Raw genomic sequence first — 57671 nt, forward strand, 5'->3', positions numbered from 1 at the left:
GGAGCTTGCAGACGAAAAAAAACCGGTCATCACTGACCGGTTTTTTCACTACTGCGGTTTAGCGGGGCAATTAAGCGCCGTATACCGGCAGCTTTTTGCAGATGGCCTTGACCTTCTCACGAACGGCGTCGATCACCGCTTCGTTGTTCAGATCCGCCAGGATGTCGCAGATCCAGCCGGCCAGCTCTTTGCACTCTGCTTCCTTGAAGCCGCGAGTGGTCACAGCCGGAGTACCGAAACGCAGACCGGAGGTGACGAACGGGGAGCGTGGATCGTTCGGTACCGAGTTCTTGTTTACGGTGATGAACGCTTTGCCCAGTGCGGCGTCGGCGTCTTTACCGGAGATTTCCTGCTTGATCAGCGACAGCAGGAACAGGTGGTTCTGAGTACCGCCCGACACCACGTCGAAACCGCGCTCGATGAACACGCCGGCCATGGCCTGGGCGTTTTTCACCACTTGTTGCTGGTAGGCCTTGAACTCAGGCTGCAGCGCTTCCTTGAAGCAGATCGCCTTGGCAGCGATCACGTGCTCCAGCGGGCCACCCTGGGCGCCCGGGAATACCGCGGAGTTCAGCTTCTTCTCGATGTCGGCGTTGGCGCGAGCCAGGATCAGGCCGCCACGTGGACCGCGCAGGGTCTTGTGCGTGGTGGTGGTCACGACGTCAGCGAATGGAACCGGGTTCGGGTAGACGCCAGCGGCGACCAGACCGGCCACGTGAGCCATGTCGACAAACAGGTAGGCACCGACTTTGTCTGCGATTTCGCGGAAACGCGGGAAATCGAGGATCTGCGAGTAGGCAGAGAAACCGGCCACGATCATTTTTGGCTTGTGCTCAACCGCCAGGCGCTCGACTTCGTCGTAGTCGATCAGGCCGTTGGCATCGATGCCGTACTGAACAGCGTTGTACAGCTTGCCCGAAGACGAAACGCTGGCACCGTGGGTCAGGTGACCACCGTGGGCCAGGCTCATGCCCAGGATGGTGTCGCCCGCTTGCAGCAGGGCGAGGTAAACGGCGCTGTTGGCTTGGGAGCCGGCGTGTGGCTGAACGTTGGCGTAATCGGCGCCGAACAGTTCTTTGGCGCGGTCGATGGCCAGTTGCTCAACCACGTCGACGAACTCGCAACCACCGTAGTAGCGCTTGCCCGGATAACCTTCGGCGTACTTGTTGGTCAGTACCGAGCCTTGAGCTTCCATCACCGCAGGGCTGGTGTAGTTTTCCGAAGCGATCAGCTCAATGTGTTCTTCCTGGCGCTGAGCTTCTTGCTCCATGGCGGCAAAAAGGTCGGCGTCGTACTTGGCAATAGTCAAATCACGGCTGAACATGGCGGTCCTCAAGGATCGGGGCAGAAAAGGGGGGCATTCTAACCCAATGGGTTTTAGATGGCATATGAAAGGACATCATGTCGCAGACAAGTGGTGTTCATGCGCAGGATTTGCGGTGTCTGTGCGGGCCTCTTCGCGGGCAAGCCTCGCTCCTACGGATAGCACCGTCTGTAGGAGCGAGGCTTGCCCGCGAAGGCGTCATGACAGGCGCCGCTGAGTCTCAATCAAACATGAACAACGCATCATTGCTGAACTGCGCCTCAAACCGACTCGCCGGCATTGGCCGGCCAAACAGATACCCCTGAACCTCATCGCAACCATGCTCACGCAGGAAGTCGAGTTGCTCGTGGGTTTCCACGCCTTCGGCGATTACCGCCAAGTTGAGGCTGTGGGCCATGGCGATGATCGCCCGGGCAATTTGTGCGTCCTGTTCCCCCGAGGGCAGGCCATCGACGAAAGTGCGGTCGATTTTCAGCACGTCGATCGGGAATTGCTTGAGGTAGTTGAGCGATGAATAGCCGGTGCCGAAGTCATCGACCGCAATGCTCAGGCCGAGGTTTTTCAACCCGGCGAGGATCTGCATCGCCTCGCTGACTTCACGCATCAGAATACTTTCGGTCAACTCCAGCTCCAGGCACGCCGGCGGCAGGCCGGTTTCCTTGAGAATGGTCGCGATCCGTGTGCCGAGCTGCCCGTCGGAGAACTGCCGGGCCGAAATGTTCACCGAGACCTTCGGCACCCGCACCTTGGCCTGATGCCAGGTCTTGAGCTGACGGCAGGCTTCGCTGATCACCCAGTCGCCGACATCCACCACCAACCCGAGCTCTTCGAGCACCGGAATGAAATCCCCCGGCGGCACCAGACCGCGGCGTGGGTGGCGCCAGCGCAGCAGGGCTTCGGCGCCGGTCAGACGCTTGCCGTCACCGCTGAATTGCGGCTGGTAGTACAGCACGAATTCGTTTTGTTCCAGGGCATGGCGCAAGTCGCTTTCCAGCTCCAGACGCTCCAGGGCGCTGGCGTTCATGTCGGCCTGATAGAACTGGAAGTTGTTTTTGCCGCGCTCCTTGGCGTGGTACATCGCCGTGTCGGCGTTCTTCATCAGCTGACTGAGTTCGCTGCCGTCCTGAGGGCTCAGGGCGATGCCGATACTGGCAGTGACAAAAAACTCGCGGCCTTCCAGCACGAACGGTTTCACCAGGCTGGCGAGGATCTGTTCGGCCACGTGAATCGCCCGGTTCAGCGCGATCTCCCGGTTGACCCGCGGTTGCAGCAGCAAAGTGAACTCATCACCCCCCATGCGTGCCACGGTGTCGTCATCGTCGACGCAACCAAGCAGGCGCGTGGCCATTTCCTTGAGCATACGGTCGCCGGCGGCGTGGCCCAGGGAGTCGTTGATCGGCTTGAAACGGTCCAGGTCGAGGAACATCAGCACCACCCAGGACTTCTGCCGTTCAGCCGATTGCAGCGCGGTGTGCAGGCGATCCTGGAACAGCGTGCGGTTGGGCAGGTGAGTCAGGGCGTCGTAATAGGCGAGGCGGTGAATCCGCTGCTCACTGGCCTTGCGTTCGCTGATGTCGCTGAAGAAACACACGTAGCTGGCCAGATCGCCTTCATCATCGAGTACTGCCGTAATCCCGACCCAGGCCGGGTAATGCTCGCCATTGCGTCGTTTGAGCCAGACTTCGCCTTCCCAGGTACTGTGCTGGTGCAATTGCTTGAGCACATAGCGCAGATGGGCTTCCTGCTGCTCATCGACAGTGAGCATGTTCGGCAATTGGTCGAGGACCTGGGCCACTGCATAGCCGCTGACGCGACTGAAAGCCTCGTTGGCCTGGACGATATAGCCGGCCGGGTCAGTGATCAGAATCGCCGAGGTCGAGTGCTCGAATACCGTGGCCGCCATGCGCAAGTCTTTCTCGGCCCGGCGTTGCTGGCTGATGTCGCGGCCGACCCCGAGCACGCCTTCGAAGGCACCGTGTTCGTCCCAGACCAGCACCAGACGCAACTCGATGGGGATCTTGCGTCCGTCAGCCCGCAGGCAGTCGAACAGAAACAGCTGGGTCTGCACCTGGCTGCGCAGCAGCGCCAGTTGCTCGGGCTTATCCAGCGCTTTGCTGACCCGGTCCATCAGGCTGTAGATGCCGGTCAGTTGTTGCGGGTTGGCGATGGTCGATTGCCAGCCGTTCTGGAATATCCAGTCGGCGTCGAAGCCCAGTACGGCTTGCACCGAGGGGCTGACGTAATTGAGCGCCATCTTGCTGTCGGTAGAGAAAATCACGTCGCTGATGCTTTCGGCGAGCATCCGGTAACGCTGCTCGCTGTCGCGCAGGGACTCGCTGGCTTCGATCTGCTCGGTGATGTCCTTGGCCACGCCAATGATGCGCGTGACCTGATCGTGTTTGTCCCGCGCCAGGGCCTGTTCGCGAATGTCGAAACGCCGCCATTTGCCATCGCGATGGCGGAAACGCAGCTGGCATTGCATCAGTTGGGTGTAACCCGCGTGACGTTGGGACTGGCGTGATCGGTGGTAGTAGTCGGCATCCTCGGGGTGCAACAGGATTTCCCAGAAATACTCGCCCATCTGGTGCAGTTCGGTGCGGTTGTAACCCAGCGTTTGCCCCAGGTGATGGTTGCTGAAGATCATCCGCTGGCTGACCACATCCTGCACATACAGATGATCCGGCACGGTGCGCACCACGTCCGACCAGAACCCTTCACGCTCCAGCAGCGACAATTCGATGAGCTTGCGACTGGTGATATCGCTGATGCTCAGGATCACCGCTTTGTAGTCGGCCTGATCTTCCGGCAGACGCAGTACCAGCCACAAATGCTGGTCGCGGCCATTGGCGTCCTGGAGTTTTATTTCCAGTTCAAGCTGTTTCTGCTGGTGCAACACCGCTTCGAGCACTTGATTGCCGATGGCCGTGCAGTCCAATGGGCAGCCGTCGATCAGCAATTTCCAGGCTTGATCGCAGGAATTGACATTGAGCAATTGCAGGGCGACCTGATTGACCTCGGTGATGCGCAGTTCCTGCAGCAGTTGCTGGCGTTGCTCCGGTGTCTCGAGCCAGGCCTTCAACTGCTCGCTGCTGTTGAGTTGAGCCTTGTCGAAGATGCTTTTGAGCCCGGACAGGTCGAGCACGCACAACGCAACGCCGGTGCCTTCGAAAATGTCCTGATAGCGTCGACGGCCTTCATGCAGTTGGCGTTGACGGCGACGAATGTTCAGCAGAGCGATGAACGGCAACAAGGAGAGGGCCAGACCCAGCAGGCATTTGCCGATGAACGCCGGCAGCAGTTGTTCGATCACCCGTTGCCGGTCGAACAGCCCGCGCAGTTGCCAATCGCTGCTGCTCAAGGGGATTGTCAGCACGCTGTTGGCCAGTTCGTCGGCTGTCAGCACGGCGGGTTTGGCCGAGGGCTGGGCGTCATCGCGGCTGATGATTTGATGATTGATGCGGTTTTCCACCAGCCACTGGGGGCGGATGCCGACGTCGGCCTGTTTGGTCAGTGAGGAGAAGAACGTTGGCGTCAGGCGCAGGACCCAATAGCCGCGGGTACTGCCGCTGGCCTGATGCAGCAGCAGGTGCACCACCGAACCGTCGTCGGCATTGCTGAAATAGTGGGCCTGGGCGCGGCTGCGTTGAACCAGTTCGCTCAGGTAATGGGCGTCCGGGCTGTCGGCGGCACTGTCGCTGAGGATTTTTCCGGAGGGACTGAGCAGTGCCAGGCTGCGCAGGTCGGGCAGCGATTGCTGCAGTTTGCGTAGCAACGCCTGCTGTTCGTCGGGACTTTGTGGTTGTTCGATGATCGGTAGCAGGTTAAGGGCGATCTGGGCATTGAGTGCCATGTTGAGGCTGACCTGCGAAGCCAGATCGGCGGAGTAGTCGATGGTGTACTGGCGCTGGTTTTTCTGGGTTTCGCGAAGCTGATCCAGCAGCTGCCAGAACAGCAGTGCGAGCAGCAACAGCACGAGGGTTGCCAGCGCGCCCTTCAAGGTTCCGCGCAGGGGTGAGCCGGTCGCAGGATTGAGTGCGCTCACGGACGATGGCGGAGTGACCTTGGACAAACTGTAATCCTGCGGTTTGGCTGGACTGGCGCGACGTGCACTATAAGCCGGACGCCCGAAGGGCGGCTAGCATGCCTTGAGTTGTGGCGAAGTGCCAGTCCCCGCTCGGCTGGACTGCCTTCTATCAATAAGGTAGCTTTGCCGGTTACGCGGGAGCGTTCCAGCTCCTAGGGGGCGTTCTCAATTAGTTTCACCGCCGCGCCGGGTCTGCTGTTGTGCAGGGCAAGGCGCGAGAAGCGTGGTTTGGTCATTCCAAATAAGCTTCGAGCAACGCAGCCCTGCACAACAGCAGGCCCGGCCCTTCGGGTTGTGCCTTAAAGCGGGCCAGGCTGCGTTGCAGGCCTTGGAAAGGGAACAACCATTCCCAGCGGCCTGCGCCTTGCCTGGCCCGCTTTAAGGCGACAACGCGGTGGCGAAACTAATTGAGAACGCCCCCTAGACTCAGGTTTTTTCAGCGCGCACGCCTTGATACCCATCAAACGAACGACGCGCATGGCCTGGCCGGGCATCGCCTGCGCTCCAATCATTCATCAGTCACTGACCCAAGGTTCTCCATGGCTCAATACGTCTTCACCATGCATCGGCTGGGCAAAGTTGTTCCGCCGAAGCGGGAAATCCTGAAAAACATTTCGCTGTCGTTCTTCCCTGGCGCCAAGATCGGCGTACTCGGTCTCAACGGTTCGGGTAAGTCCACGCTGCTGAAAATCATGGCCGGCGTCGATAAAGAGTTCGACGGTGAAGCCCGTCCGATGCCGGACCTGAACATTGGCTACCTGCCGCAGGAACCGATCCTGGACCCGACCAAGACCGTTCGTGAAGTGGTCGAGGAAGCGGTCAGCGTAATCAAGGACGCTCAGGCGCGCCTGGACGAGGTTTACGCGGCCTACGCTGAACCGGATGCAGACTTCGACAAACTGGCGGCAGAACAGGCCAAGCTTGAAGCCATCCTGCAAGCCAGCGACGGTCACAACCTGGATCGCCAACTGGAAGTCGCCGCCGATGCGCTGCGTCTGCCGGCGTGGGATGCCAAGGTCGAATTCCTGTCCGGTGGTGAAAAGCGTCGTGTGGCCCTGTGCCGCCTGCTGCTGTCCGCACCGGACATGCTGCTGCTCGACGAGCCGACCAACCACCTGGACGCCGATTCCGTCGCCTGGCTTGAGCACTTCCTGCACGATTTCCCGGGCACCGTGGTTGCGATCACGCACGACCGTTACTTCCTGGACAACGTCGCCGGCTGGATCCTCGAGCTCGACCGCGGCGCCGGTATCCCGTACGAGGGCAACTATTCGGGTTGGCTCGAAGCCAAGTCCGATCGTCTGGCGGCCGAATCCAAGCAGCAGTCGGCTCACGAAAAGGCCATGAAGGAAGAACTGGAGTGGGTGCGCAAAGGCGCCAAGGCCCGCCAGTCCAAATCCAAGGCTCGTCTGCAACGCTTCGAAGAAATGCAATCGCAGGAATTCCAGAAGCGCAGCGAAACCAACGAGATCTACATCCCGGCCGGTCCGCGCCTGGGCGACAAGGTCATCGAGTTCAAGAACGTCAGCAAGGGCTACGGCGATCGCGTGCTGATCGACAACCTGTCGTTCTCCATGCCTAAGGGCGCCATTGTTGGCGTGATCGGCGGTAACGGTGCCGGTAAATCGACCCTGTTCCGTATGCTGATGGGCAAGGAAACACCGGATTCGGGCTCCATCGAAGTCGGCGAAACCGTGCAACTGGCGTGCGTCGATCAGAGCCGTGAAGACCTGGATGGCAGCAAGACTGTGTTCCAGCAGATCTCCGATGGTTCCGATCAGATTCGCATCGGCAACTACGAAATCCCGTCGCGCACCTACGTCGGTCGCTTCAACTTCAAGGGTGGCGATCAGCAGAAGTTCGTCAAGGACCTGTCCGGTGGTGAGCGTGGTCGCTTGCACCTGGCCCTGACCCTGAAAGAGGGCGGCAACGTCCTTCTGCTCGACGAACCGTCCAACGACCTCGACGTTGAAACCCTGCGTTCCCTGGAAGAAGCCTTGCTGGACTTCCCGGGCGCCGCCATTGTGATCTCTCACGATCGGTGGTTCCTTGACCGCGTCGCGACTCACATCCTGGCGTACGAAGACGACTCGCAAGCGGTGTTCTTCGAAGGCAACTACACCGAGTACGAAGCCGATCGCAAGAAACGCCTCGGCGAAGCGGCTTCCCAGCCGCACCGCGTACGGCACAAGAAACTGGCCTGATTTCAGGTTGGTCGCATAGCAAAAACGGAGCCTTCGGGGCTCCGTTTTTTTATGGGTATTCAGCAAGACCGAGTCGCGTCCTTCGCGGGCAAGCCTCGCTCCTACAGAAGAATTGCACGACCTGTAGGAGCGAGGCTTGCCCGCGAAGGCGTCATCGAGTTCACCCAATCTCTATGGCCAACACCTCAATCACCAAATCCCCCGCCGGTCGCTTCCACAGCACTTCATCGCCCACCTGCGCCCCAAGCAACGCCCGCCCCAGCGGCGAACTCCAATTGATCAAGCCATGGGTGGCATCCGCCTGGTCTTCTCCGACCAATTGCACGCGCTGCTCATGATCGTGTTCGTCGGCAAAGGTCACCCAGTTGCCGATCTGCACTTTGTCGGTCGAGAAGGCTTGGGCGACCACCTGGGCGCTTTGCAGGCGTTGCTTGAAGTAGCGCCAGTCGCGATCGAGGTCGGCCTGGCGCTGCTTATCGGCCAGCTCACCTTTGGCGCTTTCCTCATCAATCAGTTTTTGCAGTTCGGCGACTTTCGCCTGAAGCTGCGCCAGGCCCACTGGCGTGACGTAATTGGGCTGCGCGCTGACCTGCCGTTCGACTGGCTGATCGGCTTGCGCGGCGGCGTTATCTTCATTGACGAAGGCGCGACTCATGCTGTTCTCCCGTTATAGGGTTTGGGCCATGGTCGCAGGCTTTAAGTTTCGACGAATGTCTGTAAGCGACTTATTGCGAGCGATAGGCTCGCGCGGCGTCCCTGTCTTTCTCTTGTTGCCAGGCCCGTTCGCGCTCGTCCCAATGGCGGTCCTTGTACTCGTTACGATCCTCGTTTTCACGCATGGCCTGGCACTGACGGAAGCCATCGGTCCAGCCTTCGGCGTATTGCTTGTCCTTGAGGTAACGCGGGACATTTTTGCGAAACTCACCGGTGATCGCCCCGGCGGCTTGCCGGCCACTAATGCAACCGTCATCGAAGCCATCGGCGAACGCCGGCGGATAACCCTTGGCGATCAGATCCTCGTGGGTCGATTGGCACCCCGTGATCACTACCAATAACCCCAACACACCCACGCAACGCCACATCTCGGACTCCCGAGCCGTTCAACGGTCTCTAAGGGAAGTTTAGAAGCGGATTTGTCGGGTGTATGTGAAAGGCTTGTGATTAATCTGTGGGGTAGCGCAGATCCGTTGTGGGAGCGAGCCTGCTCGCGATGGCGGTGGAACAGGCAGCATGGATGTTGAATGTGATGGCCTCATCGCGAGCAGGCTCGCTCCCACAGGGGGCAGATCAATAGTGATACCACTTCACCTCAAGCATCACTTCGTTTTCGGGCGAAGCCAGGTGGCTGAATTCGCGTTGGGCACTCAGGCGCACCCCAAGATTGCGCGACAATTCCCACTGCTGATTCAGGCTCACACTCCGGCGCACCTCGCCATTGGTGAAGTAATCACCCTTGGCCTCCAGGCTGAAATTGCCCAGCGGGTTTTTCCACAGCAGGCCGCTGTTAAAGCCCGCCGCCGGAGCGATGAAGCCCGCGAAGTCGTTGTTATGCTCAACACGCACGGTGCCCAAGGCGAAACCGAGCATGTCGTCGCCCAGTTGCCAGGTCCCGCCGCCACCGCCATTGACATGGCTGACCAGGGTTTCGTCGTCATGCTTGCCCGGTACGCGCTCCAGGCCGCCGGTGACTTGCCACGACAGCGGTTGCAACAACTCATTGCGCGGAGTCAGCGAGCGGATGGTCGCCAGGTCCAGTTGCTGCAACTGCCAGTCATTGCCTTCGTATTGACGCAGCTTCATCTGCAGAATTTCGATCTGCGCACCAAGGGGGAAGCTTTCCATGTTGTCATTGAGGTCGTGATAGGCCATGCGCAGGCCATATTCGCCGAAGGCTTTGTCGCCTCGGGTGCCGATGCCGGCCTGCCAGGTACGGGATTCGTGACCGTCCTCGGGCAAGCCGGGTTGTGGAATTTCCAGCTCCGGGGGCGGGTTTTGATTGATTGCGCGCAGCAATTCGAAACTGCGTTGAGCCCGTTGCGGGTCACGCTCCTGACCATTGGCGCGATAACGCTCCAGACGATAAGCCGCATCGATGATCAACGCCTGACGGTCGCGAGGTAGAGCCTTGAACGCCGGAGTCTGCAATTGCGTCTGATCGGCGCTGACTTTCAGCACCCATTCCTGCTCTTCAACGGTTAATGGCTCGGCGCGGCTCAGCAGTTCACGCTCACGGGACGGGCGATACTCGATCGATTCCACCAGTCCGGCTTCTTTCACCGCTTTGACCGTGTCGGTGGGGATGGCCGTCAACGGGAATTGCTCGGTCAACTTCAGGCTCGGCCGCGCTACCTGCAGCAACTCAAGCAGGCGGTAGGAGCAGTTTTCGTCGAAGAAGAAGTAGTCGAACTGGATCTGCTTGAGTTCCCAGACGTGTTCGACCATACGCTCGGTTTCCTGCTGGGTCAGGTTCAGGCGGTATTCCCAGAGGTCGCGGTTCTCGAGGCTGCGGTATTCCGAGAGTTTTTCCTGATACGGCACCAGCGCGAACAGCCCGGGATAACCGCCCATCAAGCCTTTCCAGGCGTAAAGAATGCTGTTGTCCGAACCTTCGATGTAGGCGCCGAAGTTGATCGCGTAACTGAGCAGCGACGTCTTGTCGCTCTGCACATTGGCCTGATCGATGCGCAGCAAGGTGTGGCCAAACATCGACGATGGGCTGTTCAGGTAGGCCGCCGGGAAAATCATCACCGCGCTGTGGGGCGAAACATCCTTGAACCATTGCTTGAACTCGGCACAGTCCGGTGTCGGCAGATCGCTCAGCGCAAGTTGCGCCTTGAGCCAGCGGGTGCGGGCCGGATAGACGCATTGGGCATGCTGCTCGCCGGCGCTGGCCGGGGCGTACAGTGCCTGCACGGTCGCTGCCAGTTCGCGGTCGGGGTGTTGATTGCCATCGGGGGCGAGAAAGAATTTCTTGTCGCTGACATAGCTGCGCCAGCCACCGAGCTTGGCGGTTTCGTAATGACCCAGGGAAATCCAGAAGGGGTCGTTGGCCAGTTGCTGCAAACGTTGATTGTCGATGTGTGGCGCGGCGGACAGCGGGGCGCAGACACAGAGCGCCAGCCAGGCAAGGCGTTTGAGCATAGTGAGCAACTTAAGTCGAAAGAAACAAAGACCCAAAGGGGCAGGCCAAAAGGGCCAGGTCCAAAAAACAAAACCCGCTCCCCGAAAGGAGCGGGCCGGTCGAGCTTAAGCTTGAGTAGCGTACTTGGCCAGACGAGGGTCGCTTTTCAGCACGGCCAGGGTGTTGGTATGCACGTCATCAGCGGTCACGTCAACTTTGCTGAAGATTTGCTGGAAGTGCTGATGAGTCACAGCGGCGAAATGCGCACGGTCTTCCGGCGCCACGCCCAGTACCACGGCGTAAGTGGTCAGCGCTTCGCCCTGACCCTTGGCCATGTCTTCGGACAGCTCGTTCATCATGCCATTCATGGCGATCCAGGATTTGCCGCCATAGGTCAGCGACGCATTGGTCGAGCAACCGTTGGTGCCGGAGGTCATACCGAACGTTGCGTTACCGGAAGTGCCGTTGGTGGTGGATGCCAGGAAGTGTGCCGGGGTGCCACGCTGACCTTCGAACAGCATGTTGCCCCAACCGCAGTCCGGACCGCCTGGCGCCTGAGCCATGGCGTTGATGGATACAGCGGTGAAGAGAGTACCGAGAAGAATCCGTTTCATAGCTATGTTCTCTTTGTGTGCATACCAATGGACAAGGGTGCTGGCCCCTAATGGTGCCAGTGGGCCGGTTATTAGTTCCAGCCGCGCAGCTTGGAGTTTAGGCAGGTTCCGGGGGTTCCGTAATCTTTTGCGAAACATTCCTTGAAAACACTGATTTTGAGCCGCTCGGCCCGGGGCTGACGCTTTGTCTAGACTTTGGCTTGAGGCGCGCCTTGCCAGTGAGGTACGGGCAGCGCCAGAATGCCGCTATCTGCCCCGCCTGATGTAAGGAAGCCCGATGCCTGATCCTGTTGCTGCCAGCTTGCGTCTAGCGCCTGAAGCGCTGACCCGTCCGTTTTCCGCTGAACAGTTCAGCTTCTCTACCACCAATGATCTGGAGCCCTTCCGCGGTGTGCTTGGCCAGGAACGCGCGGTCGAAGCCTTGCAGTTCGGTGTGGCCATGCCACGCCCCGGTTACAACGTATTCGTCATGGGCGAGCCCGGCACCGGCCGGTTTTCGTTCGTCAAACGCTACCTCAAGGCCGAAGGCAAGCGCCTGCAGACCCCGGCGGACTGGGTTTACGTCAATAATTTCGATGAGCCGCGCGAGCCTCGTGCGTTGGAATTGCCGTCGGGCACCGCCGGTGCCTTCATCGGCGACATCAACGGTTTGATCGACAACCTGCTGGCGACCTTTCCGGCGGTGTTCGAGCACCCGTCCTATCAGCAGAAGAAAAGCGCCATCGACCGCGCTTTCAACCAGCGTTATGACCGTGCACTGGATGTGATCGAGCGTCTGGCGCTGGAGAAAGAGGTCGCGCTCTACCGCGACAGCAGCAACATCGCCTTCACCCCGATGAGCGAAGGCAAGGCACTGGATGAGGCTGAGTTCGCCCAGTTGCCGGAAGCCGAGCGCGAACGCTTTCACGAGGACATTTCCGGGCTGGAAGAGCGATTGAACGAAGAGCTCGCCAGCCTTCCGCAATGGAAGCGCGAGTCGAGCAATCAACTGCGTCAGCTCAACGAAGAAACCATCACCCTGGCCTTGCAGCCATTGCTCGCGCCGTTGTCGGAAAAATACGCGGAAAACGCCGGCGTTTGCGGTTACCTGCAAGCGATGCAGGTGTACCTGCTCAAGACGGTGGTCGAGCAACTGGTGGACGACAGCAAGACCGACGCCATCGCCCGCAAATTGCTCGAAGAGCAATACGCCCCGAGCCTGGTGGTCGGTCATCCGTTCAGCGGCGGCGCGCCCGTGGTGTTCGAGCCGCACCCGACCTACGACAACCTGTTCGGCCGCATTGAATACAGCACCGATCAGGGTGCGCTCTACACCACCTATCGGCAGCTGCGACCGGGTGCGCTGCACCGGGCCAACGGCGGTTTCCTGATTCTCGAAGCGGAAAAAATGCTCAGCGAGCCTTTTGTCTGGGATGCGCTCAAGCGCGCCATACAATCGCGCAAGCTGAAAATGGAATCACCACTGGGTGAGTTGGGCCGTCTGGCCACCGTGACGCTGACACCGCAACACATTCCGTTGCAGGTCAAAGTCGTCATCATCGGCGCCCGACAGCTCTACTACACGTTGCAAGACCTCGATCCGGACTTCCAGGAGATGTTCCGTGTCCTGGTGGATTTCGACGAAGACATCCCTATGGTCGACGAGAGCCTGGAGCAATTCGCCCAATTGCTCAAAACTCGTACGTCCGAGGAAGGCATGGCACCGCTGACCGCCGATGCGGTGGCGCGCCTGGCGACTTACAGCGCGCGTCTGGCAGAACATCAGGGCCGTCTGTCGGCGCGGATCGGCGATCTGTTCCAACTGGTCAGCGAGGCGGATTTCATTCGCGACCTGGCGGGCGACGACATGACCGACGCCGGGCACATCGAGCGTGCGCTCAAGGCCAAGGCCACCCGCACCGGGCGCGTTTCGGCGCGGATTCTCGATGACATGCTGGCGGGGATCATCCTGATCGACACCGATGGCGCGGCGGTCGGCAAGTGCAACGGGTTGACGGTACTGGAAGTCGGCGATTCGGCCTTCGGGGTGCCGGCGCGGATTTCCGCCACGGTTTATCCGGGCGGCAGCGGCATCGTCGACATCGAGCGCGAGGTCAACCTCGGCCAGCCGATTCACTCCAAAGGCGTGATGATCCTCACCGGGTATCTGGGCAGCCGTTATGCCCAGGAATTCCCGCTGGCGATTTCCGCGAGTATCGCTCTGGAGCAGTCCTACGGTTATGTCGACGGTGACAGCGCGTCTCTTGGCGAAGCGTGCACGCTGATCTCGGCCTTGTCGAAAACCCCGCTCAAGCAGTGCTTCGCGATTACCGGCTCGATCAATCAGTTCGGTGAAGTGCAGGCGGTGGGTGGGGTCAACGAGAAGATCGAAGGTTTCTTCCGACTCTGCGAAGCCCGTGGTTTGACGGGGGAGCAAGGGGCGATCATTCCTCAGGCCAACGTTGCCACGCTGATGCTCGACGAGAAGGTATTGGCGGCGGTGCGGGCGGGGCAGTTCCATGTCTACGCAGTGCGCCAGGCCGACGAGGCCTTGAGCCTGTTGGTCGGCGAGCCGGCCGGTGCACCGGATGAAAATGGCGCATTCCCTGAAGGCAGCATCAACGCGCGGGTAGTGGAACGCTTGCGGGTGATTGCGGAAATGATCAGCGAGGAAGACCTCAAGGAAGCCGAAAAGGAGTTGGCGCAGGAAGCAATGCTGGAAATCAAACCGGCCTGAGTTGTCCGCCAAAAGTAGCAAGCTTCCTGTGGCGAGGGGGCTTGCTGTGGCGAGGGGGCTTGCCCCCGTTCGGCTGCGAAGCAGTCGTAAACGATGGATACGGTGTTTCTAATCAACCGCTTCAGCCGCTTTCGGGGCCGCTTCGCGGCCCAACGGGGGCAAGCCCCCTCGCCACAATTATGGCGTCAATATTCACACGGTGACCACTCGGCACCTTCTGGTCTCGGTTCGCGTGCGAGCCAGACTTTTCTTCTATTATCTGCTCAAGGATATCGACAGTAATCACTGGATCGAGACAGCCTTCCCGTGGAGGCTGAAGACCGGATCTACCGAGGGTCGCCGCCATGTCGCGCAACCTCTGCCTCACCCGTCAATGCCTGGGTCTTGTGACTCGTATCGAATGTGCTATCCGCCCGCTGGCGGGAGATACGGGCATGTGGACCTTGCTCTTCGCCGCCGGAATGGCCGGCGAGCAGCCTTCTGCCATCAAGGCCCAAGGCCCGTTCCGTGGGCCTGTCGTGGCTGAATCGATCCTCGACACTATTGTTGAAAGCCTGACTTTGCATGGCTACGAACTGGCCGACGACCCGCAAATCTGGTGTCTGCATTTGCAAGCCCAGTTGCGAGAGATCAATGGTGGTCGTTACCGCAACCTCAGCGGTCCCGAGTTTCGGCCCGAGCACTGAACAGACTATTGATCAAGGTTGCCTGGCTCTGCCTTGTCGAGTTTGACCTCGAACCCATATTGCACGGTGGTGAGGTTGGTTCGCTGATAAGTTTCCAGACGTGTGGGCTGGCCATAGAAATAATGCACCGCGAATAACGCCGGGCCTTGCGCGCTGGCGTCGTGACTGACCGAAAGAATCTCCTTCAAATAGTTGCCACTGTCGTCCTTGGCGAAAAAACGCCAGTCCTGGGCTGGAAACAGTTTCAAATCCACCACCAACGCATTCCCTTTGAGCTCAAGGCCTTTGGGTAACTGGCGGGTGTCGTACGTTTGCCGGTCGACAGTCGCCAGGTACTGCGGCATGGAGCCCACGGCGTAGGCCGGGGTTTCTGGAAACAGGTTCAGATCATAGGTGATGTCGCCGCGTATCGGGTCGACCTGATACGCCTCCGGCGGCAGCTCGATCGGCCCATCGCGCTGGCCGTTGCGGTCTTGGGTAAAGAACGTCACCGGGCTTTCGCCGGGATTGAAAGAGGTGCCGAGCAGCTCGTCATTGAAGCTTCTGGGGTGATCGAATTCGATGCGCGCGGCACTCGGGTCATCCACTGACTGACTGATGCTGATACTTTTTTTCAGTTGTTCCTCGCCCAGCGTTGCGCCCTTGAGCCAGGTCGCGGCCTGGTCGTCATACACCACCACCGGCAGGGTCAGTGGCTGGATGGTTTTTTCCGTGGTGTGCGGGTCGAAGCGGCGTATAGGCAGGTCGAGGTCCTTGTGGGTCACCGTGACCGTCGAGAAGTCCAGCAGGCTGACTTCGACGGTGTCGATCGGCCCGTTGAAGTAGACCTTGGTGTAATGCCGGGTTTGTTGCTTTTCAAACGCACGCTGCTCGTCATCGAGCTGTTTTTCGAACGCTTCGCTCCAGGTCTTCTGCTGTTGTATTTGCGCCAGTTGTTTTTGATAAAACTCAATTTGTGCGGCGGTTTCGTTGATCGCACCCGAGCGCGAGAGGAATTGCCCGGTGGCGTCCCTGGCCTGAACGATCAGTGGGTTGAGTGATGTGTCACGTATCTCGGGGGCCAGCGGCGCGCTGTTACTGAATTCGATTTCGGCGTAGTTATCGCCCAGTTTCAATAAGGTGACACTGAGATTGTCGTTGGTGCGAGTCTGGCCGACGTCCTTTTTCGTCAGGTCGAAACTGTAGAGCCGGCGTGGGGCGATGACTTCCACCTTGCCTTGCAGGCTCACCGGTTGTGGTTGGTTCTTCTTATCCACATCCAGGCCTTCGATGAAGGGGTAGGTCACCGTCAAATCATCGGGGTTGGTCAGGTTGGAGCTCGACGGGCTCAGCTGAATGCCGGGGTCGGTTTCCGACCATTCCGGCTGGAAGGGGATGACGCGCTTGTTGCTCAGGGTCACCGATTGCCATTCCAGGCCATGAGGAAAAGGGAACGCGCCCGGAATGTTGAAGTTGAAAGGGAATACCGGCTGCAGATCGGTCAGGTAATCCGAGCTGGACTCCTTGTGCAGCACGAACAGACCGTTGATGTAGGTGTCGACCAGCGCCTGGGGCGTGGGATAGTGCTTGAGCACTGCGAGAGCATCTTCGCCGTATTCGGTGACCACTGGTTTGGTGTCGAGCCTGAGTTGCGCGCGTTCGAGCAACAGGAGTGAGCCGCCGAGTTCGGCCACGGCATCCTTGAGTTTGGGATCCTCGATCGTCTCCAGGGATTGTTCGAACTGTGCGATCTTTTCTTCGAGGCTGCCCTGACGTTTCTCATCACTGGGTGAACAACCACCGAGCAGCAACATGAGGCAAAGTCCGGCACTCGTTAAAGGCAATCGCACATCCATTTCCAGTCTTCCTGTCCGACGTCGCTGACCTGTCAATGATCTGGACACTAGCAGAAAAACTTTGTCACACACACGCAGGTTGCGGATTTTCCGGCGGTTTCTGGGTGTAACAGGTGGCTGTTATACTCGCCGCCATTTCCAGCCCCTTGTGTGAGATTCAATGGAACGCTTTATCGAAAATGCAATGTACGCCTCCCGCTGGTTACTGGCGCCGATCTATTTCGGTTTGTCCCTGGGCTTGCTGGCGTTGGCACTGAAATTCTTCCAGGAAGTCTTCCACGTCATTCCTAACGTGTTCTCGATGGCCGAGTCGGATCTGATTCTGGTACTGCTGTCGCTGATCGACATGGCGCTGGTGGGCGGCTTGCTGGTGATGGTGATGATCTCTGGCTATGAGAACTTCGTTTCTCAGCTGGATATCGACGACAGCAAGGAAAAGCTCAACTGGCTGGGCACCATGGATTCGTCTTCGTTGAAGATGAAGGTCGCAGCGTCCATCGTGGCGATTTCGTCGATCCACCTGCTACGGATCTTCATGGACGCCAAGAACGTCGATCCCGAGCATTTGAAGTGGTACGTGGTCATCCACATGACGTTCGTGGTGTCGGCATTTGCCATGGGCTATCTGGACAAGCTGACCAAGCACTGATCTGCACCGCCCTTGTAGGAGCGAGCGGTGCGGCGATCCGACTTGCCCGCGAAGGCGGCGTAACAGGCAACACTTATGTCGACTGACACGGCCTCTTCGCGGGCAAGCCTCGCTCCTACAGGAATCGGTGTGAAACAGACGGGTGGTGTCGTCTGTGGCTTGTACTTTGGCCCGCCGAGGCATATCCATGTAGAAGTCCTGGCTCGCCACTGCCTGAGGTGCGCTCATGAACCTGCAAGAGCTGAATGCGTATGCCGTCGCCGGAAAGGTCGATGAGCTGAACCTGATCTCGATGGAAGGCGTGTTTTACGTGCTGGAAGCACGGATGCATGGCGCGGGGCATCCATTGCGCGATGCGCATGGCGAGATATTGCATCTGCGCTCGGTCGAGCATGCGCGTGAAGTGCTTCATGCCTTTCCCAAGTTGTCGTTCAACGTCGTGCATACCTCGGTTCAGGATGAAATGTGCGGTGCCAGCACCGAAGAAAGCCTGAAAGTACCGATCACCTTCCGCTCCGCGTGACAGGGCCGACACGGCTCATCAACGTGACGGCATCTGTGCTAGTCTGCTCGCCCTTTTGATTCCGGGCGCTCCGGGATGCGCTGTGCACGCACGGCAAGTTCCAGGGCCGTCCGCACAACGGAGCAGTGTCATGTCCGAAGTAAATCTGTCCACCGACGAAACCCGCGTCAGCTACGGCATTGGCCGTCAGTTGGGCGACCAGCTGCGTGACAACCCGCCACCGGGCGTTAGCCTGGACGCGATCCTGGCTGGCCTGACCGACGCGTTCGCCGGCAAGCCAAGCCGTGTGGGTCAGGAAGAAATGTCCGCCAGCTTCAAGGTTATCCGCGAAATCATGCAAGCCGAAGCTGCAGCCAAGGCTGAAGCCGCTGCTGGCGAAGGCCTGGCTTTCCTGGCTGAAAACGCCAAGCGCGAAGGCATCACCACTCTGGCTTCCGGCCTGCAATTCGAAGTGCTGACTCAAGGTGAAGGCGCCAAGCCAACCCGTGAAGATCAAGTGCGCACCCACTACCACGGCACCCTGATCGACGGCACTGTGTTCGACAGCTCCTACGATCGTGGTCAGCCTGCAGAATTCCCGGTTGGCGGCGTCATCGCTGGCTGGACCGAAGCCCTGCAACTGATGAACGCCGGCAGCAAATGGCGTCTGTACGTGCCGAGCGAACTGGCTTACGGCGCTCAAGGCGTTGGCAGCATTCCGCCGCACAGCGTACTGGTATTCGACGTCGAACTGCTCGACGTTCTGTAATCCTGGTAATCCCGTGATCTTGTAGGAGCGAGGCTTGCCCGCGAAGGCATCAACTCGGTTTCAAGCTTGAATCGAGTCGCCTGTTTCGCGAGCAAGCTTCGCTCCTACAGGGATTTGCAGTGTTACTCATAGTTCGATCTTGTTGTGCAGCTCACTCGTCGGGCGCAACGCCCGGGCATAGCAGAACAGAAACAGATTGCGTACCAGTTCCTTGAGCACCACCGGCTCGCTGGAACTTAAGCCATTGACGTCCAGATCACCCTGATCCTGCAGCTCGTTCAAGGCTTCTTCTTCAAGCACCGCACAGACTTCCCCGGTTTCCCGATGCAGGATTCTGAGGTAGGGGTGTGGGCGGTCCAGCCAGGCATCGATCAAATAAGTCATGAGTCTCATCTCCATTGATGGGTTTCAATGAGAATAATTCTTATTCATCAAATAGCAAGGGTCTATTGGCGGTTTGTATTTTTTTCTGCGGGGAAATTGCTGGGCGTCAAAGCGACTGGCGTTTGGCTACTGCGCGGGAATGCTGGGTGATGCGGGGAAGGGCGAAGCACCATCCCACGCCGGGCGCGGGATGGAATACAGCAGACTCAGACTTTTCTGACGAACTCGGATTTGAGTTTCATCGGGCCGATGCCATCGATCTTGCAGTCGATGTCGTGGTCGCCATCGCACAGGCGGATGTTCTTGACCTTGGTGCCCACCTTGACCACCAACGACGTGCCTTTGACCTTGAGGTCCTTGATCACGGTGATGGTATCGCCGTCCTGCAGGACATTGCCGACCGAATCCTTTTTCACGGTGTCATCGGAGGCCACTTCGGCTTCACCACTGGCGGACCACTCGTGGGCGCACTCCGGGCAGATCAGCTGTGCACCGTCTTCATAGGTGTATTCGGAATTGCATTTCGGGCAGGGTGGCAACGTGCTCACTAAAGCTCCTTGGGTTCAGGATGGCTAAAAAGCGCACATTATATAGGGTTTATACGGGGAGGGGGCGACACATGATTTGTAGGAGCGAGGCTTGCCCGCGAAGGCGGCGTAACAGACAACACTTATGTCGACTGACACGGCCTCTTCGCGGGCAAGCCTCGCTCCTACAGGGCGTGGATCAGTGCGTTCGGGCTACCGCAAACTCGCTCAACTCAACCAACGCATCGCGGTATTCGCTGGCGGGCAGGGCGTCGAGGCACTTGATCGCACGGGCCACGTAATCGCGGGCCAGTTGCGCGGTGTAATCCAGTGAACCGGAAGCTTCAACGGCTTCGCGAATGCTTTCCAGATCTTCGATGCCGCCTTTCTGGATCGCCCGACGAACCAGTGCGGCCTGCTCCGGAGTGCCTTCGCGCATGGTGTAGATCAGCGGCAGAGTCGGTTTACCTTCGGCCAGATCGTCGCCGACGTTCTTGCCCAGGGTTTCGGCGTCGCCACGATAATCCAGCAGGTCGTCGACCAATTGGAAAGCCACCCCCAGGTGATCGCCGAAGGTGCGCAGTGCTTCGCTCTGTTCCGGCGAGGCGCCGGCCAGGGCCGCGGCACTGTGGGTCGAGGCTTCGAAGAGCATCGCGGTTTTGCCGCGGATGACTTCCATGTAGGTTTCTTCGGTGGTGCTGGCGTCGCGGACCTTCGACAGTTGCAACACTTCGCCTTCAGCGATGATGCGCGTGGCTTGCGAAAGGATCTTCATCACCGGCATGGAGCCCAGTTCGACCATCATTTCGAAAGAACGCGAATACAGGAAGTCGCCCACCAGCACGCTCGGCGCGTTGCCCCACATGGCGTTGGCGGTCGAGCGGCCACGGCGCATGCCGGACATGTCGACGACGTCGTCGTGCAGCAGGGTGGCGGTGTGCAGGAACTCGATGGTCGCGGCCAACAGGCGCAGGTCGTCGCCTTCGCGGCCGAGTGCCTTGCCGCACAGCAGCACGAGCAACGGGCGCAGGCGTTTACCGCCAGCCGAGGTAATGTAGTCGCCGATTTTCGATACCAGCGGCACTCGGGAAGTCAGCTGTTTCTTGATGATGCCGTCGACGGCGCTAAAATCGTCCGCCACCGCGCGGTAGAAAGCTTGGGGTTGCATCAGCGACAGTTGCTCCAGAAGGGTTGCGCGGCATGCTAGGACCCACGTCCGGGCCTGTCAAGGCGCGATGGACAGCCTCTTGCATCGCCCCGGCAGCTTGCGTACAATCGCGCACCCTGAACTTCCTGGGCAGCACCTGCCTTACGCAATTGCAAACAGGCCTCCAGCCTTATGCAGCCATGCCAGCCAATACCTCTTCTTATAAAGAGCTGGGTGAGCAGGATTATCGGAGAAATACCATGTCTTATGCAGTAATCGTTACTGGTGGCAAGCAGTACAAAGTTGCTCCAGGTGAATACCTGAAGATCGAAAAACTGGAAATCGCTACCGGCGAATCCGTTACTTTTGATCGCGTTCTGTTGGTTGCCAATGGCGACGACGTGAATATCGGCGCTCCAGTTGTTCCTGGCGCTACCGTTGTGGCTGAAGTGATCTCCCAAGGTCGTCACGATAAAGTCCGCATCATCAAGTTCCGTCGTCGTAAGCACCACATGAAGCGTATGGGCCACCGCCAGTGGTACACCGAGATCAAAATCACCGGTATTCAGGCTTAATTTCAGCCTAATTCCTCACTAGGAGAATTGAACTCATGGCACACAAAAAAGCTGGTGGTAGTACCCGTAACGGTCGCGACTCAGAAGCCAAACGCCTTGGCGTGAAGATGTATGGCGGCCAGGTTATCATTCCGGGCAACATCATCGTGCGTCAGCGCGGCACCCAATTCCACGCTGGCTACGGCGTTGGCATGGGCAAAGATCACACTCTGTTCGCTAAAATCGACGGCGTGATCAAGTTCGAAGTAAAAGGCGCCTTCGGTCGTCGTTACGTAAGCATTGTCCCGAAGACTGACGTCGTCGCGGCATAATTACGTAGTTGCTGGAAAAGCCCTGTCTTGCGACGGGGCTTTTTCGTTTGTGGGGTGAGTCTCTTGCAAAGCTGTTTGTGATGGGCTCCAGCGCTGTATTGGCGGTCGTTGATTGAGGTCGCTGCGCTCATTTTTGCAAGAGTCTTATGTCTAGGTTTTTTCGGCTCGTCCGTATGGCGAGAGGCGTTTTGTTATGAAGTTTGTTGATGAAGTATCGATTCGAGTAAAGGCCGGCGACGGCGGCAACGGTTGCATGAGCTTCCGTCGCGAAAAATTCATTGAAAACGGCGGCCCGAACGGCGGTGATGGTGGTGATGGCGGCTCGGTCTACATGGTCGCCGACGAAAACCTCAACACCCTGGTGGACTACCGTTACACTCGGCACTTCGATGCCGAGCGTGGTTCCAACGGCGGCAGCACTGACTGCACCGGCAAGAAAGGTGAGGAGCTGGTGCTGCGCGTTCCAGTTGGCACTACCGTTATCGATTCCGCGACTCAGGAAGTGATCGGCGACTTGACCAAGGCCGGCCAGCGTCTGCTGGTGGCTCACGGCGGCTGGCACGGTCTGGGTAACACTCGTTTCAAATCCAGTACCAACCGGGCGCCGCGCCAGACCACGCCGGGCAAGCCGGGTGAGCAGCGCGACCTGAAGCTGGAAATGAAGGTGTTGGCGGACGTCGGTCTGCTCGGTTTGCCGAACGCCGGCAAAAGTACCTTCATTCGCTCGGTATCGGCCGCCAAGCCGAAGGTCGCCGACTATCCGTTCACCACTCTGGTGCCGAACCTGGGTGTGGTCAGCGTCGATCGCTGGAAGAGCTTCGTGGTGGCGGACATTCCGGGTCTGATCGAAGGTGCTTCCGACGGCGCGGGCCTGGGGATTCGTTTTCTCAAGCACTTGTCGCGTACCCGTCTGCTGCTGCATCTCGTCGACATGGCGCCGCTGGATGACACCAGTGCTCCGGATGCCGCTGAAGTAATCGTCAGCGAGCTGACCAAGTTCAGCCCGTCTCTGGCTGAGCGTGATCGCTGGCTGGTGTTGAACAAGTGCGACCAGATCCTTGAAGAAGAGCACGACGCTCGCGTCAAGGAAATCGTTGATCGTCTGGAGTGGACCGGTCCGGTCTACGTGATCTCCGCGATCGCCAAGCAAGGCACCGAGCGTCTTTGCCATGACATCATGCGTTACCTGGAAGATCGTGCCGATCGTCTGGCTAACGACCCGGCCTACAAGGAAGAGCTGGCCGAGCTCGATCAGCGCATCGAAGACGAAGCGCGCGCCCAGTTGCAGGCGCTGGACGATCAGCGTGCCCTGCGTCGCAGTGGCGTGAAGTCGGTCCATGACATCGGTGACGACGATTGGGACGAAGAAGATGTGGATGACGAAGACGGTCCGGAAATCATTTACGTGCGTGACTGATTCGTTGCGATAAACTTAAGCGCCGCTCACTAGAGCGGCGTTTTAGTATCTGGAAATCGGTAGTCACGAATAACGTTACGGACAGCGCTGGGTCGTGCTGTCCTCAAGCTAAGGTTGAAGATGATGCGGAGCAAGGTGACAGGTGCGCAGCGTTGGGTCGTGAAGATCGGCAGCGCTTTGCTGACGGCGGATGGCAAAGGCCTGGATCGCGCGGCAATGGGTGTCTGGGTCGAGCAGATGGTTGCCCTGCACGAGGCGGGTGTTGAGCTGGTGCTGGTGTCCTCCGGGGCCGTGGCGGCGGGTATGAGCCGTTTGGGCTGGACTGTACGACCCAGTGCAATGCACGAGTTGCAGGCCGCTGCCGCCATCGGTCAGATGGGGTTGGTGCAGGCCTGGGAGTCGAGCTTCGCCGAGCATGGCCGGCATACCGCGCAGATTCTCCTGACTCACGACGATTTGTCCGACCGCAAGCGCTACCTGAACGCTCGCAGTACGCTGCGCGCGCTGGTCGAGCTCAAGGTGATCCCGGTGATCAACGAGAACGACACCGTGGTCACTGACGAAATCCGTTTCGGCGACAACGACACGTTGGCGGCGTTGGTGGCGAACCTGGTCGAAGCCGATTTGCTGGTGATCCTCACCGATCGCGATGGCATGTTCGACGCCGATCCACGCAACAATCCCGACGCCAAGCTGATTTACGAGGCGCGTGCCGATGATCCGGCGCTGGATGCGGTGGCTGGTAGCACGGGCGGTGCTCTGGGGCGTGGCGGTATGCAGACCAAGTTGCGCGCTGCGCGTCTGGCGGCGCGCTCCGGTGCGCACACCATCATTGTCGGTGGGCGCATTGATCGGGTGCTGGATCGTCTCAAGGCTGGCGAGCGCATAGGTACCTTGTTGTCACCTGAGCGCGGCATGCTGGCGGCGCGCAAGCAGTGGCTGGCCGGGCATCTGCAAACCCGCGGCACGCTGGTGCTGGATGCGGGGGCGGTGACGGCGTTGTCCCAGGGCAATAAAAGTTTGCTGCCGGTGGGCGTCAAACTGGTCCAGGGCAGTTTCCGTCGCGGCGAAATGGTGGTCTGCGTGGCGCCGGACGGTCGTGAAATCGCCCGTGGCCTGGCCAACTACAGTGCTCTGGAAGCACAAAAAATCATCGGTCAGTCGTCTGAGGCGATTGTCGGTCTGTTGGGTTACATGGCGGAGCCGGAACTGGTTCACCGCGATAACCTGATTCTGGTCTGAAGGAATACCTGAATGCGTGTGGCAAAAGGATTATTGGGCTTGTTGTTGGCGATGCCGCTACTGGCCTCGGCCGAGGAAATTGGCCAGGTGTCGACGGTGTTCAAGTTCGTCGGCCCGAACGACCGTATCGTTGTCGAGGCGTTTGATGACCCGAAAGTGGATGGCGTGACCTGCTACCTGTCGCGCGCCAAGACTGGCGGGGTAAAGGGCGGGTTAGGTCTGGCCGAGGATCGCGCTGAAGCGTCTATTGCGTGCCGTCAGGTCGGGCCGATCAACTTCAAGGGTGAGCTCAAGGATGGCGAGGAGGTGTTCAAGGAGCGCACGTCTCTGGTGTTCAAGACCATGCAAGTGGTGCGATTCCTCGACAAGAAGCGCAATACGCTGGTGTATCTGGTTTATAGCGATCGTTTGATCGAGGGCAGCCCGCAGAATGCGGTGACGGCGATTCCGATTTTGCCGTGGGCGCACGCTCAATAATCTGACGCAAGACGAAGTGTGGGAGCGAGCCTGCTCGCGATAGCGGACTGACATTCAGCATCTATGCTGGCTGGGCATCCGCAATCGCGAGCAGGCTCGCTCCCACATTTTTTTGCGGTGTATCTGATAAATCGCAGGCAATAAAAAACCGACCCTGAGGTCGGTTTTTTAATGAGCGTGTCGCTTAGGCAGCAGCGGCAACGTTCAGGGCCTTTACGTGGCCATTCAGGCGGCTCTTATGACGAGCAGCTTTGTTCTTGTGGATGATGCCTTTATCGGCCATACGGTCGATAACTGGCACAGCCAGAACGTAAGCAGCTTGAGCTTTGGCAGCGTCTTTTGCGTCGATGGCTTTAACTACATTCTTGATGTAGGTACGAACCATGGAACGCAGGCTGGCGTTGTGGCTGCGACGCTTCTCAGCCTGTTTTGCACGTTTTTTGGCGGAAGGTGTGTTGGCCACCGTCGAGCTCCTCGAAAGACTTTTTAGGAAATAGCAAACAAAATAGGCCGCGAATCATGCCGATGAGTTGATGGCTTGTCAAGGGCGGGAGAGACGTTCCGCTAAGTGGCCGGTTCCGACCCCATGAAAACTACTGCGCTCGGCAATACAGCGTTGAAAGCAGACTCGAAATGCTCATTGACTAAAGTCAACTCCGCTATCTCGCCTGCTTTCGCCTTGTCTTGCCTTCGCTCGCTACGTTTTCAAGGGGGCGGTGAGCTGGATATTTCTTTCCGGCGTGCGACCTGTAAACTCGCGAGCTTTGGCTCTGTGCTGTTGCGGCGCGGAGTATCGCATAAGTGGGCGCGTTGTTCGCCTGCTGTTTATCGACAGGCAAAAACTCTTTCAATGAATCTGCTCAAATCGTTGGCCGCTGTCAGCTCTATCACGATGCTTTCCCGGGTGTTGGGGTTTGTTCGCGATACCCTTATCGCTCGTGCATTTGGTGCGGGAATGGCGACCGACGCCTTCTTTATCGCCTTCAAACTGCCCAATTTGCTGCGGCGGATCTTCGCCGAGGGAGCATTTTCCCAGGCCTTCGTGCCGATTCTCGCCGAATATAAAAGCCAGAAGGGCGAGGAGGCGACACGAACCTTCATTGCCTACGTCTCGGGCCTGCTGACGCTGGTACTGGCGCTGGTCACCGCGTTGGGCATGCTCGCCGCGCCTTGGGTTATCTGGGCCACGGCACCGGGTTTCGTCACTACCCCGGAAAAATTCGAGCTGACCACCGATCTGCTGCGGGTCACTTTTCCTTATATATTGCTGATCTCCCTGTCTTCATTGGCCGGCGCGATCCTCAATACCTGGAACCGCTTCTCGGTCCCGGCCTTCGTGCCGACCCTGCTCAATGTCAGCATGATCATCTTTGCGGTGTTCCTGACGCCGTATTTCGATCCGCCGGTAATGGCACTGGGCTGGGCCGTTCTGGTGGGCGGCCTGGCGCAATTGCTGTTTCAGCTGCCGCACCTGAAAAAAATCGGCATGCTGGTGCTGCCGCGCCTGAGTCTGCGCGATAGCGGTGTCTGGCGGGTCATGAAACAGATGCTGCCGGCGATCATCGGCGTTTCGGTGAGTCAGATTTCGCTGATCATCAACACCATATTTGCTTCGTTTCTGGTGGCGGGTTCCGTTTCCTGGATGTATTACGCCGATCGCCTGATGGAATTGCCATCTGGCGTGCTGGGTGTGGCACTGGGCACGATTCTGCTGCCGACCCTGGCCAGGACCTATGCCAGCCAGGATCGCCACGAATACTCGCGGATCCTCGATTGGGGGCTGCGCCTGTGCTTCATGCTGGTGTTGCCGTGCGCCCTGGCGCTGGGGATTCTGGCTGAGCCGCTGACGGTTTCGCTGTTCCAGTACGGTCAGTTCAGCGCTTTCGATGCGGCCATGACCCAGCGCGCGTTGATTGCTTATTCCGTCGGTTTGCTGGGAATTATCGTGATCAAAGTGTTGGCGCCGGGCTTTTATGCGCAACAAAACATCCGGACTCCAGTAAAAATCGCGATTTTCACCCTGATTGTCACCCAGCTGTTCAACCTGGTGCTGATCGGTCCGCTGGCTCATGCCGGTCTGGCCCTGGCCATCAGTGCGGGCGCCTGCATCAACGCCGGGCTGCTGTTCTATCAGCTGCGCAAGCAGCAGATGTATCAGCCGCAACCAGGCTGGGCGAAGTTCGGGCTCAAACTGCTGGTGGCGGTGGCGGTGATGTCCGCGGTATTGCTGGGTGCAATGCACTTCATGCCGGCCTGGGCGGAAGGGCATATGCTGGAGCGTTTGCTGCGTCTGGGCGCATTGGTGATCGCCGGCGTGGTGGTCTATTTCGGCATGTTGCTGTTGATGGGCTTCCGTTTGCGCGACTTCAATCGCAAAGCGCTGAGCTGAGGCTTTTGCCTCGATAAACACGGGCGGGCCGGCGGTTTTGTCGGCTCGATCACTTTGGGTTACGGTGTTGCCTGTCGTCGGCCGCCGGGTGTGGTTATAATCGACCACTTTATGAGCAAGAAGCGCGTTATGCAGCTGGTTCGAGGCCTCCACAACCTGCGCCCCCAGCATCGGGGCTGTGTCGCCACTATTGGCAACTTTGACGGTGTTCACCGTGGTCACCAGGCTATCCTGGCCCGGCTGCGTGAGCGTGCGCTCGAGTTGGGCGTGCCCAGCTGCGTGGTGATTTTTGAACCGCAGCCGCGAGAGTTCTTCGCCCCGGACACCGCCCCGGCCCGTCTGGCCCGCCTGCGGGACAAACTGCAGCTGCTGGCCCTGGAAGGTGTCGACCGGGTGCTGTGCCTGGCGTTCAATCAGCGCCTGAGCAAACTCAGTGCCAGCGAATTCGTCGATACTATTCTGGTGGACGGCCTCGGCGTGCAGCATCTGGAGGTCGGCGACGATTTCCGTTTCGGCTGCGACCGGCTAGGTGATTTCGATTTTCTGCAACAGGCTGGCGTCCTTCAGGGGTTTACCGTCGAAGCGGCGCAGACCGTCGAGCTGGACGGCATTCGTGTCAGCAGCACTCAGGTGCGTAACGCCCTGGCGGCTGCCGATTTTGCCTTGGCCGAGCGGCTGCTCGGTCGTCCGTACCGGATTGCCGGGCGGGTTCTGCATGGCCAGAAGCTGGCGCGCCAGCTCGGTACGCCGACCGCCAACATACAACTCAAGCGTCGTCGTGTGCCGCTGTCCGGGGTTTACCTGGTCAACGTCGACATCGACGGCAAGACCTGGCCAGGCGTCGCCAATATTGGCGTGCGGCCAACGGTCCAAGGGGATGGCAAAGCCCACCTCGAAGTACACCTTTTAGATTTTGCCGGCGATCTGTATGACCGGCGTTTGACGGTGGTTTTCCACCACAAGCTGCGTGAAGAGCAGCGTTTCGCCTCTCTGGAGGCGCTTAAGACGGCGATCAATGCGGATGTCGCCGCCGCCCGTGCCCTGTCGCACCTAGCGCCAATCGCTAATGAAGAGCCTTAAATGACCGACTATAAAGCCACGCTAAACCTTCCGGACACCGCCTTCCCAATGAAGGCCGGCCTGCCTCAGCGCGAACCGCAGATTCTGCAGCGCTGGGACAGCATTGGCCTGTACGGTAAGTTGCGCGAGATTGGCAAGGATCGTCCGAAGTTCGTACTTCACGACGGTCCTCCGTACGCCAACGGCACGATTCACATCGGTCATGCGCTGAACAAGATTCTCAAGGACATGATCATCCGCTCGAAAACCCTGTCGGGTTTCGACGCGCCTTATGTGCCGGGCTGGGACTGCCACGGTCTGCCGATCGAGCACAAAGTCGAAGTGACCCACGGCAAGAACCTGGGCGCGGACAAGACCCGCGAACTGTGCCGTGCCTACGCCACCGAGCAGATCGAAGGCCAGAAGTCCGAATTCATCCGTCTGGGCGTGTTGGGCGACTTCGCCAACCCGTACAAGACCATGGACTTCAAAAACGAGGCCGGTGAAATCCGCGCCCTGGCGGAAATCGTCAAGGGTGGTTTCGTGTTCAAGGGCCTGAAGCCTGTGAACTGGTGCTTTGACTGCGGTTCGGCCCTGGCTGAAGCGGAAGTCGAGTACGAGAACAAAAAGTCCGCGACCATCGACGTGGCGTTCCCGATCGCTGATGAAGCCAAACTGGCTGCCGCGTTCGGTCTGCCATCGCTGGGCAAACCTGCATCGATCGTGATCTGGACCACCACCCCATGGACCATCCCGGCCAACCAGGCGCTGAACGTTCACCCAGAGTTCAACTACGCCCTGGTCGACGTTGGCGACAAACTGCTGGTGCTGGCTGAAGAGCTGGTCGAGTCGTGCCTGGCCCGCTATAGCCTGGAAGGCTCGGTCATTGCGACCACCACCGGTAAAGAACTGGAACTGATCAACTTCCGTCACCCGTTCTACGATCGTCTATCGCCGGTTTACCTGGCTGAATACGTCGAACTGGGCGCGGGCACCGGCGTGGTTCACTCTTCGCCAGCCTACGGCGTAGACGACTTCGTGACCTGCAAAGCCTATGGCATGGTCAACGACGACATCCTCAATCCGGTGCAAAGCAACGGCGTATACGCCACGTCGCTGGAATTCTTCGGCGGCCAGTTCATCTGGAAGGCCAACCCGGCCATCGTCGACAAACTGTCGGAAGTCGGCGCGCTGCTGCACACCGAAACCATTGAACACAGCTACATGCACTGCTGGCGTCACAAGACCCCGTTGATCTACCGCGCCACCGCGCAGTGGTTCATCGGCATGGACAAAGAGCCTGCAACCGGCGAAACCCTGCGCAAGCGGGCGATCAAAGCCATCGAAGAGACCAAGTTCGTTCCGGCCTGGGGCCAGGCGCGTCTGCACTCGATGATCGCCAATCGTCCGGACTGGTGCATTTCCCGTCAGCGCAACTGGGGCGTGCCGATTCCGTTCTTCCTGAACAAGGAAAGCGGCGAGCTGCACCCACGCACTGTCGAACTGATGGAAATCGTCGCCCAACGCGTCGAAGTCGAAGGCATCGAAGCCTGGTTCAAGATGGACGCCGCCGAGTTGCTCGGTGAAGAAGCGCCGCAGTACGACAAGATCAGCGACACCCTGGACGTCTGGTTCGACTCGGGCACCACGCACTGGCACGTCCTGCGCGGCTCGCACTCGATGGGCCACGAAACCGGTCCACGCGCCGACCTGTACCTGGAAGGTTCGGACCAACACCGCGGCTGGTTCCACTCGTCGTTGCTGACCGGTTGCGCCATCGATGACCACGCGCCGTACCGCGAGCTGCTGACTCACGGCTTCACCGTCGATGAGTCCGGCCGCAAGATGTCCAAATCCCTGGGCAACGTGATCGCGCCGCAGAAGGTCAACGACACCCTGGGCGCCGACATCATGCGTCTGTGGGTCGCATCTACCGATTACTCGGGTGAAATGGCGGTTTCCGAGCAGATCCTGCAACGCAGTGCGGACGCCTACCGGCGCATCCGTAACACCGCGCGCTTCCTGCTTTCCAACCTGACCGGTTTCAACCCGGCCACCGACATCCTGCCGGCCGAAGAAATGCTGGCGCTGGACCGTTGGGCCGTGGATCGTACCCTGCTGCTGCAACGCGAGCTGCAAGAGCACTACGGCGAATACCGCTTCTGGAACGTCTACTCCAAGATCCACAACTTCTGCGTGCAGGAGCTGGGTGGTTTCTACCTCGACATTATCAAGGACCGTCAGTACACCACTGGCGCCAACAGCAAGGCCCGTCGTTCGGCGCAAACCGCGCTGTACCACATCAGCGAAGCGCTGGTGCGCTGGATCGCGCCGATCCTGGCGTTCACCGCCGACGAGCTGTGGCAGTACCTGCCGGGCGAGCGTAACGAGTCTGTGATGCTCAACACCTGGTACGAAGGCCTGACCGAATTGCCGGAAGGCTTCGAGCTGGACCGCGCCTACTGGGAGCGGATCATGGCGGTGAAGGTGGCGGTCAACAAGGAAATGGAGATCCAGCGCGCGGCCAAGGCCGTCGGTGGCAACCTGCAAGCCGAAGTGACGCTGTTCGCCGAAGACGCGCTGAGCGCCGATCTGGCCAAGCTGAGCAACGAATTGCGCTTCGTGTTGATCACCTCGACTGCCGCCGTTGCACCGTTCGTGCAGGCTCCGGCAGACGCGGTGGTCACCGAAGTCGGCGGCCTGAAGCTCAAAGTGGTCAAGTCGAGCCATGCCAAGTGCGCCCGTTGCTGGCACTGCCGTGAAGATGTCGGCGTGAACCCGGAGCATCCGGAAATCTGCGGTCGTTGCGTCGACAACATCAGCGGCGCTGGCGAGGTTCGTCACTATGCCTAATGCCGTTGGCCGTTTCGGACGGCTGAGCTGGCTCTGGTTGAGTTTGCTGGTCCTGGTCATCGACCAGGCCAGCAAGTTCTACTTCGAAGGCTCGCTGAGCATGTACCAGCAAATCGTGGTGATCCCCGATTACTTCAGCTGGACCCTGGCCTACAACACTGGCGCAGCGTTCAGTTTCCTGGCTGACAGCTCGGGCTGGCAGCGCTGGCTGTTCGCCCTGATCGCGGTGGTGGTCAGTGCGGTGCTGGTGGTCTGGCTCAAGCGCCTGGGGCGCAACGAAACCTGGCTGGCAGTCGCCTTGGCGCTGGTGCTGGGTGGCGCGCTGGGCAATTTATATGACCGCATTGCCTTGGGCCATGTGATCGATTTCATTCTGGTGCATTGGCAGAACCGCTGGTATTTCCCGGCGTTCAACTTTGCCGACAGCGCAATTACTGTCGGTGCCGTGATGCTTGCACTGGATATGTTCAAAAGTAAAAAGACCGGAGAAACCGTTCATGACTGAACAGGTATTGGCTGAGCAACGCATTGGCCAGAACACGGAAGTCACCTTGCATTTTGCATTGCGTCTGGAGAACGGCGACACCGTCGACAGTACCTTCGACAAAGCCCCGGCGACCTTCAAGGTTGGCGACGGCAGCCTGTTGCCAGGTTTCGAAGCAGCGCTGTTCGGCTTCAAGGCCGGCGACAAACGCACCCTGACCATCGAGCCGGAAAACGCCTTTGGTCAGCCGAACCCGCAAAACGTGCAGATCATCCCGCGCTCGCAGTTCAAGGATATGGAACTGTCGCCTGGCTTGCTGGTGATTTTCAACGATGCGGCCAATACTGAGCTGCCCGGTGTGGTGAAAGAATTCGATGACGCGCAAGTGACCATCGACTTCAACCATCCGCTGGCTGGCAAGACGCTGACCTTTGACGTCGAGATCATCAACGTCAAAGCGTTGTAAAACTGTGGGAGCGAGCCTGCTCGCGATGACGGTCTGACATTCAACATTGATGTCGACTGATACTCCGCCATCGCGAGCAGGCTCGCTCCCACATGGATTTCACTGTTCTCGGGCCTTGTGTTCGATCAACAGGCAGGCATTACTATTTCTTGCGCGCAAGACACGAGGCACAGCATGCAAATCAAACTCGCCAACCCCCGTGGCTTCTGCGCCGGTGTGGACCGGGCGATCGAAATCGTCAACCGCGCCCTGGAAGTCTTCGGGCCACCGATCTATGTGCGCCACGAAGTGGTCCACAACAAATTCGTCGTCGAAGACCTGCGCGCCCGTGGGGCGATCTTCGTCGAAGAACTGGATCAGGTACCGGACGACGTGATCGTGATCTTCAGCGCCCATGGCGTTTCCCAGGCCGTGCGCACCGAAGCCGCAGGCCGTGGCCTGAAGGTGTTCGATGCTACCTGCCCGCTGGTGACCAAGGTACACATCGAAGTCGCGCGCTACAGCCGCGACGGCCGTGAATGCATCCTCATCGGCCACGCCGGTCACCCAGAAGTCGAAGGCACCATGGGCCAGTACGATGGCAGCAATGGTGGCGCGATCTATCTGGTCGAGGACGAGAAAGACGTCGCCGCTTTGCAGGTGAACAACCCTGAAAGACTGGCCTTCGTCACCCAGACCACCCTGTCCATGGACGATACCAGTCGCGTGATCGACGCCCTGCGTACTCGGTTCCCGGCGATCGGCGGTCCACGCAAGGACGATATCTGCTACGCCACGCAAAACCGTCAGGACGCCGTCAAGCAGCTGGCAGACGAATGCGATGTGGTGCTGGTGGTCGGCAGCCCGAACAGCTCCAACTCCAATCGCCTGCGTGAACTGGCCGAACGCATGGCCACCCCGGCCTATCTGATCGACGGTGCCGAAGACCTGCAAAAGAGCTGGTTCGACGGTGTCGAGCGGATTGGCATCACTGCCGGTGCCTCCGCTCCGGAAGTACTGGTGCGTGGCGTGATCCAGCAATTGCAGGCCTGGGGCGCTACTGGCGCCGATGAACTGGCCGGCCGCGAGGAGAACATCACCTTCTCCATGCCTAAAGAGCTGCGCGTGCGCTCCTTGCTTTAACGTTTTTCCCCTGGACACAATGCCTGCTCAGCCTTATGGCTGCGCAGGCTGACGCGGCCGGTCCGGGCCAGCACCACCTGGAGCTGACTCACCGGCTCGTGGCTTGCGCATAGGTGCAATGTCCCCGCTTGAAAGGCCCGTCCGGGCATCAGCGGTTCGCCCAGACTGCTGAAACGCACGAAATGCTTGACCGCCCAATTGCCGACAATCGGCACCCGGGTGCTGCTCGCGTGCTCAATCAGCAGCGGATTGCTGCTGTCCTCCGGGCCTTTACCGCTGACATCCAGAATGATCCGCCAACCCTGACCCCAGTCGCCGTTGATGCCGTGTATCACAACACTTTGATTGCGTGTGATAGCAGCGGTTCTGGCATTACGCATACCACTGATAATCGACTGCGCTGCCTGCTCTCGATGGTTCGATTCTGTCAGTGCGGCGAATGCCGGGCTGACCAGCAGCAGAACAATCCCGACAATTGTCAGTCCCATGAGCAGTTCGATTAGGCTGAATCCTTGCTGATGCATGTCATTTCCCTCCCTGGAGTGCTGCGGCCCGCGCGATCCCTGCGCGAGTAATGGCAAAACAACCGTACATCTGCCGGTCGAATGTTCTAGCGTGTAGAAGCAGGTATAGCCGACGGCAACGGAGCGCACCGATGGATCATCGTACAAAAGGTTTCACGCTGATCGAACTGCTGATCACGCTCGCTGTGTTTCTGATCCTGATCAGCCTCGCCGTTCCGGCGTTTACCCGCTCGGTGCAAAGCACCAAGGCCGACACCGAGATCGGCGACCTGCAGCGCGCGCTCAATTACGCCCGGCTTGAGGCTATCGACCGGGGCATTACTACCCGGGTTCGCCCGACAGCAGGCGGGAGTGTCTGGACCGGCGATCTGACCGTTTATGACGGTACTGGCAATCCGGCCAATGTATTGCGGGTTGTTCCGGCGATGAGCAGTGGCGCCACTCTGACGCTAACCTCAGGAGTGACCGCAATTGATTTCAATAATCTGGGCGGTTTGTCGGCACCGTCCACGGCAGTCGTGATCAGTTATGTACTGGGGGCGCAGAGCCGGACGCTGAATGTGTGCTTGAACGGACGAATTCTATTGGGTGGAAGTTGCGGATGAGGGGTTGGAACAAGCGTGCACAGGAGGGCATGACGCTGATCGAGGTACTGGTCGCGTTGTTGGTTCTGGCCGTGGGGTTGTTGGGCGCGGCGGCGATTCAGCTCAATGCGCTGAAGTACACCGATAGCTCGCGGATGACCAGTCAGGCGAGTTTTATCGCCTACGACATGATGGACCGCATTCGCGCCAACTCCGGCGCCGATTACACCGTCACGCCACCGACCTCGGGCAACCTGAGCGTGGCCCGGGATCAGGACCTTTACGACTTCACCAGCAACATCGTCAATTTCGGCGGCGCCACGGCGACCGGCAGCATTGCCCGCAACCAGCGGGTATACACCATCACCATTACCTGGGACGACTCACGGGCGGCCAATACTGCCGACTCGCGCCGTAGCTTCGTCCTCACCAGTCGTGCCACCGTTGATCCGGCGACGACACCATGAACAGAACCAGCAGAGGTTTCGGCCTGATCGAGTTGCTGATCGCCCTGGCGTTGAGTCTGGTCGTGGTTCTTGGCGTGGCGCAGATCTTCATCGCCGCTAAAAATACCTACGTCAGCCAGAATACCGCCGCCGGCATGCAGGAAGATGCACGGTTCGTCCTGAGCAAGATGATTCAGGAAATCCGTATGGTCGGCATGTTTGGTTGCCTGGGTACGATTGTCGACGCCAGCTCGGCAGGGAATTTCAATGCCAGTCAAATCACGCCGATCAGTTGGGACAATGCCAACCTCAAATTAACGCTCGTCACCGCCGATGTCGGCGGCAGCGGCGGGGTGCCAACCTGGACGGTGGTTTCCGACTGCCGCAACACCGCGACGGCCTACACCGGTGCACGAACGCCAGCGTCGGGGCAGTTGGCATTTCCGATCCGGCGATTGGTCTACAGCTTCAGCAACAACCAACTGCTGATGGGCTCTGGGGCCGGCACACCGACGCAACAGGTGCTGGTGAACAATGTCAGTGCCTTCAATGTGAGCTTTGGCCTCGCCAGTTCAGCCACGGATACGGCTGCCTCCAGCTACAGCGGCAACCCATCCGATCCGGCACGAATCCGCAGTGTGCGCCTGACGCTGACCCTCTACGACCCGAACGATCGGGTACGCAATCAAACCTTCAACGTGGTTGCCGCCTTGCGCAACCGGTTGCAATGAGGGGAGGGCCGATGAGTATTGCTCCAATGACCCCTCACGCCCAGCGCGGTATGGCGCTGCTGGTCAGCCTGGTGTTTCTCCTGGTGCTGACGTTGATCGGGCTTTCATCAATGCAGAGCGCCACGTTGCAGGAAAAAATGGCCAGCAGCGTGATCCAGCGCAATCAGTCGTTCCAGGGCGCGGAAGCGGCGTTGCGCGTCGGCGAAAGCGCGGTGCAACTCAACACCTACTCATTGCCGGTCTGCAGCGGTACCAGCCAATGCGCGCCGCCGGCCGAAGCGTCGGTCATTACCGCCGTCGGGTTCAACTCCACCTCGGGGGTGACCTGGATTGCCTCCGGCAGCGGCTTTTACGGGGTGCAGAACATCGGCACCAGCCTGACGGCCGTGAACGTACCGAGCAACACGTCGGCAACGCTGTACCGGGTGACCGCCGTGGGCATCGCGGGCAATTCGCGCAGTGTGGTGGAGAGTATCTATGCGAAGTACTGAGGCCCGCACAGGCTGGCGTCGTTGGTTGTTGCAGTTGTTCTGCGGCGCGGCGTTGAGCCTTTATCTGGCAGCGCCGACTTACGCCTTCACGCCCTCGGATTCGCCGCTGTTGAACGCCGCCGCCGTGGCCCCCAATGTGATGCTGTTACTCGATGACTCAGGGAATATGAACAGCATTATCTGGGCGGCAGGTTTCGACCCGACGATCGCGCGCACTCAGGTGACCATTTGCCTCTCCAATGGCTCGTGCAACAAAGGCCGCGAGCTTGATATGAGCGATACCAATATTGCTTTGTCGAGTTTGACTCACGGGACCTGTTCGAAGGATGGATGGTACGGTTTTTATAAAAACAGCCTTCTCGGTCTGGATTCGCTTTGTCTGAAGCTTCCCGATCCGGTGGGGAGCGAAGACACGCTTTATACGGCGAATTACCTGTCCTATCTGATAAGCCTGGCCAACAATTCCGACCGGGATTTCACCGATGGCTCGATCCCCAATGATTACCGGATGAATGTGGCGCGCAACGTCTCCAAGGCGTTGGTGGCCAGCAACCGCTCCCTGCGTATCGGCCTGGCGACGTTCAATCTGGCTGTCGGCAACCATAAGAATGACGGCGGTTACATCGTCCGTTCGGTCAGTGATTTGTCGGCAGTCAGCGGCACCGTGACTCAGGCTCAGGCCGATACCAACTACAACGAGTTGATTGAAGGAATCGACGAACTGAGCGCGCAGGCCAATAGCCCCTTGGCTGAAGCCTATTACGAGATCACCCGCTATTTCCGTGGCATGGCGCCGTACAACAACTCGACTCCCACCACCTATACCAGCCCGATTCAGTATCGCTGCCAGAGAAATTACGGGGTGGTGATCACCGGTGGTCTGCCAACCTACGACCGAACCTTTCCGACCGACGATCCACTCGGTGGCAGCGCATTACCGAACTGGGACGGTATCAGCAGTAACGATGGCGCCAACCGTTTTGGCGACAACGAGGGCGACACCCTGTTCCTAGATGACATCGCCAAGTTCGCCTTCGACATCGACATGCGCTCCACGGGGGCAGATGCTACGGGTAAAAGCTGGAATGCCCTGGATTTTCCCCGGCAAAACATGAATACCTACACCGTGGGTTTCACCGCGGCAAACCAGATGTTGGCGGACGCTGCGACCTACGGACAGGGAAGGTACTACCAGGCGACCGATGGCACGGGACTGAACAGTGCACTTTCTTCGGCTTTGAGCGACATCACCTCCAAGGCCGGATCAGGTGGCAGCGGCGTTACCAGCGGCACGACCCTGACCAGCAACTCAGCCTACTTCCAGACCACCTACGACCCCAAGGACTGGCGCGGCACCATCAAGTCTTTTGGCTTTACCTCGGCGGGCGCGGTGAACACGGCCGCGGTGTTGTGGACGACCGATACCACCATCGTGCCCGGTGCTACCGCGCCGACCTACCAGTCCTGGAATACCCTGACCAACGCCGTCGTTACCCTGGCCTACAGCAATTTTTCCCCAACTCAGCAGACCTCCCTCAGCCAGAGCCTGCCCACTGGTATCACCGGCAGCGATCTGGTGGAGTGGAGCAAGGGCACCAACAAAACCGGGTTGAGAACGCGCAGTGTGTTGCTCGGCGATATCATCAATTCGCCTCTCGTACTGGCCGCGCCCACGGACCAGACCGCATCCGATCTAGTGGGTGATACCACCTACAGCACCTACCTCGCCACCAAAGCCGCCAACATGAACTCCAGCCTGGTGGTGAACGCCAACGACGGTTTTGTAAACGTCATCAATTCGACCAATGGTGTCAGACGCTACGGCTATATGCCCTCCAGTGTGCTGCCGTCATTGCGCTATATCTCTGACCCCACTTACATCAATGGTGTGAGCCACAAATATCTGGTCGACGGTCAAGTCGGCGTGTTCGATGCCCAACTCAACAGCGCCTGGAAAACCCTGGCGATTGGTGGAACAGGGGCGGGCGGCAAAACCTTCTATGCGCTGCAACTGTTCGACGCCTCGGCCGGTAACGTGATTAACGCGTTGTGGGAAATCAGTGCGCCGACCACAGCCAGTACGGCGAACGTTTTCAATGATCTGGGTTATGCCTATGCGCGCCCAGAAGTGGCACGCTTGGCCGATGGTCGCTGGGCCGCGTTTATCTCCAACGGTTATGGCAGCAACTCCGGGGTGGCAGCACTGTATGTGGTGGATATCCGCGACGGCTCGCTGATCAAGAAAATCGTGGTCGACAGTACGGAAACCACCAACGGCCTGTCGTCGGTGAAGCTCAGGGTCAACTCGCAGAATGTGGTGCAGGCCGCCTATGGGGGCGACCTGAAAGGGCGGTTGTGGAAGTTCGATTTGAGTGGCGCCACCACCGATACCTGGGGTGTGGCGTTTTCCGGCAAGCCGTTGTTCACCACAGCGGGCGGCGCGACTCAGCCGATCACGGTACAACCGCTGCTCGCCGATCATACCTCGGGCGGCAAGCAAGTGTTTTTCGGCACCGGCAAACTCAATGAGAGCGCCGACAAGACCAACAAGGATCTACAGGCGTTCTATGCGGTATGGGATGCGGAGGGTGGCGCGGGGCAAATCACCACTTCCAGCTTGCAGGCGCAGGCGGTGACCGGCGTGTTCTCTGGCAGCAGCGGGCAATTCATCACCACCAGCCAGAATGAGGTGACCTACCCGGCAAAGAAAGGCTGGTACTTGCCGCTGGTCTACAACAACGTACTGGCGGGGGAGCGGGTGATCAATCAGGCCAGTCTCGTGGCAGGGCGAATCGTTTTTACCACGGCCAGTATGGATACCGTTGACCCCTGTGCCGGCTTCGGCTCCGGCAAATTGGTCGAACTCGATGCGTTCAGCGGTAAGATGCTCAACTATGCGGTGCTCGACACCAATGCTGACGGGGTGGTCGACAGCACTGACACGATTTCCAGCGGGGTGATCTTCACCGGTGGGATCCCGACCCTGAATGCGGTCGTCAATGACGCATCCCGCAAAATTGTGAACGACTCCGGTGGTGGCGTGACCACTCTGGTGGAAAAATCCGGTGGCGGCAGCGGCCGCCGCATCATGTGGCGACAAATACAGTAAGTGAGAGTTGAGGCATGCGCAGATCCAACCGAGGTTTTACCCTGATCGAAATCATGATCGTGATTGCGATCATCGGGATCGTCATCACCATTGGCTATCCGAGCCTCACCGAGTATGTAAAAAAGGGCCGCCGTACTGAAGTGGCGGGTCTGCTTTCCGAGCAGGCACAGATCCTGGAACGCTTCTATTCGAAGAATAATGTGTACACCAATGCCACCGGCCTGAGTGCCGGCAATGATTTCTATACCATCACCCCGACCCTGACCGATCAGACCTTCCTGCTGACGGCAACACGCAAGGCCGGTTCGACCATGGCGAGCGACAAGTGCGGTAATTTCACACTGACCAATACTGGCGTTCGGGGCATGGTCAATGCAACGTCCGGCCTGACCACCAAGGATTGCTGGGGTCGCTGAGTTTATTTTTCAGGCGCCCTTTGCGCCTTCTGTCTATTGAACGGTTGGATCAGAACATGAGCAGGCAACAGCAAGTGGTGATTGTCGGCGGCGGGGTGATTGGCCTGCTGACGGCGTTCAATCTCGCGTCCGAAGTGCAGAGCGTCGTGTTGCTGGATCGCTCGAATGTCGGTCAGGAATCGTCCTGGGCCGGTGGCGGGATCGTTTCGCCACTCTACCCGTGGCGCTACAGCCCGGCGGTCACCGCGTTGGCTCATTGGTCCCAGGATTTTTATCCACAGCTGGCGGAACGCCTGTTCACCGCCACGGGTGTCGATCCTGAAGTGCACACCACCGGGTTGTACTGGCTGGACCTGGATGACGAAGCCGAAGCGCTCGACTGGGCAAAACGGGAAAATCGTCCACTGCGGGCTGTGGATATTTCTGCGGCACACGATGCGGTGCCGGTATTGGGCGCCGGTTTTTCGCGGGCGATCTATATGGCCGATGTGGCCAATGTGCGTAATCCACGGCTGGTGAAGTCCCTCAAGGCCGCGTTGCTGGCGCTGCCGAACGTGACGATTCATGAGCAATGCGAAGTCAGCGGGTTTATCCGTGAAGGGGCTGCGGTGGTCGGGGTACAGACCTCGATGGGGGCCATTGCAGGTGATCAGGTGGTTTTGACGGCCGGGGCCTGGAGCGGCGACTTGCTGAAAAGCCTGGGCCTGGAACTGCCGGTCGAGCCGGTCAAAGGTCAGATGATTCTCTACAAGTGCGCGGCGGACTTCCTTCCAAGCATGGTCCTGGCCAAGGGGCGTTATGCCATTCCTCGGCGCGACGGACACATTCTGATCGGCAGTACGCTGGAGCATGAAGGCTTCGACAAGACACCGACCGACACTGCGCTGGAAAGCCTGAAGGCCTCGGCGGTGGAGTTGATTCCGGCGCTGGCGGAAGCCGAGGTGGTGGGGCATTGGGCCGGGCTGCGGCCTGGGTCGCCGGAAGGGATCCCCTATATTGGCCGGGTGCCGGGGTTTGACGGGCTCTGGCTCAACTGCGGGCATTACCGCAATGGGTTGGTGCTGGCGCCGGCCTCGTGTCAATTGTTTGCGGATGTGATGTTGGGACGGGCGCCGATTATTGACCCGGCACCGTATGCACCGGTTGGGCGTATTTGACCGCATGATTTTTGTTGTCGGTCAGATCGCCTTCGCGGGCAAGCCTCGCTCCTACAGTTTGAGTCGATCAATAAGTTTGCGAACGACATCAATCTGTAGGAGCGAAGCTTGCCCGCGAAGAGGCCCTCAATCCAACCCCAACTTCTTTAGCCTGTAACGCATCGACCGAAACGACAGATTCAACCGCTGAGCCGCCGCTGTGCGGTTCCAGCGGGTTTCTTCCAGGGCCTGGAGGATGAGTTTGCGTTCGACGTTTTCCAGATAGGCTTCCAGATTGTCGATTTGCGTGAGGTCCGGCACGTCGCCGTCCGGGTTACAGTTACCTTCAGCCAGGCGCAGATCGCTGGCTTCGATCTGTTTGTTCTCGCACAAGGTGTGCGCTCGCTCAAGCATGTTCTCCAATTCCCGCACGTTTCCTGGAAAACGATAGCTTTTCAGTGCATCGAGGGCTTGCGGGTGGAGTTTTGCAGCGGGTTGGCCAGTGCCGGTCGCCAGTCGCTTGAGCATATTGTTGGCCAGAAGCTCAATGTCGTCGCGGCGTTCGCGCAAGGGCGGCACCCGCAGCTCGATCACGTTCAGACGGTAGTACAAGTCCTGGCGAAAGCGTTCGGCGGCGACTTCGGTATCGAGGTCTTTGTGGGTGGCGCAGAGTATGCGCACATCGACCACGGTTTCCTGCTGCCCACCAATGCTGCGAACGGCTTTCTCCTGAATGGCCCGCAAAAGTTTGACCTGCATCGCCAGCGGCAGGTCTGCCACCTCATCGAGGAACAAAGTGCCGCCCTGGGCAGCCTGGAACAGCCCGGGTTTGTCTTCGATGGCGCCGCTGAAACTGCCTTTGCGATGGCCGAAAAATTCGCTTTCCATCAATTCAGACGGAATCGCCCCACAGTTCACCGGCACGAATGGGCGGGTGGCGCGCGGGCCTTGATCGTGGATCAGTCGAGCGACCAGCTCCTTGCCGCTGCCGGACTCGCCGCTGATGTACACCGGAGCCTGGCTGCGGGCCAGTTTGTCGATTTGTTTGCGCAGGCTGCGCATTGGCAGTGAGTCGCCCAGCAGGCGACGGTCGATGGTACTGCTGGCGTCGCCTGGCGCAGGCAAACTCAGCGCGCTGGTGACCAGTTCGCGCAGGCGGGTGAGGTCGACCGGTTTGGTCAGGAAATCGAAGGCGCCAGCCTTGAGGGCGTTGATTGCCGTCTCCAGGCTGCCGTAGGCGGTGATCATCGCCACCGGCACTTGCGCATAGCGCTGCTGGATGTGCTGCACCAGCGCCAGACCGGTGCCGTCGGGCAGGCGCATGTCGGTCAGGCACAGGTCGAATGTCTCCCGTGCCAGCAGTGCTTGCGCTTCGGCGAGATTGCGCGCACTGAAAGTGTCGAGTTTCATCCGTCCCAGGGTAATTTCCAGGAGTTCGCGGATATCCGGCTCGTCGTCGACGATCAGGATTTTTTGCCGGGGGCTCATGTTCAACTTTGTTTCCGTCCGTGAGCAAAAGTGATGCGAAAGCAGCCGCCGCCTTGGCGTGGTTTGAAGTCTAGGCGGGCCTGATTGCTTTCGCACAGCTCACGGGACAGATAAAGCCCCAGGCCAGTACCCTGGCTGCTGGTGGTGAAAAACGGTTCGAACAAGTGCGAGCGCTGGTCCGGCGCCACGCCGGGGCCATCGTCCAGGACTTCAAGAGTCGGTAACTGGCTCTCCGGGTCGAGGTACAACGCAAGCCAGGCTTGGGCCTGAGCGTGCTTCAGCGCGCTATGGCGCCAGGCGTTGCGCAGCAGATTGTCGAGAATCTGGGTCAGCTGATTCGGATCCATCAGGGTTTTGAAGTTCCCCGAACCGATGCTCAGGTGAATTTGCTGACGTTCGGTCGCCCCTTCGCGCGTTTCAGCGACAAAGTGCTCCAGCCACGGCCGTAGATCCAGCCGTTGCGGAACGGTTTGCTGGCGACGGGACAGTTGCAGGACGTTTTCGATTACCCGATTCATTCGCTGAGAGTGGTCTTGAATAATCTGTGTCAGACGCCGATCCGCGCCGTTCAGTTCCTCGGATTCCTGCAGTAACTGGGCGGCATGACTAATGGCACCCAGTGGATTACGGATCTCATGGGCAATACCGGCAGTCAGGCGACCGAGGGCGGCGAGTTTGAGTTGCTGGGCCTGTTGGGCGATTTGGGCGAGGTCTTCGAGAAAAACCAGCGTCTGGTGGTGCGGGCTTTGGTCCAGGGCAATAAAGCTTGGTTGCAGCTCCAACCCATTGCTGGCGATTTTCAAGCTTTGCGGGCGCAAAGTCGGATTGTTGAGCCACAGTTGGAGCCTTTCGACCAATGGTATCGAATAGTCGTCGATCAACTGGCCATCCAGTTTTTCCTGCCCCAGCAAGGTCAAGGCGCTGTGATTGGCCAGTTGCACACGCCGTTGGTCGTCGAGCACCAGAATGCCCGTGCGCATGCGTTGCAGGATCAGTGCGTTGAGGGCTTCGAGGCCGAGCACTTCGCTGGCCCTTTGCTCGGCCAGGGTTTCGCTGACCTCCAGCCTTCGGATCAAGCCTTGCACCAACAATGCTGCGGCAAAACACAGGGCGCCGAGCGTGCCGATTTGCAGGTAATCGTTGGGGCTGGTGGGGTGGCTGAAGCTCAGAAGGAAGCTCAAACCCACGATGCCGAGGGCGCCAACGGCTGCAATCAGCAGGCCGATGCGCCCGCGCAGCAGGGTGTTGCTGATGACCACTGACACGATCAACAGATTGCCGATGGCGCTAGGCATGCCGCCAGCGGCATAGAACAGGCCGCATAGCAGCAGGACATCGACCAGCGCCAGACTGAATAACTGTGCCGGGCGACGGGTGTTCCCCTGAAAGACCACCAGCAGGATATTCAGCACCAGGTACAACCAGCTGCCGTTACGCAGCAAGTCGTCATTGGCGAACGTCAGCAACTGGTTGTCCATGTTGCTGGAGATCAACAGCACCAAGGTGATGCCGATGCTTAAACGGTAGAGGTGATAGAGGCGCAGCAATCGCTGGGCCTGTTTGTTGCCGGGACTGGAGGCCTCAGCGACCACTGGAGCCCGGGCCTTGCTCAAGGTGAGCCTGGCTGCAATACCACTGTTGTTGAAGGCTCAGTGCACGGTCGCGGGGCAGGTGTACGCCGCAATGAGCACAGCGGACCATGGGCGGAGCATCTTGCTCGCGCGGCGTGTTGGCGCCCGGAGCCGGGGCCTTGAACTTGCGCCAGAGCCATACCGCAGCGGCAATCAGGGCGATCCAGAACAATAAACGAAGCATGGTGAGCTGCTTTTTGACTAGTGAATTGGCAGTTTAGCCAAGGACGGGTCAGGCGCACAGCGCAATACGCCCGCCCCTGAAATCCGGTAATAAAAAAGGCGCCTCGAAAGGCGCCTTCTCGGCATAACACCCCAGCGTCAGTCGAACACGCCGAAGGTCATGTAGCTGAACCACGAGCGGTCGGCGTTGTTGGCTTCAGACTCGTGCTGCTCTTCTTCGATCACATCGCCGTTTTCATCTTTAGGCTTGAGCTCGTTCGGAATCGCGTCCTTGGCATCCTGGAACTGCTTCTGCACGTCCTGGTTGGCGCGGGTTTCACCCGGCGGCAGCGGCGGACGGGATTCGATCAGGCCCAGGGTGGCCTTGCTCAGCCACGAACGGTTGTCGGCTTCGTCCTTCGAGGGCACGAACTGACCGTCCACCAGGCTTGGGTGGTTCGGGTAGTTGAGCTTCAGGGTTTCGAGGCTGGTTGCGGCCAGTTCGTCCAGGTGCAGACGCTGGTAGGCTTCAGTCATCACCGCCAGGCCGTCACCGACCGAAGGGGTTTCCTGGAAGTTTTCCACCACGTAACGACCACGGTTCGCGGCGGCGACATAGGCCTGACGGGTCAGGTAATAGTCGGCAACGTGAATCTCGTAGGCCGCCAGCAGATTGCGCAGGTAGATCATGCGCTGCTTGGCGTCCGGCGAGTAGCGGCTGTTCGGGAAGCGGCTGGTCAGCTGCGCGAACTCGTTGTAGGAGTCGCGAGCGGCGCCCGGGTCACGCTTGGTCATGTCCAACGGCAGAAAACGCGACAACAGGCCGACGTCCTGGTCGAAAGAGGTCAGACCCTTGAGGTAGTAGGCGTAATCCACGTTCGGGTGCTGCGGGTGCAGACGAATGAAACGCTCGGCGGCGGATTTCGCAGCCTCAGGCTCGGTGTTCTTGTAGTTGGCGTAGATGAGCTCGAGTTGAGCCTGATCGGCGTAGCGACCGAACGGATAACGCGACTCCAGCGCCTTCAGCTTGGCTGTGGCGGCGGTGTAGCTATTGTTGTCCAGATCGTGCTGAGCCTGCTGGTACAGCTCGACTTCGCTCAGGTTTTCGTCTACGACTTCCTTCGATGAGCAAGCAGCGGTCAATGCGAGGATGGCGATCAGCAGCAGGTGTTTCACTTGCATGGCGGCTTGCGTCCCTATGACGGCCGCTGTCTTGGGCGGGGCCGTCCTGTTATGATGAGTGCCCCGTTGAAAAGCCTCGGGGCAAAAGACGCCGTATTTAACCACAAGCGCGCAGCCGAAACCAAAGGCTGTGCCGACGCCTAGTCTGAGCATGTCCGATAAAATTGAACTTCGCGCAGAGGTGCCGTCCGAATTGGGCGGCCAACGCCTCGATCAAGTCGCCGCACAATTATTCGCTGAGCACTCGCGCTCGCGCCTTTCCGCCTGGATCAAAGACGGCCGCCTGACTGTGGATGGGGCGGTTATCCGCCCGCGAGACATCGTTCACGGTGGCGCCATTCTTGAGCTGACTGCCGAGCAGGAAGCTCAGGGCGAATGGATCGCTCAAGACATCGAGCTGGACATCGTCTATGAAGATGACGACATCCTGGTGATCAACAAGCCTGCGGGCCTGGTGGTGCATCCGGCTGCCGGTCACGCTGACGGCACCTTGCTCAACGCCTTGCTGCACCACGTGCCGGACATTATCAATGTGCCCCGCGCCGGTATCGTGCATCGCCTGGACAAGGACACCACCGGTTTGATGGTGGTGGCCAAGACCATTCAGGCGCAGACACAGCTTGTCACGCAATTGCAGAGCCGCAGCGTAAGCCGGATCTACGAGTGCATCGTGATTGGTGTCGTGACAGCCGGCGGCAAGATCAACGCGCCGATCGGTCGTCATGGCCAGCAACGCCAGCGCATGGCCGTGATGGAAGGTGGCAAGCAAGCCGTCAGCCATTACCGCGTGCTCGAGCGTTTCCGCTCCCACACTCACGTGCGGGTGAAGCTGGAAACCGGTCGTACGCACCAGATTCGCGTGCACATGGCGCACATCAACTACCCGTTGGTCGGAGATCCTGCCTATGGCGGTCGTTTCCGAATTCCGCCGGCCGCCAGTGTGACCATGGTCGAATCCCTGAAGAACTTCCCGCGTCAGGCGCTGCATGCGCGCTTCCTGGAGCTGGATCATCCGACCACCGGCAAACGCATGAGCTGGGAATCGCCACTGCCGGATGACTTCGTCTGGTTGCTGTCGCTGCTCAAGCAAGACCGCGAGGCGTTCATCGGATGAGTGACTGGCTGATTCCCGACTGGCCTGCGCCTGCCGGGGTGAAAGCCTGCGTTACCACCCGTGCGGGCGGCGTCAGTCTGGCGCCGTTCGACAGCCTCAACCTGGGCGATCATGTCGATGACAGCCCCGAAGCTGTCGCCGAGAACCGCCGTCGCCTCACCAATCATTTCTCTATTCAGCCAGCCTGGTTAAAGCAGGTTCACGGCATTGTCGTGGCCCAAGCGGATCCAGGCCTGGTAGCCACCGCTGACGCCAGCTGGACGGCGACACCCGGTATCGCTTGCACCGCGATGACCGCCGACTGCCTTCCGGCGCTGTTTTGCGACCGTGCCGGCACCCGCGTCGCTGCCGCCCATGCCGGTTGGCGCGGGTTGGCGGCGGGTGTGCTGGAAGCGACACTCGACAGTCTGGCCGTGCCGCCTGAAGACGTGCTGGTCTGGCTTGGCCCGGCCATTGGCCCACAAGCCTTTGAAGTCGGCCCGGAAGTGCGCGAAACCTTCGTCGAGCAATTGCCCGAAGCCGCCAAAGCTTTTGTGCCGAGCCAGAATGCCGGCAAGTTCATGGCCGACATCTATGAGCTGGCGCGTTTACGTCTGGCCGCTCGCGGGGTTACCGCTGTTTATGGTGGCGGTTTCTGCACCGTGACCGATCCTCGCTTCTTTTCTTACCGCCGTAGTCCACGCACCGGCCGGTTTGCCTCCTTGGTCTGGCTTGAACGCTAGACTTCTCTGATCTGCATCAACATCACGACGCTTGAATCTCCCAGAATCGACCGCATCTATAGCGGTATCTGGCAGGTTTCTTCATTCAGGATGTTTATAGGTCCGGCCTGCTCAAAAGGAAGGTGACCCATGCGTATAGACCGTTTAACCAGCAAGTTGCAGTTAGCCTTGTCCGACGCCCAATCCCTGGCCGTCGGCCTCGATCATCCGGCCATTGAGCCGGCGCATTTGATGCAGGCCATGCTTGAACAGCAGGGTGGTTCGATCAAACCCCTGCTGATGCAGGTGGGTTTTGACGTCAACAGCTTGCGTAAAGAGCTGACTAAAGCCCTCGATCAGCTGCCAAAAATCCAGAATCCGACTGGCGATGTGAACATGTCGCAAGATCTGGCGCGTCTGCTGAATCAGGCTGATCGCCTGGCCCAGCAGAAGGGCGACCAATTCATCTCCAGCGAACTGGTGCTGCTCGCCGCCATGGACGAGAACAGCAAGCTCGGCAAATTGTTGCTGGGCCAGGGCGTGAGCAAGAAAGCCCTGGAAAATGCAATCAACAACCTGCGCGGCGGTGAGGCAGTCAATGATGCCAACCACGAAGAATCACGTCAGGCGCTCGACAAGTACACCATCGACCTGACCAAGCGCGCCGAAGAGGGCAAGCTCGATCCGGTGATCGGCCGTGACGACGAAATTCGTCGCACCATTCAGGTCCTGCAACGCCGCACCAAGAACAACCCGGTACTGATCGGTGAGCCTGGCGTGGGTAAAACCGCCATCGCCGAAGGCCTGGCCCAGCGCATCATCAACGGTGAAGTGCCGGATGGCCTGAGAGGCAAGCGTCTGTTGTCTCTGGACATGGGGGCTCTGATTGCCGGTGCCAAATACCGCGGCGAGTTCGAAGAACGCCTCAAATCCCTGCTTAATGAACTGTCGAAGCAGGAAGGGCAGATCATTCTGTTCATCGACGAACTGCACACCATGGTCGGCGCCGGCAAGGGCGAAGGCTCGATGGACGCCGGCAACATGCTCAAACCGGCATTGGCTCGCGGTGAACTGCACTGCGTCGGCGCGACCACGCTCAACGAGTACCGCCAATATATAGAGAAGGACGCGGCCCTCGAGCGGCGCTTCCAGAAAGTATTGGTGGATGAGCCGAGCGAAGAAGACACCATTGCCATCCTGCGTGGCCTGAAAGAGCGCTACGAGGTTCACCACAAGGTGGCGATCACTGACGGCGCGATCATCGCCGCGGCCAAGCTCAGTCATCGCTACATCACTGATCGTCAGCTGCCGGACAAAGCCATCGACCTGATCGACGAAGCCGCCAGCCGCATCCGTATGGAGATCGATTCCAAGCCGGAAGTGCTGGACCGTCTGGAACGTCGTCTGATTCAGCTGAAGGTGGAATCCCAGGCGCTGAAGAAAGAGAGCGACGACGCGGCGAAGAAACGTCTGGAAAAGCTACAGGAAGAAATCGTTCGTCACGAGCGTGAATACTCGGACCTCGAAGAAATCTGGAACTCGGAAAAAGCCGAAGTCCAGGGTTCGGCGCAGATCCAGCAGAAGATCGAACAGTCCCGTCAGGAGCTGGAAGCCGCGCGCCGTAAGGGCGACTTGAATCGCATGGCCGAGTTGCAATACGGGGTGATCCCGGACCTGGAGCGCAGCCTGCAAATGGTCGATCAGCACGGCAAAAGCGAAAACCAGTTGCTGCGCAGCAAGGTGACCGAAGAAGAGATCGCCGAAGTCGTGTCGAAGTGGACCGGCATCCCCGTGGCGAAAATGCTCGAGGGCGAGCGCGAAAAACTGATGAAGATGGAAAGCCTGTTGCACCAGCGTGTAATCGGTCAGGACGAAGCGGTGATCGCCGTTTCCAACGCGGTGCGGCGTTCCCGCGCCGGGTTGTCCGACCCGAATCGCCCGAGCGGTTCGTTCATGTTCCTCGGCCCGACCGGTGTCGGCAAAACCGAGCTGTGCAAGGCGCTGGCCGAGTTCCTGTTCGATACCGAAGAGGCGATGGTGCGGATCGACATGTCCGAGTTCATGGAGAAACATTCCGTGGCTCGACTGATCGGCGCGCCACCGGGCTACGTGGGCTATGAAGAGGGCGGTTACCTGACCGAGGCGGTGCGTCGCAAACCTTATTCGGTGATCCTGCTGGACGAGGTCGAGAAGGCCCATCCGGACGTGTTCAACATCTTGCTGCAAGTGCTTGAAGATGGCCGTTTGACCGATAGCCATGGCCGCACGGTGGATTTCAAGAATACTGTGATCGTCATGACCTCCAACCTTGGTTCGGTGCAGATCCAGGAGCTGGTAGGGGATCGCGAAGCGCAGCGCGCGGCAGTGATGGATGCGATTTCCACGCACTTCCGGCCGGAGTTCATCAACCGGGTCGACGAAGTGGTGATTTTCGAGCCGCTGGCTCGGGATCAGATCGCCGGCATTACCGAGATCCAGTTGGGTCGCCTGCGTAGCCGCCTGACCGAGCGCGAGCTGAAGCTTGAGCTGAGTCCCGAAGCGATGGATAAGCTGATTGCTGTCGGTTACGACCCGGTGTATGGCGCACGACCGCTCAAACGAGCGATCCAGCGCTGGATCGAGAACCCGCTGGCACAGCTGATTCTGTCGGGTCGATTCATGCCCGGCGATACCGCCAAAGGTGTCGTGGAAAACGACGAGATCGTTTTCGTCTGACGCTCGGCGGCAGTGCAATAACAGAAGGCCTCGCATTGCGAGGCCTTTTTTTCGCCAGGCTGTTGAACTCAAAGGAAAAGGCTTGTAAAGTGCGCCCCGCAGTAAGTCACCCCGAGGGGTTTCTGCTCCCCAAGCAGGAATCTGAAATAAGTTGCAAATCATTAACTTGAAAGCAATTTAGGGGGTTGACAGAGGTGCTTAAGATTGTAGAATAGCGCGCCTCAGACACACGAACGCAGCGATGCGAACGGGTCGAAGAGGTGAAGCAAGCTTCACAGTTGTAATTGAAATATGTAGTTCCGTGATAGCTCAGTCGGTAGAGCAAATGACTGTTAATCATTGGGTCCCAGGTTCGAGTCCTGGTCACGGAGCCAATTTCAAGCCGGGGTATAGCGCAGTCCGGTAGCGCGCCTGCTTTGGGAGCAGGATGTCAGGAGTTCGAATCCCCTTACCCCGACCATTTTTGGGTCGTTAGCTCAGTTGGTAGAGCAGTTGGCTTTTAACCAATTGGTCGTAGGTTCGAATCCCACACGACCCACCATTTTTGAAACCAGTTAACGCTGGAATCGAATCTTAAGATCAGACGCCAAAAGCTCTGTTCGCAGAAGGCGCCTTTCAAAGGTGCCTTTTTTTTACCGGGGTATAGCGCAGTCCGGTAGCGCGCCTGCTTTGGGAGCAGGATGTCAGGAGTTCGAATCCCCTTACCCCGACCATATTAGAAATCCTCGTATCGAAAGATACGGGGATTTTTTTTGTCTTCGATTTTTTGTCGTCGAGAAATAACACTTCAGTCATCGTACGACTTGCCGATAACGAGGCGACGGGGTACTGCCGAAACAACGCCCCTTATCCAAGCCACTACAAGAAAAGGGCGTTCGTTATGGTGCTTCGACAGTTAAATATCGCTCCTCGGGCAGCCTTGGGGTTTGCCCTGATCGCCGTATTGGTCGCTTTGCTCGGGATTTTTGCCCTGGGGCAGATGTCGAGCATTCGTGACAGCGAGTTGGCGGTGGAGAAACAATGGTTGCCGAGCATTCGCGGCGGTGACGAGATCCGCGAAATCATGCTGCGCATCCGTACCATTTCCTTGCGCATGGCCCTGGATCAGGATCCGAAGAACATCCCTGTCTACCGCGGCCAGATGGACACTCGCGACAAAGAGTTGAGCGAGAAGATTGCGGCGTATGACAGGTTGGTCAACACAGTCGAAGGCAAAGCCTTGTATGACCAGTTCAAAACCACCTTCGCGGCTTATCGTTCCGGTATTGCTCAATCGTTCTCCCTGGCCGAACAGGGACGCCGCGACGAATTGACCAAATTGCTGTTGATAGACATGAAAACCGTGGTCGATGGCTCGGGTAAACAGCTCAATGACCTGGCGGATCTGTTCGCCAAACAAGTCGCCGCCGAGAGCCAGAAATCTGCAGCGCATTACGAAACATCGAGGATGATCGTCAGCCTGTTTATCGCATTGGCGGCATTGGCCACCGTCGGCCTGGCCATGCTGCTGACCCGCAGCATCGTCAAACCTTTGAGCGAAGCGTTGCATGCCGCAGAAAACGTGGCACGAGGCGATCTGACTCGCCCCATCGAAACCCATGGCAACGATGAAGTGAGCCGCTTGCTCAAGGCGCTGGCGACCATGCAACACAACCTGCGTGAAACTTTGCAGGGCATCAGCGGTTCGGCGACGCAACTGGCGACGGCGGCCGATGAATTGAACGCAGTCACCCTCGACAGTACGCAGAACCTGCAACAGCAGAACAACGAGATTGAGCAAGCCGCGACGGCCGTCACCGAAATGACCACGGCGGTGGAGGAGGTTGCACGCAACGCAGTGTCTACTTCCGACGCCACGCGCCAATCCAGTGAGTCGGCGCACGTCGGTCAAGCGCGGGTCAGCGAAACTGTCAGTGCCATCAGCGCCCTCGCCAGCGACGTGCAGACGACGGGCGGGTTGGTGCAATCGCTGGCCAACCAGTCGCAGGACATTGGCAAGGTGCTGGATGTGATTCGGGCCATTGCTGAACAGACCAACTTGCTGGCCCTCAACGCCGCCATCGAAGCGGCCCGGGCCGGCGAAAGCGGTCGAGGTTTCGCGGTGGTCGCCGACGAAGTGCGTGCCTTGGCTTACCGCACGCAGCAATCGACCCAGGAAATCGAGCAAATGGTTCAGGGCATGCGCACCGGTTCAACCCAGGCGCTGGATTCCATGCAAGCCAGTTCCTCGCGCGCGGCCAGTACATTGGCCTTGGCGGAGCGAGCGGGGGAGGCGTTGCAGACCATCACCGAGTCGGTCCACCAGATTCACGAGCGCAATCTGGTGATTGCCAGCGCCGCTGAAGAGCAGGCACAAGTGGCGCGTGAGGTCGATCGCAACCTGGTGAATATTCGCGATTTGTCGGTGCGCTCCGCCGCCGGCGCCGATCAGACCAGTGCCTCAAGCCATGAGCTTTCACAGCTGGCCAATTCGTTGCGAACCATGGTGCAGCGCTTCCAGGTGTAAATCCGCCAGACGAAAAAAAACCGCGCTTCCCGAAGGAAAAGCGCGGTTTGGTTCTCGCAAGCTTAGGCGCCGTCTTGGTCTTTCAAGTGCTCGAACAGACCTTTTGGCATTTTCTTGCCATTGGCTTCGAAGTTGGCTTTTACGTTGTCGTAAGCCTCTTGCTCGTCGATGAAGCCGTCATGGTTGGTGTCGATCTTGTCAAAATTGGACTTCGGCGCGACTTTCAGGAATTCGGCACGGGATACTTTGCCGTCGCTATCCGAATCGGTTTTCGCCATCGAGGCATCGCCGCACTTGCCTTCGCCACATTTGCCTTCGGGCGTCTTCACGACCTGTTCCGCCGAGGCCAGCAGGTAGCCTTGAGTCAGCGGCTGCGAAGCGAACACGGAACCGGACAACATCATGCCGCCGGCCAGGACAGCGCCGAGCAGGCCAACGGTGTTTTTGTTGAGAGTACGGGACATTACAAATCTCCTGGGTTGCACGACACAACCGCTCGATAAAGGACGCCACGTGAGTGCGGCGATGACCGAAGCAGGCAGTGCCTTGCTCGGGTGTGGCCATTTAGCGGGCGTGGTGTATCGCTACTGTGTCGCGCAAGGGGGGGCTTTGTAAGCGAAGGGATGGAATCACGGGGGAGATACAGTGAGACACAGATCTTCGGGTTGATGAAGAACAAATGTGGGAGTGAGCCTGCTCGCGATGGCGGTGTGTCAGGCGACATTGATGTCGACTGTTCAGACGCTATCGCGAGCAGGCTCGCTCCCACAGTGGATTGTGTTTTGTTAATGCAGCTTCAGCCGCGGCTCAGTCCCGCGCCCAATCTTGCTGCCGAGCATCAACATCGCCGTGCGGAACGCGCCATACAACGCCATCTGGTGCATGCGATACAGCGACACGTAAAACATCCGCGCCAGCCAGCCCTCGAGCATCACGCTGCCGGTCAGGTTGCCCATCAAGTTACCCACAGCCGAGAAACGCGACAGCGAAATCAGCGAACCGTAATCGGTGTATTTGTATTCCGGCAGGGCTTTGCCTTCGATCCGCAGTTTCAGCGATTTGGCCAGCAACGAAGCCTGCTGGTGCGCGGCCTGGGCGCGCGGCGGCACATTGCGATCCGTGCCCGGTTGTGGGCAGGCCGCGCAGTCACCGAAGGCGAAGATGTTCTCGTCGCGGGTGGTTTGCAGGGTCGGCAACACTTGCAGCTGGTTGATGCGGTTGGTTTCCAGGCCATCGATGTCCTTGAGGAAACCCGGCGCACGAATCCCGGCGGCCCAGACTTTGAGGCTGGCGTTGATCACTTGGCCATCGGCGGTAATCAGGCTGTCTGCCGTCACTTCGCTGACTGCCGCATTGGTCATGACATTGACCCCGAGTTTCTCCAGGGTTTTATGCACAGGGCCGCCGATTCGTTCCGGCAGCGCAGGGAGCACCCGCGGTCCGGCTTCGATCAGGGTGATGTGCATGTTTTCCGGTTTGATCCGGTCCAGGCCGTAGGCCGCGAGTTCATGGGCGGCGTTGTGCAGTTCCGCGGCCAGTTCGACCCCGGTGGCACCGGCGCCGACGATGGCCACGCTGATCTGTTGCACCGCGTCGGTTTGCCCGGCGTGGGCGCGCAGGTAGTGATTGAGCAGTTGCTGATGGAAGCGCTCGGCCTGTTTGCGGGTGTCGAGGAACAGACAGTGCTGCGCCGCGCCTTGAGTGCCGAAGTCGTTGGTGGTGCTGCCGACGGCAATCACCAGCGAGTCGTAAGGCACTTCGCGCGCCGGCACCAGCTCCAGACCGGCCTCGTCGTAGGTGGCGGCCAGCTGGATTTTCTTCTGTGCGCGATCGAGCCCGCTCATGCGCCCCAGCTGGAACTCGAAGTGGTTCCATTTTGCCTGGGCAACATAGTTGAGTTCGTCTTCGGAAGAGTTCAGGGAACCTGCCGCCACTTCGTGCAACAGCGGTTTCCAGATGTGGGTCAGGTTCGCGTCGACCAGCATCACACTGGCCGTGCCGCGCTTGCCCAGAGTCTTACCCAGACGGGTAGCCAACTCCAGACCGCCGGCGCCGCCGCCAACGATGACAATACGATGAGTCATGGGGATATCTCGCAAGGCTAAAAGAAATCGGTGCAGTCAACCGAGCGAGCGCGATGCAGCTCATAGCGTCAGGTAACTGATAAGTCGGCTCAACAGGCCTAAACCCATGGTCACTGCCAACACCAGCACCAGGAGCATCCACGGCCGGAAAGGCCGGCGCTCGACTTGGTGCTGGGACAGGTTCAGGTACTCTTCGACATGCTTCTGGTCGTCGGGGTTCAGGCGGCTGGTCATAAAGGCCTCGTCAGGTAGACGTTGCTGAATGTGTAGACGCTACAGCGCGCAGCGATGTTGCGACCTGTTCGGTGTGGAACTGAGCATAGTTGCTGGCGGGAATGGCGAATGATTCCACTTTGTAACACTCGGCGACCAACTCCTGCAACGGACTCACAGGCTGATCCCGACGTCGAAGACGATGCTGCGACCCAGGTTGCTGCGCAGGAAATCCGGGGCCTCGGGGTGTGCGAACAACACTCGGGCAAAGGTCGGGCCGACCAGCGACAACGAGCGCCAGCCTTGACGCAGGTATTCGGTGGGGGGCGGAAAGTGGCTGTTGAGGTCCAGCACTTCCCGCTTGAGGCTGGCGAAGGCGATGATGTCCAGCTCCCCCAGGTCCATGCCACGCTCTTTGTAGTTGTGGGCTTTTTTGCGCAAGGTCGGCGCCAGTCTCAGCAGAAATTCATTGGCCGGGATGCGCCGGGGCTTGGCCTCGCGGCGCACTAGCTGGCTCAGGGAAAACGCGCTGCGCCGACGTTGCAACTCGTCGCGCCATTCGTCGTTGAGGCGCCGGCCTTCGTCGAGCACGAAAAACACCTCGAAATTCGCGTCGCGGAACAACACGTCCGGCGGCTCCCCGGCGGGGGCAAATTCGTCGGCGCGATAGGGAATGTTCAGGCCTTGCAGCAGGCGCTGGCATACCCAACGCTCACGCTCCCATTTGCGGGCATTGGAGAGGAACGTGTTGGCTTGCTCGGCCGCGATGGTCAGCAGGCGTAAATAATCTGAATCATCCATAGGCCCAAGCTTAGCGTTCAAATGTGATCTGAATAATAAGTCTGTCGCGATTTCTTCAGACAGAGTCTTACCCGTTTTTTCTGGCATGCCTATGGGTGTTCACGCTTTAGCCTCTCCATGTTGTGCTTTATGACCTCCATCACTGCAGCGGTCATCACCGAGGTGGAGACACCAAACATCAGGATTCCGTTGGCTGCCTCCAATGGGCCAAGCAGACGCCAGCGTGAGGACATGATGATGTCGCCGTAGCCTAGCGTGGCGAAGTTGACCGCCGAGTGATACAGCGCGGTGGCGAATTCGTCGAACTCATCGAGCAGCATGAACAGCGTGGCCCAGATGACGATCTGCACGAAATTACTCAGCAACATCAGCAGCATCACCATCGACAACAACAGGATATTCAGCCATTGCGATTCAGCGGGTTGGGCATGCCTGAAATGCACGTAATGACGCAGGCATATAGTCACGAAAATGGCTTGCATCAGCAGGCAGAACAACATCACGGGAAGGCCGGCCAGTAGATTCAACAGCATGGGAATATCCTCTGCCGCCGTGTCAGGTCTGTTCCTGGTTGTCTGGCCCGGGTTCTTGTACTTGATCCACCCATTCCCAGAACAGCTGATAGCCGACCGCGAGTATCACAGGGCCGATAAACAGGCCGAGGATACCGCCCGTGACCATGCCGCCCAAGGCACCGATCAGCACCACAGGCATCGGTACATCGACACCACGACCCAGCAGCAGCGGTTTGAGGACGTTATCGACCAATCCTGCGATGAAGACATAAATGGCAAACACAATGGTCGCGGTACTGGCTCCTTCGCTCATGAAAACAAAGACGATGACCGGCAGGGTAATCAGGGTGGCCGGTAATTGCATGATGCCAAGCAGCAGCACCGCCAAGGCGAGAAGGCCGGCGCCTGGGACGCCCATGAACACAAAGCCGATGCCCACCAACAGCATCTGGATGAAGGCGATACCGACCACCCCCAACGCCACTGCCCGGATGGTCGCGGTGCACAGATCGGCGATTTTCGGCCCGTTGATCGGACCGCTGAAGCGCGAAACGATTTGCACCGCGCTGCTGTGGCCGCTCTCGCCATACGCTAAAAAAATACCGGCAATAATCAGGGCGACGATGAATAAAAGGAGCCCCATGCCGACACCCGCAAGCTTGCTCAGCAGGGAGAGGCTGACACCTTTGATCTGCGGCATGAACTTGTGTGCCAGATCGGGCAGGTCAGTGGTGGCTTGCGCCCACAAGTTATAAAGAGGTTCGCCCACCAGTGGCCAGCTGGCTATCGCATCGGACGGTGGCGGAATATGGAAACTGTCGGTTTTGACCATGGTCATGACCCTCTCCACGGAATCCGCAATCGAGGCTCCCAACAAGTAAATAGGCACCATAAGAATACTGATGACGATCAATACGATCAGCGTCGCGGTGATCCCGTCTCTGTTCCCCAGCTTGCTTTTGAACCTGACTTGCAAGGGGTAGAGGGTGATTGCCAGGATCACCGACCACAGCATCAGGTCGAGGAATGGGCTGAATATCTGAAAGCAGAACATCACCAGGACGGCAATCACTCCGGCACGAATCAGTACATCGAGCAGGTCTCGGGAAAAAACCTTTTCGAGCATGGGCGTGGGAACCATTGATTGCCTCCTGTAGAGAGTGGCAAAGGCAGATAACATTGATGAAGACCGTCGCTGAGTGTTTCCGGTGCCACTCAGCGATCCTCGTCTTCCCAATCCACCGGATGAATCATCAGATAGCTGTCGACTGCCGTGCCTATTGTTGGAAAGAACGCCGTTTCGCCAAGCCGCGCGAATAGCCCGAATCGCTTCAGCTTGTCCTTGACCGGGTCCTTCATCTCGGCCACGCACAACTTGATGCCCGCCGTGTGCAGGGTTTCGTCCAGCTCCGCCAACATGTCGGCAGAGGTCACGTCCACGCTGGTGACAGGTTCCGCCGCAACGACCAACCAGCGCACGGGGGTAGGCGATGCAGCCACTGCGTCGAGCACTCGGTCGTGGAACAACTCGGCGTTGGCGAAAAACAACGGCGCATCCCAGCGAAACAGTACCAGGCCGGGGACAAGGCGTGCGTCGGGATAGCGCTTGATGTCGTGATAACCCTTGACCCCTTCCGCGCGCCCCAGCACTGCGGAGTAAGGGCGCCAGCCATCCCACAGGAATTCGATGACGGCGATCACGATGGCCAGGCCGATGCCTTCAATCGCGCCCAGCACGGCCACGCCGACGGTGCAGACGATCGACAGCCAGAACTCCCAACGCTGGATTCGATAAATTCGTCGCAGGTCGGTGACCTCGATCAGGCCGATGGCGGAGGCGATCACCACCGCAGCCAGTGCGCTGGTGGGTAAATCCTTCAACAGATCCGGCGCCACCACCAGCAGTAAGGCAACCGCAAGTGCGCCGATGACTCCAGTCAGCTGGGTTTTGGCACCTGCGGCCTCGGCCACGGGCGTACGTGACGAACTGCTGCTGATTGGAAAACCCTGAAAAAATCCGGCGGCCAGGTTGGCGACGCCGAGGCCCACCATTTCCTGGTTCGGGTCCACATAGGTACGGGTCCGTGCCGCATAGACACGCGAGAGCACGCTGGTATCGGCGAACGAAACCAGGGCAACGGCGCAACCGCCGATCAGGACAGGGA

The 57671-nt window shown here is 59.1% G+C and carries 50 protein-coding genes, 4 tRNA genes and 2 pseudogenes (1 of these 56 running past the window's edge); 33 read left to right on the forward strand and 23 right to left on the reverse strand.

Features of this window, described 5'->3' with window-relative positions; all coding sequences use genetic code 11:
• Window positions 1–70 precede the first annotated feature (70 nt).
• A complete protein-coding gene (gene glyA / locus PMI30_RS18725) occupies window positions 71–1324 on the reverse strand; it encodes a serine hydroxymethyltransferase (RefSeq protein ID WP_008008672.1) in 1254 nt (417 codons plus the stop codon).
• A gap of 220 nt (window positions 1325–1544) precedes the next feature.
• The gene (locus PMI30_RS18720; protein WP_008008674.1) at window positions 1545–5393 is read right to left on the reverse strand and encodes a bifunctional diguanylate cyclase/phosphodiesterase; all 3849 of its coding nucleotides are present in this window, start codon (window positions 5391–5393) and stop codon (window positions 1545–1547) included.
• A gap of 554 nt (window positions 5394–5947) precedes the next feature.
• On the opposite strand from PMI30_RS18720, the gene ettA reads away from it, so the two are divergent.
• Complete coding sequence (gene ettA / locus PMI30_RS18715; protein WP_007897178.1) at window positions 5948–7612, forward strand: energy-dependent translational throttle protein EttA; 1665 nt, start codon at window positions 5948–5950, stop codon at window positions 7610–7612.
• 160 nt (window positions 7613–7772) lie between these two features.
• Here ettA and PMI30_RS18710 read toward each other — a convergent pair whose 3' ends face one another.
• The 4 genes from PMI30_RS18710 to PMI30_RS18695 all read right to left on the reverse strand — a co-directional run bounded on the left by PMI30_RS18710 (window position 7773) and on the right by PMI30_RS18695 (window position 11347).
• Entirely contained in the window at window positions 7773–8267 is a 495-nt protein-coding gene (locus PMI30_RS18710) for a GreA/GreB family elongation factor (protein ID WP_008008676.1), read from the reverse strand.
• A 70-nt stretch (window positions 8268–8337) separates the two neighbouring features.
• On the reverse strand, window positions 8338–8694 hold the full coding sequence (locus tag PMI30_RS18705; RefSeq protein WP_008008678.1) for a hypothetical protein: 357 nt from the start codon (window positions 8692–8694) through the stop codon (window positions 8338–8340).
• Between the two features lie 205 nt (window positions 8695–8899).
• Window positions 8900–10753 carry an Lnb N-terminal periplasmic domain-containing protein gene (locus PMI30_RS18700; protein ID WP_008008679.1) on the reverse strand — a complete coding sequence of 618 codons (1854 nt, stop codon included), beginning with the start codon at window positions 10751–10753 and terminating at the stop codon, window positions 8900–8902.
• Window positions 10754–10858: 105 nt separating this feature from the next.
• Window positions 10859–11347 carry a DUF3015 domain-containing protein gene (locus tag PMI30_RS18695; RefSeq protein ID WP_008008680.1) on the reverse strand — a complete coding sequence of 163 codons (489 nt, stop codon included), beginning with the start codon at window positions 11345–11347 and terminating at the stop codon, window positions 10859–10861.
• A gap of 277 nt (window positions 11348–11624) precedes the next feature.
• Here PMI30_RS18695 and PMI30_RS18690 point away from each other — a divergent pair, with 277 nt between their 5' ends.
• Window positions 11625–14063: a Lon protease family protein gene (locus PMI30_RS18690; RefSeq protein ID WP_008008682.1), complete on the forward strand. Its 2439-nt coding sequence runs from the start codon at window positions 11625–11627 to the stop codon at window positions 14061–14063.
• A gap of 344 nt (window positions 14064–14407) precedes the next feature.
• Complete coding sequence (locus tag PMI30_RS18685) at window positions 14408–14749, forward strand: PA4575 family protein (RefSeq protein WP_007901845.1); 342 nt, start codon at window positions 14408–14410, stop codon at window positions 14747–14749.
• A 5-nt stretch (window positions 14750–14754) separates the two neighbouring features.
• Here the strand turns inward: PMI30_RS18685 and PMI30_RS18680 are convergent, their stop codons facing one another.
• On the reverse strand, window positions 14755–16584 hold the full coding sequence (locus PMI30_RS18680; RefSeq protein WP_008008683.1) for a hypothetical protein: 1830 nt from the start codon (window positions 16582–16584) through the stop codon (window positions 14755–14757).
• 160 nt (window positions 16585–16744) lie between these two features.
• On the opposite strand from PMI30_RS18680, the gene PMI30_RS18675 reads away from it, so the two are divergent.
• The 3 genes from PMI30_RS18675 (at window position 16745) to PMI30_RS18665 (ending at window position 18504) form a co-directional block, all read left to right on the forward strand.
• Complete coding sequence (locus PMI30_RS18675) at window positions 16745–17233, forward strand: TIGR00645 family protein (protein WP_007901849.1); 489 nt, start codon at window positions 16745–16747, stop codon at window positions 17231–17233.
• A gap of 226 nt (window positions 17234–17459) precedes the next feature.
• Window positions 17460–17756, forward strand: a complete 297-nt coding sequence (locus PMI30_RS18670; protein WP_007901853.1) for a DUF6482 family protein — start codon at window positions 17460–17462, stop codon at window positions 17754–17756.
• 130 nt (window positions 17757–17886) lie between these two features.
• Entirely contained in the window at window positions 17887–18504 is a 618-nt protein-coding gene (locus PMI30_RS18665; protein ID WP_007901858.1) for an FKBP-type peptidyl-prolyl cis-trans isomerase, read from the forward strand.
• 126 nt (window positions 18505–18630) lie between these two features.
• Here PMI30_RS18665 and PMI30_RS18660 read toward each other — a convergent pair whose 3' ends face one another.
• From PMI30_RS18660 to PMI30_RS18650, 3 genes are all read right to left on the reverse strand, one after another.
• Complete coding sequence (locus PMI30_RS18660) at window positions 18631–18888, reverse strand: PA4570 family protein (RefSeq protein ID WP_007901862.1); 258 nt, start codon at window positions 18886–18888, stop codon at window positions 18631–18633.
• A 206-nt stretch (window positions 18889–19094) separates the two neighbouring features.
• Complete coding sequence (locus PMI30_RS18655) at window positions 19095–19436, reverse strand: zinc ribbon domain-containing protein YjdM (RefSeq protein WP_007901863.1); 342 nt, start codon at window positions 19434–19436, stop codon at window positions 19095–19097.
• A 178-nt stretch (window positions 19437–19614) separates the two neighbouring features.
• The gene (locus PMI30_RS18650; RefSeq protein WP_008008687.1) at window positions 19615–20583 is read right to left on the reverse strand and encodes a polyprenyl synthetase family protein; all 969 of its coding nucleotides are present in this window, start codon (window positions 20581–20583) and stop codon (window positions 19615–19617) included.
• A 239-nt stretch (window positions 20584–20822) separates the two neighbouring features.
• Here PMI30_RS18650 and rplU point away from each other — a divergent pair, with 239 nt between their 5' ends.
• The 5 genes from rplU (at window position 20823) to PMI30_RS18625 (ending at window position 24584) form a co-directional block, all read left to right on the forward strand.
• A complete protein-coding gene (rplU, locus tag PMI30_RS18645; protein WP_007901869.1) occupies window positions 20823–21137 on the forward strand; it encodes a 50S ribosomal protein L21 in 315 nt (104 codons plus the stop codon).
• A gap of 35 nt (window positions 21138–21172) precedes the next feature.
• Entirely contained in the window at window positions 21173–21448 is a 276-nt protein-coding gene (rpmA, locus tag PMI30_RS18640) for a 50S ribosomal protein L27 (protein WP_007901871.1), read from the forward strand.
• A 193-nt stretch (window positions 21449–21641) separates the two neighbouring features.
• Complete coding sequence (cgtA, locus tag PMI30_RS18635) at window positions 21642–22865, forward strand: Obg family GTPase CgtA (RefSeq protein WP_007901876.1); 1224 nt, start codon at window positions 21642–21644, stop codon at window positions 22863–22865.
• A gap of 123 nt (window positions 22866–22988) precedes the next feature.
• Window positions 22989–24107, forward strand: a complete 1119-nt coding sequence (gene proB, locus PMI30_RS18630; RefSeq protein WP_032830120.1) for a glutamate 5-kinase — start codon at window positions 22989–22991, stop codon at window positions 24105–24107.
• A 12-nt stretch (window positions 24108–24119) separates the two neighbouring features.
• Window positions 24120–24584 carry a CreA family protein gene (locus tag PMI30_RS18625; protein WP_008008690.1) on the forward strand — a complete coding sequence of 155 codons (465 nt, stop codon included), beginning with the start codon at window positions 24120–24122 and terminating at the stop codon, window positions 24582–24584.
• 184 nt (window positions 24585–24768) lie between these two features.
• Here PMI30_RS18625 and rpsT read toward each other — a convergent pair whose 3' ends face one another.
• Entirely contained in the window at window positions 24769–25047 is a 279-nt protein-coding gene (gene rpsT / locus PMI30_RS18620; protein WP_007901883.1) for a 30S ribosomal protein S20, read from the reverse strand.
• A 387-nt stretch (window positions 25048–25434) separates the two neighbouring features.
• Here rpsT and murJ point away from each other — a divergent pair, with 387 nt between their 5' ends.
• The 6 genes from murJ to ispH all read left to right on the forward strand — a co-directional run bounded on the left by murJ (window position 25435) and on the right by ispH (window position 32957).
• On the forward strand, window positions 25435–26973 hold the full coding sequence (gene murJ / locus PMI30_RS18615) for a murein biosynthesis integral membrane protein MurJ (protein ID WP_008008693.1): 1539 nt from the start codon (window positions 25435–25437) through the stop codon (window positions 26971–26973).
• A 129-nt stretch (window positions 26974–27102) separates the two neighbouring features.
• A complete protein-coding gene (gene ribF / locus PMI30_RS18610; protein ID WP_007901886.1) occupies window positions 27103–28053 on the forward strand; it encodes a bifunctional riboflavin kinase/FAD synthetase in 951 nt (316 codons plus the stop codon).
• Window positions 28054–30885 (forward strand): isoleucine--tRNA ligase, encoded by a 2832-nt coding sequence (gene ileS / locus PMI30_RS18605; RefSeq protein ID WP_008008695.1) that lies wholly within the window; start codon window positions 28054–28056, stop codon window positions 30883–30885.
• Complete coding sequence (gene lspA, locus PMI30_RS18600) at window positions 30878–31390, forward strand: signal peptidase II (protein ID WP_008008698.1); 513 nt, start codon at window positions 30878–30880, stop codon at window positions 31388–31390. The genes ileS and lspA overlap by 8 nt, the downstream gene beginning before the upstream one ends.
• A 7-nt stretch (window positions 31391–31397) precedes the next feature.
• The gene (fkpB, locus tag PMI30_RS18595) at window positions 31398–31835 is read left to right on the forward strand and encodes an FKBP-type peptidyl-prolyl cis-trans isomerase (protein ID WP_177318839.1); all 438 of its coding nucleotides are present in this window, start codon (window positions 31398–31400) and stop codon (window positions 31833–31835) included.
• Window positions 31836–32009: 174 nt separating this feature from the next.
• Window positions 32010–32957, forward strand: a complete 948-nt coding sequence (ispH, locus tag PMI30_RS18590; RefSeq protein WP_008008700.1) for a 4-hydroxy-3-methylbut-2-enyl diphosphate reductase — start codon at window positions 32010–32012, stop codon at window positions 32955–32957.
• Here the strand turns inward: ispH and PMI30_RS18585 are convergent.
• A pseudogene (locus PMI30_RS18585) lies at window positions 32926–33481 on the reverse strand (GspH/FimT family pseudopilin). The gene ispH and the pseudogene PMI30_RS18585 sit on opposite strands and share 32 nt — an antisense overlap.
• A gap of 131 nt (window positions 33482–33612) precedes the next feature.
• On the opposite strand from PMI30_RS18585, the gene PMI30_RS18580 reads away from it, so the two are divergent.
• From PMI30_RS18580 to thiO, 7 genes are read left to right on the forward strand one after another with little or no spacing between them, the layout of a single operon-like run.
• Window positions 33613–34086, forward strand: a complete 474-nt coding sequence (locus tag PMI30_RS18580; RefSeq protein WP_008008702.1) for a GspH/FimT family pseudopilin — start codon at window positions 33613–33615, stop codon at window positions 34084–34086.
• Window positions 34083–34532 (forward strand): type IV pilus modification protein PilV, encoded by a 450-nt coding sequence (gene pilV / locus PMI30_RS18575; protein WP_008008703.1) that lies wholly within the window; start codon window positions 34083–34085, stop codon window positions 34530–34532. Before PMI30_RS18580 ends, pilV begins: the two co-directional genes overlap by 4 nt.
• On the forward strand, window positions 34529–35242 hold the full coding sequence (locus tag PMI30_RS18570) for a PilW family protein (RefSeq protein ID WP_008008704.1): 714 nt from the start codon (window positions 34529–34531) through the stop codon (window positions 35240–35242). Before pilV ends, PMI30_RS18570 begins: the two co-directional genes overlap by 4 nt.
• A gap of 11 nt (window positions 35243–35253) precedes the next feature.
• Window positions 35254–35733 (forward strand): pilus assembly PilX family protein, encoded by a 480-nt coding sequence (locus tag PMI30_RS18565; RefSeq protein ID WP_008008705.1) that lies wholly within the window; start codon window positions 35254–35256, stop codon window positions 35731–35733.
• Window positions 35720–38842: a pilus assembly protein gene (locus PMI30_RS18560; protein WP_008008706.1), complete on the forward strand. Its 3123-nt coding sequence runs from the start codon at window positions 35720–35722 to the stop codon at window positions 38840–38842. Before PMI30_RS18565 ends, PMI30_RS18560 begins: the two co-directional genes overlap by 14 nt.
• A gap of 14 nt (window positions 38843–38856) precedes the next feature.
• Entirely contained in the window at window positions 38857–39258 is a 402-nt protein-coding gene (locus PMI30_RS18555; protein WP_007901909.1) for a type IV pilin protein, read from the forward strand.
• Between the two features lie 56 nt (window positions 39259–39314).
• On the forward strand, window positions 39315–40415 hold the full coding sequence (thiO, locus tag PMI30_RS18550) for a glycine oxidase ThiO (protein ID WP_008008707.1): 1101 nt from the start codon (window positions 39315–39317) through the stop codon (window positions 40413–40415).
• Between the two features lie 126 nt (window positions 40416–40541).
• Here thiO and PMI30_RS18545 read toward each other — a convergent pair whose 3' ends face one another.
• From PMI30_RS18545 to PMI30_RS18530, 4 genes are all read right to left on the reverse strand, one after another.
• Entirely contained in the window at window positions 40542–41882 is a 1341-nt protein-coding gene (locus tag PMI30_RS18545) for a sigma-54-dependent transcriptional regulator (protein ID WP_008008708.1), read from the reverse strand.
• A 2-nt stretch (window positions 41883–41884) separates the two neighbouring features.
• A complete protein-coding gene (locus tag PMI30_RS18540) occupies window positions 41885–43474 on the reverse strand; it encodes a sensor histidine kinase (RefSeq protein ID WP_032835217.1) in 1590 nt (529 codons plus the stop codon).
• On the reverse strand, window positions 43464–43697 hold the full coding sequence (locus PMI30_RS18535) for a PP0621 family protein (protein WP_008008710.1): 234 nt from the start codon (window positions 43695–43697) through the stop codon (window positions 43464–43466). Before PMI30_RS18535 ends, PMI30_RS18540 begins: the two co-directional genes overlap by 11 nt.
• A gap of 137 nt (window positions 43698–43834) precedes the next feature.
• A complete protein-coding gene (locus PMI30_RS18530) occupies window positions 43835–44857 on the reverse strand; it encodes an outer membrane protein assembly factor BamD (RefSeq protein ID WP_008008711.1) in 1023 nt (340 codons plus the stop codon).
• A gap of 151 nt (window positions 44858–45008) precedes the next feature.
• On the opposite strand from PMI30_RS18530, the gene rluD reads away from it, so the two are divergent.
• The 9 genes and pseudogenes from rluD (at window position 45009) to PMI30_RS32085 (ending at window position 51893) form a co-directional block, all read left to right on the forward strand.
• On the forward strand, window positions 45009–45971 hold the full coding sequence (gene rluD, locus PMI30_RS18525; RefSeq protein WP_007901932.1) for a 23S rRNA pseudouridine(1911/1915/1917) synthase RluD: 963 nt from the start codon (window positions 45009–45011) through the stop codon (window positions 45969–45971).
• Window positions 45968–46693, forward strand: coding sequence for a peptidoglycan editing factor PgeF (pgeF, locus tag PMI30_RS18520; RefSeq protein ID WP_008008712.1), 726 nt, complete (start codon window positions 45968–45970; stop codon window positions 46691–46693). The genes rluD and pgeF overlap by 4 nt, the downstream gene beginning before the upstream one ends.
• A 129-nt stretch (window positions 46694–46822) precedes the next feature.
• Window positions 46823–49387 carry an ATP-dependent chaperone ClpB gene (gene clpB / locus PMI30_RS18515; RefSeq protein WP_008008713.1) on the forward strand — a complete coding sequence of 855 codons (2565 nt, stop codon included), beginning with the start codon at window positions 46823–46825 and terminating at the stop codon, window positions 49385–49387.
• 298 nt (window positions 49388–49685) lie between these two features.
• Window positions 49686–49761: transfer RNA gene (locus tag PMI30_RS18510), tRNA-Asn, on the forward strand.
• A gap of 9 nt (window positions 49762–49770) precedes the next feature.
• Window positions 49771–49847 (forward strand) — tRNA-Pro (locus tag PMI30_RS18505).
• A gap of 5 nt (window positions 49848–49852) precedes the next feature.
• Window positions 49853–49928: transfer RNA gene (locus PMI30_RS18500), tRNA-Lys, on the forward strand.
• Between the two features lie 95 nt (window positions 49929–50023).
• Window positions 50024–50100, forward strand: a tRNA-Pro gene (locus PMI30_RS18495).
• A 167-nt stretch (window positions 50101–50267) separates the two neighbouring features.
• Window positions 50268–51038, forward strand: a pseudogene (locus tag PMI30_RS32080) (MCP four helix bundle domain-containing protein); the annotation flags it as partial.
• The gene (locus PMI30_RS32085; protein WP_443216292.1) at window positions 51030–51893 is read left to right on the forward strand and encodes a methyl-accepting chemotaxis protein; all 864 of its coding nucleotides are present in this window, start codon (window positions 51030–51032) and stop codon (window positions 51891–51893) included. The pseudogene PMI30_RS32080 and the gene PMI30_RS32085, both read left to right, overlap by 9 nt.
• 62 nt (window positions 51894–51955) lie before the next feature.
• Here PMI30_RS32085 and PMI30_RS18485 read toward each other — a convergent pair whose 3' ends face one another.
• The 7 genes from PMI30_RS18485 to PMI30_RS18455 all read right to left on the reverse strand — a co-directional run.
• The gene (locus tag PMI30_RS18485; protein WP_008008715.1) at window positions 51956–52357 is read right to left on the reverse strand and encodes an HvfA family oxazolone/thioamide-modified RiPP metallophore; all 402 of its coding nucleotides are present in this window, start codon (window positions 52355–52357) and stop codon (window positions 51956–51958) included.
• Window positions 52358–52678: 321 nt separating this feature from the next.
• Window positions 52679–53977, reverse strand: a complete 1299-nt coding sequence (locus PMI30_RS18480) for an NAD(P)/FAD-dependent oxidoreductase (protein WP_008008716.1) — start codon at window positions 53975–53977, stop codon at window positions 52679–52681.
• A gap of 60 nt (window positions 53978–54037) precedes the next feature.
• Window positions 54038–54211: a DUF3094 domain-containing protein gene (locus PMI30_RS18475; protein ID WP_007901951.1), complete on the reverse strand. Its 174-nt coding sequence runs from the start codon at window positions 54209–54211 to the stop codon at window positions 54038–54040.
• 153 nt (window positions 54212–54364) lie between these two features.
• Window positions 54365–54991: a DUF1780 domain-containing protein gene (locus PMI30_RS18470; protein WP_008008717.1), complete on the reverse strand. Its 627-nt coding sequence runs from the start codon at window positions 54989–54991 to the stop codon at window positions 54365–54367.
• 89 nt (window positions 54992–55080) lie between these two features.
• Window positions 55081–55524, reverse strand: a complete 444-nt coding sequence (locus PMI30_RS18465) for a potassium channel family protein (RefSeq protein ID WP_008008718.1) — start codon at window positions 55522–55524, stop codon at window positions 55081–55083.
• Between the two features lie 22 nt (window positions 55525–55546).
• Entirely contained in the window at window positions 55547–56647 is a 1101-nt protein-coding gene (locus PMI30_RS18460) for an AI-2E family transporter (RefSeq protein WP_008008719.1), read from the reverse strand.
• A 74-nt stretch (window positions 56648–56721) separates the two neighbouring features.
• Window positions 56722–57671 carry the 3' portion of a SulP family inorganic anion transporter gene (locus PMI30_RS18455; protein WP_008008720.1) on the reverse strand. 829 nt of this gene lie beyond the right edge of the window, so 950 of the gene's 1779 nt are visible here — the last part of the coding sequence; its start codon lies beyond the right edge, outside the window; it ends in the stop codon at window positions 56722–56724.

This window comes from Pseudomonas sp. GM50, from assembly GCF_000282375.1.
Lineage (GTDB): Bacteria > Pseudomonadota > Gammaproteobacteria > Pseudomonadales > Pseudomonadaceae > Aquipseudomonas.

Bases quoted from the DNA above. Each gene is read 5' to 3' on its own strand.
- glyA (WP_008008672.1), bottom strand. From the start codon at position 1,324: ATGTTCAGCCGTGATTTGACTATTGCCAAGTACGACGCCGACCTTTTT.
- ettA (WP_007897178.1), top strand. From the start codon at position 5,948: ATGGCTCAATACGTCTTCACCATGCATCGGCTGGGCAAAGTTGTTCCG.
- PMI30_RS18710 (WP_008008676.1), bottom strand. From the start codon at position 8,267: ATGAGTCGCGCCTTCGTCAATGAAGATAACGCCGCCGCGCAAGCCGAT.
- PMI30_RS18705 (WP_008008678.1), bottom strand. From the start codon at position 8,694: ATGTGGCGTTGCGTGGGTGTGTTGGGGTTATTGGTAGTGATCACGGGG.
- PMI30_RS18700 (WP_008008679.1), bottom strand. From the start codon at position 10,753: ATGCTCAAACGCCTTGCCTGGCTGGCGCTCTGTGTCTGCGCCCCGCTG.
- PMI30_RS18695 (WP_008008680.1), bottom strand. From the start codon at position 11,347: ATGAAACGGATTCTTCTCGGTACTCTCTTCACCGCTGTATCCATCAAC.
- PMI30_RS18690 (WP_008008682.1), top strand. From the start codon at position 11,625: ATGCCTGATCCTGTTGCTGCCAGCTTGCGTCTAGCGCCTGAAGCGCTG.
- PMI30_RS18685 (WP_007901845.1), top strand. From the start codon at position 14,408: ATGTCGCGCAACCTCTGCCTCACCCGTCAATGCCTGGGTCTTGTGACT.
- PMI30_RS18680 (WP_008008683.1), bottom strand. From the start codon at position 16,584: ATGGATGTGCGATTGCCTTTAACGAGTGCCGGACTTTGCCTCATGTTG.
- PMI30_RS18675 (WP_007901849.1), top strand. From the start codon at position 16,745: ATGGAACGCTTTATCGAAAATGCAATGTACGCCTCCCGCTGGTTACTG.
- PMI30_RS18670 (WP_007901853.1), top strand. From the start codon at position 17,460: ATGAACCTGCAAGAGCTGAATGCGTATGCCGTCGCCGGAAAGGTCGAT.
- PMI30_RS18665 (WP_007901858.1), top strand. From the start codon at position 17,887: ATGTCCGAAGTAAATCTGTCCACCGACGAAACCCGCGTCAGCTACGGC.
- PMI30_RS18660 (WP_007901862.1), bottom strand. From the start codon at position 18,888: ATGACTTATTTGATCGATGCCTGGCTGGACCGCCCACACCCCTACCTC.
- PMI30_RS18650 (WP_008008687.1), bottom strand. From the start codon at position 20,583: ATGCAACCCCAAGCTTTCTACCGCGCGGTGGCGGACGATTTTAGCGCC.
- rplU (WP_007901869.1), top strand. From the start codon at position 20,823: ATGTCTTATGCAGTAATCGTTACTGGTGGCAAGCAGTACAAAGTTGCT.
- rpmA (WP_007901871.1), top strand. From the start codon at position 21,173: ATGGCACACAAAAAAGCTGGTGGTAGTACCCGTAACGGTCGCGACTCA.
- cgtA (WP_007901876.1), top strand. From the start codon at position 21,642: ATGAAGTTTGTTGATGAAGTATCGATTCGAGTAAAGGCCGGCGACGGC.
- proB (WP_032830120.1), top strand. From the start codon at position 22,989: ATGCGGAGCAAGGTGACAGGTGCGCAGCGTTGGGTCGTGAAGATCGGC.
- PMI30_RS18625 (WP_008008690.1), top strand. From the start codon at position 24,120: ATGCGTGTGGCAAAAGGATTATTGGGCTTGTTGTTGGCGATGCCGCTA.
- murJ (WP_008008693.1), top strand. From the start codon at position 25,435: ATGAATCTGCTCAAATCGTTGGCCGCTGTCAGCTCTATCACGATGCTT.
- ribF (WP_007901886.1), top strand. From the start codon at position 27,103: ATGCAGCTGGTTCGAGGCCTCCACAACCTGCGCCCCCAGCATCGGGGC.
- ileS (WP_008008695.1), top strand. From the start codon at position 28,054: ATGACCGACTATAAAGCCACGCTAAACCTTCCGGACACCGCCTTCCCA.
- lspA (WP_008008698.1), top strand. From the start codon at position 30,878: ATGCCTAATGCCGTTGGCCGTTTCGGACGGCTGAGCTGGCTCTGGTTG.
- ispH (WP_008008700.1), top strand. From the start codon at position 32,010: ATGCAAATCAAACTCGCCAACCCCCGTGGCTTCTGCGCCGGTGTGGAC.
- PMI30_RS18580 (WP_008008702.1), top strand. From the start codon at position 33,613: ATGGATCATCGTACAAAAGGTTTCACGCTGATCGAACTGCTGATCACG.
- pilV (WP_008008703.1), top strand. From the start codon at position 34,083: ATGAGGGGTTGGAACAAGCGTGCACAGGAGGGCATGACGCTGATCGAG.
- PMI30_RS18570 (WP_008008704.1), top strand. From the start codon at position 34,529: ATGAACAGAACCAGCAGAGGTTTCGGCCTGATCGAGTTGCTGATCGCC.
- PMI30_RS18565 (WP_008008705.1), top strand. From the start codon at position 35,254: ATGAGTATTGCTCCAATGACCCCTCACGCCCAGCGCGGTATGGCGCTG.
- PMI30_RS18560 (WP_008008706.1), top strand. From the start codon at position 35,720: ATGCGAAGTACTGAGGCCCGCACAGGCTGGCGTCGTTGGTTGTTGCAG.
- PMI30_RS18555 (WP_007901909.1), top strand. From the start codon at position 38,857: ATGCGCAGATCCAACCGAGGTTTTACCCTGATCGAAATCATGATCGTG.
- thiO (WP_008008707.1), top strand. From the start codon at position 39,315: ATGAGCAGGCAACAGCAAGTGGTGATTGTCGGCGGCGGGGTGATTGGC.
- PMI30_RS18545 (WP_008008708.1), bottom strand. From the start codon at position 41,882: ATGAGCCCCCGGCAAAAAATCCTGATCGTCGACGACGAGCCGGATATC.
- PMI30_RS18535 (WP_008008710.1), bottom strand. From the start codon at position 43,697: ATGCTTCGTTTATTGTTCTGGATCGCCCTGATTGCCGCTGCGGTATGG.
- PMI30_RS18530 (WP_008008711.1), bottom strand. From the start codon at position 44,857: ATGCAAGTGAAACACCTGCTGCTGATCGCCATCCTCGCATTGACCGCT.
- rluD (WP_007901932.1), top strand. From the start codon at position 45,009: ATGTCCGATAAAATTGAACTTCGCGCAGAGGTGCCGTCCGAATTGGGC.
- pgeF (WP_008008712.1), top strand. From the start codon at position 45,968: ATGAGTGACTGGCTGATTCCCGACTGGCCTGCGCCTGCCGGGGTGAAA.
- clpB (WP_008008713.1), top strand. From the start codon at position 46,823: ATGCGTATAGACCGTTTAACCAGCAAGTTGCAGTTAGCCTTGTCCGAC.
- PMI30_RS32085 (WP_443216292.1), top strand. From the start codon at position 51,030: ATGCAACACAACCTGCGTGAAACTTTGCAGGGCATCAGCGGTTCGGCG.
- PMI30_RS18485 (WP_008008715.1), bottom strand. From the start codon at position 52,357: ATGTCCCGTACTCTCAACAAAAACACCGTTGGCCTGCTCGGCGCTGTC.
- PMI30_RS18480 (WP_008008716.1), bottom strand. From the start codon at position 53,977: ATGACTCATCGTATTGTCATCGTTGGCGGCGGCGCCGGCGGTCTGGAG.
- PMI30_RS18475 (WP_007901951.1), bottom strand. From the start codon at position 54,211: ATGACCAGCCGCCTGAACCCCGACGACCAGAAGCATGTCGAAGAGTAC.
- PMI30_RS18470 (WP_008008717.1), bottom strand. From the start codon at position 54,991: ATGGATGATTCAGATTATTTACGCCTGCTGACCATCGCGGCCGAGCAA.
- PMI30_RS18465 (WP_008008718.1), bottom strand. From the start codon at position 55,524: ATGCTGTTGAATCTACTGGCCGGCCTTCCCGTGATGTTGTTCTGCCTG.
- PMI30_RS18460 (WP_008008719.1), bottom strand. From the start codon at position 56,647: ATGGTTCCCACGCCCATGCTCGAAAAGGTTTTTTCCCGAGACCTGCTC.